Annotated in this window: 35 protein-coding genes, 1 tRNA gene and 14 pseudogenes (2 of these 50 running past the window's edge); 35 read left to right on the top strand and 15 right to left on the bottom strand. The window is 56.7% G+C overall.

Annotation, left to right across the window (positions count from 1 at the left end):
* The 13 genes and pseudogenes from ftsL to lpxC form a co-directional block, all read left to right on the top strand.
* Window positions 1–163: the 3' portion of a cell division protein FtsL gene (gene ftsL, locus TKWG_RS15135; protein WP_014751673.1), read on the top strand. The gene continues 122 nt to the left of window position 1, outside the view; only the last 163 of its 285 coding nucleotides appear in the window; the start codon falls outside the window, past its left edge; the stop codon is at window positions 161–163.
* Window positions 160–1,978, top strand: a pseudogene (locus TKWG_RS15130) (peptidoglycan D,D-transpeptidase FtsI family protein). Before ftsL ends, TKWG_RS15130 begins: the two are co-directional and overlap by 4 nt.
* On the top strand, window positions 1,975–4,773 hold the full coding sequence (gene murF / locus TKWG_RS15125; RefSeq protein ID WP_014751672.1) for a bifunctional UDP-N-acetylmuramoyl-L-alanyl-D-glutamate--2,6-diaminopimelate ligase MurE/UDP-N-acetylmuramoyl-tripeptide--D-alanyl-D-alanine ligase MurF: 2,799 nt from the start codon (window positions 1,975–1,977) through the stop codon (window positions 4,771–4,773). The pseudogene TKWG_RS15130 and the gene murF overlap by 4 nt, the downstream one beginning before the upstream one ends.
* A pseudogene (mraY, locus tag TKWG_RS15120) lies at window positions 4,763–5,931 on the top strand (phospho-N-acetylmuramoyl-pentapeptide-transferase). Before murF ends, mraY begins: the two are co-directional and overlap by 11 nt.
* Window positions 5,928–7,456, top strand: a pseudogene (gene murD / locus TKWG_RS15115) (UDP-N-acetylmuramoyl-L-alanine--D-glutamate ligase). The pseudogenes mraY and murD overlap by 4 nt, the downstream one beginning before the upstream one ends.
* On the top strand, window positions 7,453–8,673 hold the full coding sequence (gene ftsW, locus TKWG_RS15110) for a putative lipid II flippase FtsW (RefSeq protein ID WP_014751668.1): 1,221 nt from the start codon (window positions 7,453–7,455) through the stop codon (window positions 8,671–8,673). The pseudogene murD and the gene ftsW overlap by 4 nt, the downstream one beginning before the upstream one ends.
* Window positions 8,670–9,757: pseudogene (murG, locus tag TKWG_RS15105) on the top strand (undecaprenyldiphospho-muramoylpentapeptide beta-N-acetylglucosaminyltransferase). The gene ftsW and the pseudogene murG overlap by 4 nt, the downstream one beginning before the upstream one ends.
* Window positions 9,754–11,169 carry a UDP-N-acetylmuramate--L-alanine ligase gene (gene murC, locus TKWG_RS15100; protein WP_014751667.1) on the top strand — a complete coding sequence of 472 codons (1,416 nt, stop codon included), beginning with the start codon at window positions 9,754–9,756 and terminating at the stop codon, window positions 11,167–11,169. Before murG ends, murC begins: the two are co-directional and overlap by 4 nt.
* Window positions 11,159–12,120: pseudogene (locus TKWG_RS15095) on the top strand (D-alanine--D-alanine ligase). The gene murC and the pseudogene TKWG_RS15095 overlap by 11 nt, the downstream one beginning before the upstream one ends.
* A complete protein-coding gene (locus TKWG_RS15090; protein WP_014751666.1) occupies window positions 12,121–12,930 on the top strand; it encodes a cell division protein FtsQ/DivIB in 810 nt (269 codons plus the stop codon).
* Window positions 12,927–14,155 (top strand): annotated as a pseudogene (ftsA, locus tag TKWG_RS15085) (cell division protein FtsA). Before TKWG_RS15090 ends, ftsA begins: the two are co-directional and overlap by 4 nt.
* Window positions 14,156–14,480: 325 nt before the next feature.
* Window positions 14,481–15,701, top strand: coding sequence for a cell division protein FtsZ (gene ftsZ / locus TKWG_RS15080; RefSeq protein WP_014751665.1), 1,221 nt, complete (start codon window positions 14,481–14,483; stop codon window positions 15,699–15,701).
* A 488-nt stretch (window positions 15,702–16,189) separates the two neighbouring features.
* Window positions 16,190–17,113 carry a UDP-3-O-acyl-N-acetylglucosamine deacetylase gene (gene lpxC, locus TKWG_RS15075; protein WP_014751664.1) on the top strand — a complete coding sequence of 308 codons (924 nt, stop codon included), beginning with the start codon at window positions 16,190–16,192 and terminating at the stop codon, window positions 17,111–17,113.
* On the opposite strand, the gene TKWG_RS15070 is transcribed toward lpxC, so the two are convergent.
* Window positions 17,092–17,523, bottom strand: a complete 432-nt coding sequence (locus TKWG_RS15070; RefSeq protein ID WP_171815169.1) for a DciA family protein — start codon at window positions 17,521–17,523, stop codon at window positions 17,092–17,094. The genes lpxC and TKWG_RS15070 overlap by 22 nt on opposite strands.
* A gap of 92 nt (window positions 17,524–17,615) precedes the next feature.
* Here TKWG_RS15070 and TKWG_RS15065 point away from each other — a divergent pair, with 92 nt between their 5' ends.
* The gene (locus TKWG_RS15065) at window positions 17,616–18,695 is read left to right on the top strand and encodes a M23 family metallopeptidase (protein WP_014751662.1); all 1,080 of its coding nucleotides are present in this window, start codon (window positions 17,616–17,618) and stop codon (window positions 18,693–18,695) included.
* A gap of 83 nt (window positions 18,696–18,778) precedes the next feature.
* Window positions 18,779–21,528: pseudogene (gene secA, locus TKWG_RS15060) on the top strand (preprotein translocase subunit SecA).
* Between the two features lie 245 nt (window positions 21,529–21,773).
* On the opposite strand, the pseudogene mgtE reads toward secA, so the two are convergent.
* Together mgtE and TKWG_RS15050 are read right to left on the bottom strand one after the other, a co-directional pair.
* Window positions 21,774–23,253: pseudogene (gene mgtE, locus TKWG_RS15055) on the bottom strand (magnesium transporter).
* A gap of 21 nt (window positions 23,254–23,274) precedes the next feature.
* A pseudogene (locus tag TKWG_RS15050) lies at window positions 23,275–24,125 on the bottom strand (inositol monophosphatase family protein).
* A 201-nt stretch (window positions 24,126–24,326) separates the two neighbouring features.
* Between TKWG_RS15050 and TKWG_RS15045 the strand changes: the two are divergent.
* From TKWG_RS15045 to TKWG_RS15030, 5 genes and pseudogenes are all read left to right on the top strand, one after another.
* Window positions 24,327–25,901: an FAD-dependent oxidoreductase gene (locus TKWG_RS15045; RefSeq protein ID WP_050981631.1), complete on the top strand. Its 1,575-nt coding sequence runs from the start codon at window positions 24,327–24,329 to the stop codon at window positions 25,899–25,901.
* Complete coding sequence (locus TKWG_RS26085) at window positions 25,784–26,290, top strand: FAD-dependent oxidoreductase (RefSeq protein ID WP_264300312.1); 507 nt, start codon at window positions 25,784–25,786, stop codon at window positions 26,288–26,290. Before TKWG_RS15045 ends, TKWG_RS26085 begins: the two co-directional genes overlap by 118 nt.
* Before the next feature lie 132 nt (window positions 26,291–26,422).
* Window positions 26,423–28,646: pseudogene (locus tag TKWG_RS26080) on the top strand (TIM-barrel domain-containing protein).
* A 108-nt stretch (window positions 28,647–28,754) separates the two neighbouring features.
* Window positions 28,755–28,830 (top strand) — tRNA-Lys (locus TKWG_RS15035).
* Between the two features lie 425 nt (window positions 28,831–29,255).
* Window positions 29,256–30,461 (top strand): annotated as a pseudogene (locus TKWG_RS15030) (MFS transporter); the annotation flags it as partial.
* A gap of 207 nt (window positions 30,462–30,668) precedes the next feature.
* Here TKWG_RS15030 and TKWG_RS15025 read toward each other — a convergent pair.
* From TKWG_RS15025 to TKWG_RS14990, 8 genes and pseudogenes are all read right to left on the bottom strand, one after another.
* Window positions 30,669–31,919 (bottom strand): ABC transporter substrate-binding protein, encoded by a 1,251-nt coding sequence (locus tag TKWG_RS15025; protein ID WP_014751659.1) that lies wholly within the window; start codon window positions 31,917–31,919, stop codon window positions 30,669–30,671.
* Window positions 31,920–32,000: 81 nt separating this feature from the next.
* Entirely contained in the window at window positions 32,001–33,125 is a 1,125-nt protein-coding gene (locus TKWG_RS15020) for a zinc-dependent alcohol dehydrogenase family protein (RefSeq protein ID WP_014751658.1), read from the bottom strand.
* Window positions 33,126–33,137: 12 nt separating this feature from the next.
* Window positions 33,138–33,890: an SDR family oxidoreductase gene (locus TKWG_RS15015; protein WP_014751657.1), complete on the bottom strand. Its 753-nt coding sequence runs from the start codon at window positions 33,888–33,890 to the stop codon at window positions 33,138–33,140.
* Window positions 33,891–33,926: 36 nt separating this feature from the next.
* Window positions 33,927–35,359 (bottom strand): annotated as a pseudogene (locus TKWG_RS15010) (aldehyde dehydrogenase family protein).
* Window positions 35,340–36,035, bottom strand: a complete 696-nt coding sequence (locus tag TKWG_RS15005; RefSeq protein ID WP_014751656.1) for an ABC transporter ATP-binding protein — start codon at window positions 36,033–36,035, stop codon at window positions 35,340–35,342. Before TKWG_RS15005 ends, TKWG_RS15010 begins: the two are co-directional and overlap by 20 nt.
* Window positions 36,035–36,778, bottom strand: a complete 744-nt coding sequence (locus TKWG_RS15000) for an ABC transporter ATP-binding protein (protein ID WP_014751655.1) — start codon at window positions 36,776–36,778, stop codon at window positions 36,035–36,037. The genes TKWG_RS15005 and TKWG_RS15000 overlap by 1 nt, the downstream gene beginning before the upstream one ends.
* Window positions 36,779–36,816: 38 nt before the next feature.
* Window positions 36,817–37,725 carry a branched-chain amino acid ABC transporter permease gene (locus tag TKWG_RS14995; protein ID WP_014751654.1) on the bottom strand — a complete coding sequence of 303 codons (909 nt, stop codon included), beginning with the start codon at window positions 37,723–37,725 and terminating at the stop codon, window positions 36,817–36,819.
* Entirely contained in the window at window positions 37,722–38,627 is a 906-nt protein-coding gene (locus TKWG_RS14990) for a branched-chain amino acid ABC transporter permease (RefSeq protein ID WP_014751653.1), read from the bottom strand. The genes TKWG_RS14995 and TKWG_RS14990 overlap by 4 nt, the downstream gene beginning before the upstream one ends.
* A 350-nt stretch (window positions 38,628–38,977) precedes the next feature.
* Between TKWG_RS14990 and sodC the strand changes: the two genes are divergently transcribed.
* The 6 genes from sodC to rraA all read left to right on the top strand — a co-directional run bounded on the left by sodC (window position 38,978) and on the right by rraA (window position 42,181).
* A complete protein-coding gene (gene sodC, locus TKWG_RS14980; protein WP_014751652.1) occupies window positions 38,978–39,511 on the top strand; it encodes a superoxide dismutase family protein in 534 nt (177 codons plus the stop codon).
* 177 nt (window positions 39,512–39,688) lie between these two features.
* Window positions 39,689–40,021, top strand: a complete 333-nt coding sequence (locus TKWG_RS14975) for a YnfA family protein (protein ID WP_014751651.1) — start codon at window positions 39,689–39,691, stop codon at window positions 40,019–40,021.
* A 6-nt stretch (window positions 40,022–40,027) separates the two neighbouring features.
* Window positions 40,028–40,570, top strand: coding sequence for a patatin-like phospholipase family protein (locus tag TKWG_RS25190; RefSeq protein WP_050981629.1), 543 nt, complete (start codon window positions 40,028–40,030; stop codon window positions 40,568–40,570).
* The gene (locus tag TKWG_RS25185) at window positions 40,513–40,905 is read left to right on the top strand and encodes a hypothetical protein (protein WP_238534189.1); all 393 of its coding nucleotides are present in this window, start codon (window positions 40,513–40,515) and stop codon (window positions 40,903–40,905) included. Before TKWG_RS25190 ends, TKWG_RS25185 begins: the two co-directional genes overlap by 58 nt.
* The gene (locus TKWG_RS25180) at window positions 40,893–41,540 is read left to right on the top strand and encodes a hypothetical protein (protein WP_050981627.1); all 648 of its coding nucleotides are present in this window, start codon (window positions 40,893–40,895) and stop codon (window positions 41,538–41,540) included. The genes TKWG_RS25185 and TKWG_RS25180 overlap by 13 nt, the downstream gene beginning before the upstream one ends.
* 143 nt (window positions 41,541–41,683) lie before the next feature.
* Window positions 41,684–42,181 carry a ribonuclease E activity regulator RraA gene (gene rraA, locus TKWG_RS14965; RefSeq protein ID WP_014751650.1) on the top strand — a complete coding sequence of 166 codons (498 nt, stop codon included), beginning with the start codon at window positions 41,684–41,686 and terminating at the stop codon, window positions 42,179–42,181.
* Between the two features lie 97 nt (window positions 42,182–42,278).
* Here the strand turns inward: rraA and TKWG_RS23305 are convergent.
* Window positions 42,279–43,169 (bottom strand): annotated as a pseudogene (locus TKWG_RS23305) (pirin family protein).
* A 396-nt stretch (window positions 43,170–43,565) separates the two neighbouring features.
* Between TKWG_RS23305 and TKWG_RS14955 the strand changes: the two are divergent.
* The 9 genes and pseudogenes from TKWG_RS14955 (at window position 43,566) to TKWG_RS22665 (ending at window position 55,716) form a co-directional block, all read left to right on the top strand.
* Window positions 43,566–45,890, top strand: a complete 2,325-nt coding sequence (locus TKWG_RS14955) for a TonB-dependent hemoglobin/transferrin/lactoferrin family receptor (RefSeq protein WP_050981626.1) — start codon at window positions 43,566–43,568, stop codon at window positions 45,888–45,890.
* A gap of 80 nt (window positions 45,891–45,970) precedes the next feature.
* Window positions 45,971–47,008 carry a hemin-degrading factor gene (locus TKWG_RS14950; RefSeq protein WP_014751645.1) on the top strand — a complete coding sequence of 346 codons (1,038 nt, stop codon included), beginning with the start codon at window positions 45,971–45,973 and terminating at the stop codon, window positions 47,006–47,008.
* Window positions 47,009–47,042: 34 nt separating this feature from the next.
* Entirely contained in the window at window positions 47,043–47,888 is an 846-nt protein-coding gene (locus TKWG_RS14945; protein WP_081489399.1) for a heme/hemin ABC transporter substrate-binding protein, read from the top strand.
* Window positions 47,878–48,888 (top strand): FecCD family ABC transporter permease, encoded by a 1,011-nt coding sequence (locus TKWG_RS14940; protein ID WP_014751643.1) that lies wholly within the window; start codon window positions 47,878–47,880, stop codon window positions 48,886–48,888. The genes TKWG_RS14945 and TKWG_RS14940 overlap by 11 nt, the downstream gene beginning before the upstream one ends.
* Complete coding sequence (locus TKWG_RS14935; RefSeq protein WP_014751642.1) at window positions 48,885–49,700, top strand: heme ABC transporter ATP-binding protein; 816 nt, start codon at window positions 48,885–48,887, stop codon at window positions 49,698–49,700. Before TKWG_RS14940 ends, TKWG_RS14935 begins: the two co-directional genes overlap by 4 nt.
* A 777-nt stretch (window positions 49,701–50,477) precedes the next feature.
* A pseudogene (locus tag TKWG_RS14930) lies at window positions 50,478–53,274 on the top strand (aconitate hydratase).
* A 115-nt stretch (window positions 53,275–53,389) separates the two neighbouring features.
* Window positions 53,390–53,821 (top strand): GFA family protein, encoded by a 432-nt coding sequence (locus tag TKWG_RS14925; RefSeq protein WP_041709569.1) that lies wholly within the window; start codon window positions 53,390–53,392, stop codon window positions 53,819–53,821.
* Window positions 53,822–54,212: 391 nt separating this feature from the next.
* Window positions 54,213–54,419, top strand: a complete 207-nt coding sequence (locus TKWG_RS14920; protein ID WP_014751640.1) for a CsbD family protein — start codon at window positions 54,213–54,215, stop codon at window positions 54,417–54,419.
* A gap of 226 nt (window positions 54,420–54,645) precedes the next feature.
* Window positions 54,646–55,716 (top strand): AzlC family ABC transporter permease, encoded by a 1,071-nt coding sequence (locus TKWG_RS22665; protein ID WP_014751639.1) that lies wholly within the window; start codon window positions 54,646–54,648, stop codon window positions 55,714–55,716.
* A 55-nt stretch (window positions 55,717–55,771) separates the two neighbouring features.
* Here the strand turns inward: TKWG_RS22665 and TKWG_RS14910 are convergent, their stop codons facing one another.
* The 3 genes in view from TKWG_RS14910 to TKWG_RS14900 are tightly spaced (at most 18 nt apart) and all read right to left on the bottom strand, a layout consistent with a single transcriptional unit that may run on beyond the window.
* The gene (locus TKWG_RS14910; protein WP_014751638.1) at window positions 55,772–56,572 is read right to left on the bottom strand and encodes a thiazole synthase; all 801 of its coding nucleotides are present in this window, start codon (window positions 56,570–56,572) and stop codon (window positions 55,772–55,774) included.
* A gap of 18 nt (window positions 56,573–56,590) precedes the next feature.
* Window positions 56,591–56,818 carry a sulfur carrier protein ThiS gene (thiS, locus tag TKWG_RS14905; protein ID WP_014751637.1) on the bottom strand — a complete coding sequence of 76 codons (228 nt, stop codon included), beginning with the start codon at window positions 56,816–56,818 and terminating at the stop codon, window positions 56,591–56,593.
* On the bottom strand, window positions 56,815–57,671 hold the 3' portion of the coding sequence (locus TKWG_RS14900; protein WP_014751636.1) for an FAD-dependent oxidoreductase. 217 nt of this gene lie beyond the right edge of the window; only the last 857 of its 1,074 coding nucleotides appear in the window; its start codon lies beyond the right edge, outside the window — the gene reads right to left on this strand; it ends in the stop codon at window positions 56,815–56,817. The genes thiS and TKWG_RS14900 overlap by 4 nt, the downstream gene beginning before the upstream one ends.

Below are 57,671 nucleotides of genomic sequence, written 5' to 3'. Positions count from 1 at the left end.
CGCCAATATAGATCGGGTGATGTCCGAGAAGCTCAATATGCAGACCCCGCAGATTAATCAAACCGTTTTCATCAAAGAATCAGAAATGAATGCAGGCACTGCCCGAGCGGCAACTGCCACGGAAAAATCTGCTGCCGCACCGGCGCCAAGGGGAGCGCAATGAAACTGAATCTGGATTTGCTCAAGTCAAAAAAAACATCACGCGGCGGTTACCAGCCAGGTAAGCGTCCGTCCCAGCATCACTACTACAGCAGCAGCCCGGTGCTGCATGTGCAGATACCCAAGTGGCGTGCGCGTTTGCTGTTTGTCGTGATCAGCCTGGGATTTACTACCGTCATTGCCAAATCGCTTTATCTGCAGACGATGAACAACGATTTTCTGCAGGCCGAAGGCGGCAAGCGTTATGAACGTACGCTGGTGCTGCCGGCCAATCGCGGGCGTGTGCTGGACCGCAATGGCGAGTTTCTGGCAACCAGTATTCCGGCAAAAGCAGTCTGGGCTTCGCCTGAAGAGACTCGAAGTGCTACGCCTGAACAGCTGGTGCGCCTGGCGAAGTTGCTGGACATGTCGCTTAAAGATTTGACGACACGCCTGGGCAGTTCGGACAAGACGTTTGTTTACCTGCGCCGTCAGGTGGCGATGGAGCCGGCGACTGAAATTCAGAAAATGAAAATTCCCGGAATCGGACTGCTGTCTGAAACCCGTCGCTCCTACCCGCAAGGTTCATTGATGGCACACATCGTGGGCTTTACCAATATCGAAGATCGCGGTATTGAGGGGGTGGAGTTGGAGTTTAACAAGCAGCTATCGGGTCAGCCCGGACTGCGCAAAGTGCTGCGTGATCGCCTGGGTCGTATCATTGGCGATATGCAGGAAGTGGAGCCCGCCCGCGACGGACAGAATCTGGAGTTGACCGTTGACAGCCGTGTGCAGTTTCTGGTTTCCAAGGCCCTGCAAAAAGCCATTACCGATCATGAGGCGTCTTCTGGCGCGGCAGTGGTTGTGGACGCGCAGAATGGTGAAATCCTTTCAATGGTCAGCCTGCCCACATACAATCCGAACAATCCACAGGAACGGCGGGGTGCTGCCTTGCGCAATCGGGCCATTACCGATACGTTCGAACCCGGCTCTATCGTGAAGCCGTTGGTGGCTGCGCTGGCGCTTGATGCCGGGGTGGTAACCACAAAAACCAAATTCAATACCGGACACGGCACCTATCGTTACCAGGCGCAACCATTACAGACGTGAGTACGCGCAACGGCGTGCTGGACGTGGCCGGCATCATCCGTCGCTCAAGCAATATCGGCATGACCATGATCTCCGAGCGTTTGCGTTCAGATCAAATGTGGACGGTATTTAATGCGCTGGGCTTTGGGCAGGCGCCCAATATGGGCTTTCCCGGTGCCGCTTCCGGACGTGTACGTCCGTGGGAGCGCTGGCGCCCATTGAACGGGCGACCATGGCATATGGTTACGGCCTGTCCGTCTCGTTGCTGCAAATGGCGCACGCCTACACGGCGCTGGCCCGCAACGGCGATATGATTTCACTGTCGCTGGTAAAAAATCGGGCCAATCCGACGAGCATCCAGATTTATAAACCGGAAACTGCGCGCGCCGTGCGTCAGATGCTGGAAGATGCGGCCGGCTCTGAAGGGACAAAGATTCAGGGCAAGGTCATGGGGTACCGGATCGGCGGCAAGAGCGGCACCGCTCGTAAAATTATTGATGGTCGTTATAGTCGCAAAGACTATAGAGGCTCATTCGTGGCCATGGCGCCTATTTCCAAGCCACGGATTATCGTGGCCGTCACGCTTGATCAGCCGCGCAAGGGCGGATACTACGGCAGCGTGATTGCCGGGCCGGTGGCGGCTTCCATTATTGAAGATACGCTGAAATATCTGGCCGTCCCACCCGATGCGCCGATCGAACCAGCTCCTCTTGAGGCGCGAAATACCGTACCCAAGAGGAGTCAGGGATGAATAGCCGAGAGATAGCACAATGGCTTGCCGGCCATGTCACGGATAAAGCGGATTTGCGGCTAGACTCCAGAGACATCCAGAAAGGGGATGTCTTTGTTGCTTGTACAGGTAGCGTCGTTAACGGCCTTGCGTATATTCCCGATGCCATCAAAAAAGGCGCTGCGGCAGTGATCGCCGATGTTGCGAACACGGAGCAGGGCCAGACATTGCTGGATGCCGGACATGCCGTGCCGGTACTGCCGGTGGTCGGCCTGCGCGCCTATCTGGGTGATATTGCTGATAGCTGGTATGGCCATCCTTCGGCAGCCGTCTCGGTCATTGCCGTCACAGGCACCAACGGGAAAACCTCTTGCGTTACCTGGATTGCCGAAGCGCTGAACGCTGTCGGTAAATCCTGCGCGACCATTGGCACACTGGGAACGGTGATGCCAGACGGGACTAATCTGGGCGGCTCTCTGACCACGCCCGACGTGCTCACGCTGCACCGGCAAATTGCCCAAATGCGCGATGCCGGCATTGAATATGTCGCCATGGAAGCCTCTTCCATCGGTATCGAGCAGGGCCGCATGGACGGGCTGCAGGTCAAAGTAGCTGCATTTACCAATCTGACGCTGGATCATCTGGATTATCATCAGAGCATGGCACGCTATGAGGCGGCCAAGGCCGCTTTGTTTGTGTGGCCGGGGCTCAGTCATGCCATTGTGAATATGGACGATGAGGCCGGCGAACGCATTTTTGCGAAAACCACGGCGCAGTCCAGGGCGGGCTATTCGCTGAAGGCCGCGCCGCAGGCGACGTTCACGGCAGTCGAACATGAGTTTCGCGATTATGGCCTGGTGTTTACGCTGCGCTCGCCCGGCGGCGATGCGCAAGTGACCACAAGGCTGCTGGGTGAGCATTCCATTGCCAATATACTGCTTGTTGTTGCCGTGCTGGATGTCCTGGGCATTCATTTGCGCCAAAGCGCCGGGCTGGTATCGTTGCTCACGCCAGTACCGGGACGGTTGCAGACCGTCACGCCGGCAGGCGCCGACGCGGGTCACAAGCGCCCATTGATTGTGGTCGATTACTCTCATACCCCCGATTCGCTGGAGCGCGCACTGCAGGCCTTGCAGCCGGTTGCGACAGCCCGTGGCGGTAAGTTGATCTGCATTTTCGGCTGCGGGGGCGATCGGGATAAGTCCAAGCGGCCGATCATGGGGCAGATCGCCGCGCGTCTGGCCGATCAAGTGCTGGTGACCAGCGATAATCCGCGCACTGAAGTGCCTGGCGATATTCTGAACGATATTCTAAGGGGAATGCCGCAAGGCGCTCGCGCCGAGCCCGATCGCGGTTGCGCGATCATCGAAATGATCCTGAAGGCGGCTGCAGCAGACGTGGTGCTGGTGGCGGGAAAGGGGCACGAGACCTACCAGGAAATCAACCACGAACGCCAGCCTTTCGATGATCTGGAATGGTCGCGGCTGGGCTTGCTGCTGCGCGATCGGCCCGAGATTTCAACCGATTCCCGGCATGTTCCGGAAAACGGCTTGTTTATTGCCATTCGCGGCGAGCTGCATGATGGTCACGATTTTATCGGTGCTGCCCGGCAGGCCGGCGCTGCCGCTGCACTGGTCAGTCGTCGCGATCCGGCGGTGGATCTGCCGCAAATTCTGGTTGCCGATACTACGCTTGCCTTGATGAGCATGGGCCATGCCTGGCGTCGCCAGTATAGGCTGCCGCTGATAGCCGTCACCGGCAGCAATGGCAAAACCACGACCAAAGAAATGATTTCCTGCGTGCTGGCCGCTGGCGTCGGCGTTGAACACCGCTTCGCGACTGAAGGCAATTTGAATAACCAATGGGGTGTGCCGCGCAGCCTGCTTAAATTGACCTCCGAGCATCAAATGGCGGTGCTGGAACTGGGCATGAACCATCCCGGTGAAATCGAGCAACTGGCTGCATTGTGTGAGCCCAGTATCGCCGTGGTAACCAATGCCCAGCGCGAGCATCAGGAATTCATGCACACAGTCCAGGCCGTGGCCATTGAAAATGGACAGGTATTTTTATCACTGCCAGCCGACGGGACCGCAATTTTTCCCGCTGATGAGCCTTACACCGAGCTGTGGCGGGAGCTGGCCGGCGAACGCCGGGTGCTGACTTTCGGGCAGACGGCGGATGCCGATTTCTACGCCGAGTCGGTGGTTCCCGGTGCACTTGGCGTTTCGTTTGTCATGAAAACCCCGGTCGGGCAGATTGATGTGCGCCTGGCCATCGCCGGCACCCATAATGTCCGCAATAGTCTGGCCGCTGCCGCTTGCGCCCATGCCGCGGGTATTAGTCTGACAGACATCCGTGACGGTCTGCAGGCGTTTGCCCCGGTCAAGGGACGAATGCGCAGCCTTACCCTGTCCGGCGGCCTCACGCTGGTCGATGACTCGTATAATGCGAATCCGGACTCTGTAATTGCAGCAATCGACGTTCTGGCTGCGCTGCCTGCGCCGACCGTGCTGGTTCTGGGCGATATGGCCGAAGTGGGCGAGAACGGGCCGCAAATGCATGAGGAAGTGGGACAATACGCCCGTAAAAAAGGCATTTCATATGTGTTTACATATGGAAATGCCAGCGCGCTGACCGCGCGGGCGGGTGGCCCGACGGCAGAACATATGACAGATATACATGAAATCGCAGAAAGGGTCGTTGCAAGACAGCCCGCAAGCATATTGGTAAAGGGCTCTAGATCGATGCGGATGGAACGGGTAGTGCAGGACTTGTTGTCCTGGTCAGAAAAGAACGAGGACGGTCATGCTATATGAACTGACCCGCTGGCTCTCGCCAACGTTTTCCGTCCTGAGTGTTTTTGAATACATTACGTTGCGGGCCATGTTTGCATGCGCGACGGCACTGTTTATCGGCCTGATGGCCGGACCGCACGTCATTCGCAAGCTGACCGAACTTAAAATTGGCCAGGCTGTGCGCAGTTACGGGCCGGAGACGCATCTGGTCAAAAACGGTACGCCGACTATGGGCGGTGCGCTGATTCTGATTGCCATCGGTGTGACCACATTATTATGGGCAGACCTGAGCAACCGTTTCGTCTGGGTTGTACTGCTGGTAACCTTCGGCTTTGGTGCCATCGGCTGGGTTGACGATTACCGCAAGGTAGTCCATCGCAATCCGGAAGGCATGTCCTCGCGCGAAAAATTCATGTGGCAGGCCATTATTGGCCTGATCGCCTCTGTATACCTGACGTTTGCCGTCTCGGCGCCTGCCAATGCCGACATTTTTCGCCTGATGTGGGCCTGGATCAGTAGCGGCTTTACCATGCCGCTGCCTTCCCGTGCTGACCTGATCGTACCTTTTTTCAAAAGCGTGAGCTATCCGCTGGGTGTATTCGGTTTTGTAATATTGACCTGGATGGTTATTGTCGGGGCCAGTAACGCCGTGAATCTGACTGACGGACTCGATGGCCTGGCCATTATGCAACCGTCATGGTTGGTAGCGCGCTGGGCATTTTTGCCTACGTGGTTGGCCGCGTGGATTATTCGAAATACCTGCTGTTTCCGTATATTCCAGGCGCCTCCGAGGTGCTGGTGCTGTGCGCAGCACTGGGCGGCGCCGGCCTGGCCTTTCTATGGTTCAACGCCTACCCGGCCCAGGTGTTCATGGGCGACGTGGGCGCGCTGGCGCTGGGCGGCATGCTGGGCACAATCGCCGTGATCGTGCGCCAGGAAATCGTGCTTTTTATCATGGGTGGCGTATTTGTGGCTGAAACGCTGTCGGTCATGATCCAGGTGTTCTGGTTCAAATACACAAAGAAAAAGACCGGTACCGGCAGGCGAATTTTGCGCATGGCGCCGCTGCATCATCATTTTGAAGTGGGTGGCTGGAAAGAAACCCAGGTTGTGGTGCGGTTCTGGATTATTACGATGATGCTGGTTCTGCTCGGACTGGCAACACTTAAACTGCGATGAGTACCGATACAGGCGGCGTGGCCGTTTTTCCCTCTCGTGTCCTGATTCTTGGCCTGGGTGAAACCGGGCTGGCTTCGGCGTTGTGGTGCCTGCGTCAGAATGCGGCACTGCATATCGTTGATACACGGGACAACCCGCCAGGTCTGGCCACACTGCAGGAGCAGGGCCAGGGCGATATCACGCATTTCCTGGGCGCCCAGCGTTCAGTGATGCCGCGCTCGACGGCGTGGAGCAGATCATCCTGAGTCCTGGGCTTGCGCCGTCGGAGCCGGCTTTGGCAGCCTTTTTGCAAAAGGCGCAGCAACGGCAAGTCCCGGTCATTGGCGAAATTGAACTGTTTGCTCTGGCTCTGGCCGATCTTGCAGCTACACAAGGCTATAAACCACAGGTACTGGCCATTACGGGAACCAATGGCAAAACCACCGTTACCTCGCTGACGCAGGCCATGCTGGAGACCGCGGGCAAAACAGCCATCGCCGCAGGCAATATCAGTCCGTCGGCGCTAACTGCGCTTATGCAGGCGCTGGACGCGCAATCGCTGCCGCAGGTCTGGGTGCTGGAGTTGTCCAGTTTCCAGATGCAGACGACGCAGTCACTGGTGCCGGACGCCGCGACCGTGCTGAATCTGACCCAGGACCACCTGGACTGGCATCGCGATATGCAGGAATATGCCGCTGCCAAGGCACGACTGCTGGCAGCCAGCCGGTTGCCATCGTTAATCGCAACGACGCCGCCGTCGTGGCCATGATCGACGATATTAACGATGTCCAGGTGCGCAGCTTCGGCGTTGATACCCCCGTATTGGTGGGCGATACCGGCATGGAAGGGCGCATGGCGTGACCTGGATTACTGCCAGTGAAAAGGATGATTTCGAATTGCCTGAAGCGCCCGGCGCCAGGCGCAAGAAAAATGCCGAAAAGCCCCGGCGCAAATCGGGCCTGATCAAACGCCTGATGCCGGCTGATGCCATGAAAATTCGCGGACAGCACAATATGCTCAATGCCCAGGCTGCGATGCTTCTGTGCCGCGAGCTGGGGGTAGGCTGGGGGCCCATGCTCAATACGTTGCGGGATTTTGCTGCTGGTCTGTACCGGACGCAATTTGAACGCAGCATTCGTGGCGTTGATTTTTTCAACGACAGCAAGGGCACCAATGTGGGTGCAACGGTGGCCGCCCTCGAAGGCATGGGACGCGATATTGTGCTGATTGCCGGCGGTGTGGGCAAAGGCCAGGATTTTTCTCCGCTGGCCGCGCCCGTGCGGCGCTGCGCCCGTGCGGTCATTCTGATCGGCGAGGCGACCGTAATTATTGAACAGGCGCTGGCGCAAACCGGCGTTGCTGCCATCGTGCCGAATCCATGGAAGCGGCGGTCCGGCAGGCCCTGGAGCTGGCGCAACCGGGGGACGCGGTATTGATGTCTCCCGCATGTTCCAGCTTCGACATGTTTAAAAGCTATGCGCATCGCGGCCAGGTTTTTTCTGCTGCCGTACATGAGCTGGCGCTCGATAACGGAGAAGTGGCATGAGTTTGCTGGGCGACCTGAGAGCAAGCGTCAATGCGGTCAAGCCTGGCCGCACCAGAATGCGCAATTACGACCTGCTGCTGGTTGCCGCGGTTGTCGCTCTCCTGATGTTCGGCCTGCTGATGGTGTTTTCTGCCTCGATTGCCCTGGTGGACGGACCCAAATATTCCAATTCCACCCGCTATTATTTTTTTGTACGCCACGCTGTTTTCATTGCCATCGGCCTGGTGGGTTTCGCCATCACGGTTTCGCTGCCCATGCATATCTGGGAGAAGTTTACGCTCCCGCTGTTTTTCGTGTCGCTCTTTATGCTGGTGCTGGTGCTTATCCCGCATATCGGTAATGAGGTCAACGGCGCGTATCGCTGGATTCCCCTGGGACCATTGAATTTTCAGCCTTCCGAGCTGACCAAACTGGCCATGCTGCTTTTTGCCGCCGACTATACGGTGCGCAAGCAAAAGTACATGCATGATTTCTGGCGCGGCTTTGCGCCAATGATGGTGGCCCTGGGCGTGGTCGGTATTTTGCTGTTGCTCGAACCCGATCTGGGCGCCTTTATGGTCAGCGTCTCAATCGCTGTGGGTATTCTCTTTCTGGGCGGCATCAGCGCGGTGCTGTTTCTGCTGCTGGTTGTCGTACTGCTGGGCTGCTTCGCCTTGTTGATCCTGATGGCGCCCTGGCGTGTGAAGCGTATTTTTGCCTATCTGGACCCATTTGATCCGGAAACCGTGCAGTCTACCGGTTACCAGCTGGCGCATTCGCTGATTGCCATCGGGCGTGGCGAATGGTTCGGTGTGGGGCTTGGATCCAGCGTTGAAAAGCTGCACTACCTGCCCGAAGCGCATACCGATTTCATTATGGCTGTGGTGGGCGAAGAGCTGGGATTTGTCGGTATTATTTCCGTAGTGGTGCTGTTTCTGATTATTGTGCATCGTGGCTTTGAAATCGGCCGGCAGGCCATTGCCATGGATCGCGAGTTCAGCGGTCTGGTGGCGCAGGGCGTATCCATCTGGATGGGTGTGCAGGCACTGGTCAACCTTGGCGTGTGCCTGGGGCTGCTGCCGACAAAGGGCCTGACATTGCCGCTGGTCAGTTATGGCGGCTCATCCATCGTGATGAACCTGGTGGCTATTGCCATTCTGATGCGTGTTGACTATGAAAGTCGCCTGATGATGCGGGGCGAACGCCCCGATCGAAGGCCCTTGCGAGAATATCGATGACTGGCGCTCGTTCCGATTCACGTACGTTGCTGGTGATGGCTGGGGGGACCGGCGGGCATATTATGCCCGGTCTGGCCGTGGCCGCCCAAATGCGTGCGCGGGGCTGGAACGTTATATGGCTGGGTAATCCGGACAAAATGGAAGGTCGCCTGGTGCCGGCTGCGGCAATTGAATTGCTGCCTTTGCGCTTTGCCGGTCTGCGTGGCAAGGGGCCGGTGGCGCTGCTCAAGTTGCCGTTCATGCTGGGCAAAGCGTGCCTGCAGGCGCGACGCGCGCTCAAGCAGTGCCGGCCTGCGGTCGTACTGGGCATGGGCGGCTATGTGGCCGTGCCTGGCGGTTTGATGGCGAAACTGGTCGGTATTCCACTGGTAATTCATGAACAGAATGCCGTCGCCGGTACAGCCAACCGCTGGCTTGCTAAAATGGCGGCTTTTGTATTGACGGGTTTTCCAGACGTGCTGCCGGGCGGGCAGATGGTGGGCAATCCTGTGCGCAATGAATTGGCCAATACGCCGGAACCGGTGTGCGCTATGGGGCGCGCGACGGTGTCTTGCGTATCCTGGTGGTGGGCGGCAGTCTGGGGGCGCAGGCCCTGAACACTGTGGTGCCTGCCGCCTTGGCGCTGATTGCACCAGAGCAGCGTCCGCAAATCATGCATCAGGCCGGAGAACAGCACATTGCCAGCCTGCAGGATACCTATAAACAGGCGGATGTCAGCGCAGAATGCCTGCCTTTCATTGACGATATGGTCACGGCCATGATGTCGGCCGATCTGATTATCTGCCGTGCCGGCGCCATGACGGTGGCCGAAGTGGCGGCGGTCGGGGTAGCCGCGCTGTTTGTGCCATTGCCGCATGCCATTGATGATCACCAGACGGCAAATGCGGCATGGCTGACCAGCCGCAATGCGGCCTGGGCGCAGCCCCAGCGCGAATTTACCGCTGCCTGGCTGGCCGAATGGATACAAAGTCGTACTCGTGATCAATTGATGCAGACTGCAGTGGCTGCCAGAGCCTGCGCCAGGACGCAGGCCACACAGACCATTGCAGATATTTGCGAGCGCGCGAGCGCAGGGAAAACATGAAACATCGGATTAGACACATTCACTTTGTCGGTATCGGCGGCTCCGGTATGAGCGGTATTGCCGAAGTTCTGGTGAATCTCGGATACAAAGTCAGCGGCTCGGATCTGCAGGAGTCGGCGGTGACCCGTCGCCTGGCAGAGTTGGGGGCGCAGATTTTCATCGGCCATCATGCCGAAAATGTCGGCGAGGCTGACGCTATTGTTACATCCACGGCCGTGGCCAATAGCAACCCAGAGGTGCTTACGGCCCGGGCCAAGCGCATTCCCGTGGTGCCGCGCGCCATCATGCTGGCAGAGTTAATGCGCCTTAAACGCGGCATTGCCATTGCCGGCACGCACGGCAAAACCACGACCACCAGCCTGGTGGCCAGTGTGCTGGCCGCTGCCGGCCTGGATCCAACCTTCGTGATCGGCGGGCGCCTGAATTCGGCCGGCGCCAATGCGCGGCTGGGCCAGGGCGAATATATTGTGGTCGAGGCTGACGAATCGGATGCCTCGTTCCTGAATCTGTTGCCTGTCATGTCCATCATTACCAATATTGATGCGGACCATATGGATACGTATGGGCACGATATGACACGCCTGAAAAGCGCCTTTGTGGAGTTTACCCAGCGCATGCCGTTTTACGGCAGCGCCATTGTATGTGTAGACGACAGCAACGTTCGCAACATTATTCCGTTTATCTCGCGCCCGCTGGTGACCTATGGGTTTGGTGAAGAGGCGATGTATCGGGCGGTTAACGTGCAGGCCCGGCAAACGCGCATGGCGTTTACCGTTGAGCGGCGGATTACCCCGGCCAAGCGCCTGCCCGACCTGGATATCGTGCTCAATCTGCCCGGCCGTCACAATGTGCTGAACTCGCTAGCCGCCATTGCCGTGGCTACAGAGCTGGAGCTGGCCGACGACGATATCGTGAGCGCGCTGGCTGGCTTTAACGGCGTCGGACGCCGCTTTTCCTACACCGGAGACTTTGCGGTGCCGCAGGATCATGGCGGCGGTACCTACACGCTGATTGATGATTACGCACATCATCCCATTGAAATGGCCGCCACTGTTGAGGCGGCGCGCGGCGCCTGGCCCGAACGCCGGCTCGTCCTGGCTTTCCAGCCTCATCGATATACACGCACCCGCGATTGTTTCGAAGACTTTGTCAATGTGCTCAGTCGCGCCGATGCGGTGTTGCTAAGCGAAGTGTATGCCGCCGGCGAGCAACCCATTGTGGCTGCCGATGGCCGGGCGCTGTCGCGTGCATTGCGCGTGGCCGGCAAAGTTGAACCGGTTTTTGTCGAAGATGTGGCCGAACTGCCGCAGACCATCATCAACTTTGTTCGCGACGGTGATGTGGTCATCGTCATGGGTGCCGGCTCCATCAACAAGGTGCCGGGGCAGTTGGGAGAGCGCAATGAGCAATGAATTTGGCAAGGTAGGTGTATTGTATGGCGGCCAGTCCGCAGAGCGGCCAGTGTCGCTGGTTTCCGGCAAGGGCGTATACGACGCCTGATCAGCAAAGGCATTGACGCCCATCTGTTTGATACTGCCGAGCATTCGCTGGCGGAACTGGCTGCGGCCGGTTTTGATCGCGTTTTTATAGCCCTGCACGGCCGGTATGGCGAAGATGGTTCCCTGCAGGGGGCGCTGGAACTGCTGCGCATTCCGTATACCGGAAGCGGCGTGATGGCTTCCGGGCTGGCCATGGACAAAATCATGACCAAGCGTATCTGGATTGAACAGGGCATTCCTACAGCGCCTTATTGCAAGGTGCGAACCCGTCAGGATATGGATGGCGCCAGCCAGATGCTGGGCTATCCCTTTATTCTTAAGGCACCGCACGAGGGTTCGACGCTGGGGCTGAGTAAAGTGACCGGTCCGCAGGATCTGTCTGCTGCCTTTGAAGACGTGTGCCAGTTTGACAGCGAACTGCTGGCCGAAAAATTTGTCGTCGGGCGCGAACTGACTGTTGCCATTCTGGGCAAGGGCGATACGGCACGGGCGTTTCCGATTATCGAAATCGTGGCGCCCGATGGCAAATACGATTTCGAGCACAAGTACGTCTCGGACGAGACACAATACCATTGTCCGGCGGACCTGCCTCAGGATCTGGCCGCCAGCATCCGGCAGACCTGCGAGCAGGCATTTGTCGCCGTAGGTTGTGAAGGCTGGGGGCGAGTCGATGTGATGCTGGATAATGACAATCGCTTTTTCCTGCTGGAAGTCAATACCTCTCCGGGCATGACGCCGCATTCGCTGGTGCCTATGGGCGCCAAGGCTGAAGGCGTCAGTTATGCCGATTTGTGCGTGCAGATCCTGGCGCAGGCCAGTTGCAAGATTCAGCGCACCAAACCTGTGACGGAGCCAGGACTGTAAATGATTACGCCAAGCGCCCGCATTACCAACTTTGTCGCCAACCTCGTTATGTTGCTGGCGGTAGTGGTATTGCTTGGCGCGGGCGGCTACTGGCTGATTCACCGGCCCATGTTCAACCTGACCCGCATCGTGATCGAGCCGATGAAGGGTAACAAGCTTGAATATGTTTCGCCGGCAAGTATCCAGCAGACCATTGCGGGCAAGTTGAAGGGCAATTTCTTTACCATTAATCTGCCCGAATCGAAAAAACTGTTCGAGCAGTCGCCTTGGGTGCGTCATGCCGATATCACCCGCGTCTGGCCCGACGGCCTGCTGCTCAAGATTGAAGAGCAGGAACCGTTTGCCTACTGGAATGAGCGGCAGATGATTAATACCTGGGGTGAAGTATTTACTGCCAACCAGGCGGAACTGCCCGAGGATGCGGATTTACCACAGTTTAACGGACCGGTCGGATCTGAAATGCTGATAGTACAGCGTTATGCCGAACTGGTGCGCTGGCTGGCGCCGCTAAATTTGGGCGTAGATGAGATTACGCTTAGTGATCGCTATGCATGGCGTGTAGAATTGAACGATAATACCAAACTGGTATTGGGCAGGGATCCCGGGGCCGATGCATTAAACCCACACGGCGGGCAGGGTGCGGTATCATTCGCATCTACGATTGAACGTTTTGTTCAGGCGTGGCCCGTTTTAAAAGAAAAGGTAGCTGGCCGGCAGATCGCCCAGGTGGACTTGCGTTATACCAAAGGTTTTGCCATCACCTTCGAGCCGGCAGCGACAACACAATCGGATAGTAAAGAGAAAAAATGACTCGTGACCTAAAGGACCTCATCGTTGCTTTAGACATAGGCACCAGCAAAGTGGTGGCAGTGGTGGCTGAAGCTTTGCCTGAAGAAGGGCGCTTTGAAGTAATCGGACTTGGACAGCATGAATCCAAGGGTATGCGCAAAGGGGTTGTGGTCAATATTGAATCCACGGTCAATTCCATTCAGCGTGCCCTTGAAGAGGCCGAGCTGATGGCCGATTGCAAAATCCGTGAAGTATATACAGGCATTGCCGGCAATCACATTACCAGCTTCAATTCCAGCGGCATGGTCGCGGTCAAGGACAAGGAAGTATCGGAAGCCGACGTGGCGCGCGTGATTGAGACTGCCAAGCAGTTAACATCCCCACCGATCACCAGGTGCTGCATGTACTGACCCAGCAATTTATCGTCGATTCACAGGAAGACATCCGCCAGCCGGTAGGCATGAGCGGCATCCGGCTTGAAGTGCGCGTGCATATTGTGACTGGCGCGGTCAGCGCTGCGCAGAATATTGTCAAATGTGTACGCCGCTGTGGCCTGGAAGTGCAGGACCTGATTCTGCAGCCGCTGGCCTCGTCCATGGTCTGCCTGACCAATGATGAAAAGGAACTGGGTGTTGTGCTGGTCGATATTGGCGCGGGCACGACCGACATCGCTATTTTTACCGGTGGCGCCATTCGTCATACGACTGTATTGCCGGTATCGGGCGATCAGGTGACCAGCGATATCGCAGCCATGCTGCGCACGCCGACACCCGATGCCGAAGAAATCAAATTGCGTTATGGGATTGCCAAGCAGGTGCTGGCCAACCCCGATGAGCTTATCGAAGTGCCCGGTCTGGGCGATCGCGATGTACGTCGCGTCAAGCGGCAGACCCTGGGTGCTGTTATCGAACCGCGTATTGAAGAGCTGTTCATGATGGTGCAGCAGGTTGTGCGAGACTCCGGCTACGAAGATCTGATTGCCTCTGGCGTCGTATTGACGGGTGGCACAGCGCTTATGCCCGGCATTGTCGAGCTGGCCGAAGACGTCTTTCTCAAACCGGTGCGCGTTGCCGTGCCCGACTATCGCGGCAGTCTTGCCGACATGGTCCGCAACCCGCGGTTTTCAACGGTGATGGGATTGTTGACCGAAGCACGCGTGCAGCGTTTGCGTGGTGGTAAGATTAAGCAACAAAATGGAACGCTAAAAGATATTATTTCCCGCATGAAAGAGTGGTTTATGAATTAGAATACGCAAGAGGCTAAGACGTTTGTTTCAGCCGTTGCAAAAAGGGGCGTGTTTCATGTCCCTTATGGTGTTTTATTAAGGTGTTTTGTTAACGCGATGTGCAGCACTTTGCACAACACCGCGACAGCAGTGCAGTAAAGCAGCAAAAGGTTGTCGATGTACCGCCGGGCAGGGCGGATCAACTGCCAGACAATGGCCGGGCAGGTGGCCATGGAGACGGTTCAAGTACGATGCGAGACAGGCGCTGGCATTGTTTTTGAGACGGTTTCCGAAAAACGCAGTGGCACTTTTCGTTAATACGTTTCGGAATACAGGAGTTGGGAATATGGACTTTCAATTATTGGACGATAGCAGTAACAGCGGTACCGTAATCAAGGTGATTGGCGTAGGTGGTGCAGGTGGCAATGCCATTTCACACATGATGCGGGCCGGCCTCAAGGGCGTGGATTTTATCTGCGCAAACACAGACATGCAGGCGCTGATCGCGACCGAAGCACCGGTGCAGATTCGTCTGGGCCGCAGTGGTTTGGGTGCAGGCGCCAAACCTGAACAGGGTCGTGCAGCTGCAGAAACAGCACGCGAAGAAATTCGCGCCGCGCTCAATGGCGCAAACATGGTGTTTATTACCGCCGGTATGGGTGGTGGTACAGGAACGGGAGCAGGTCCTGTTGTGGCTGAAGTGGCCAAGGAACTGGGTATCCTCACCGTTGGTGTCGTTACAAAACCATTTTCGTTCGAAGGAACCAAACGTCTGCGCGCTGCCGAAGAAGGCATTGCAGATTTGTCCAAACACGTCCATTCCCTGATCGTGGTTCTGAACGAAAAACTGTATGAACTGATGGGCGACGACGCTTCCCAGGACGACTGCTTCAAGGAAGCCGACAACGTGCTGTACAACGCCTGCGCAGGTATTGCAGAAATCATCAATGTTCAGGGTAATATCAACGTCGACTTCGAAGACGTGAAAACTATCATGGGTGAACATGGCCAGGCCATGATGGGCACTGCCGTTGCTTCGGGTCCGGATCGTGCGCGCATCGCAGCAGAAAACGCGATCGCCTGCCCGCTGCTCGAAGGCGTGGACCTCAATGGTGCGCGTGGCCTGCTGGTCAATATTACCGCCAGCCGTTCACTCAAAATGAGCGAAACCCGTCTGATCAACGAAATCATCAGCAGCTACGCAGCCAAAGACGCTACGATTATCGTTGGTAGCGCTTACGATGACGATATGGCCGATGAGTTGCGTGTCACTGTTGTCGCAACGGGTCTGGGTCGCAAACAGCCGGAACTGGTTGTCAATAACGGCTCCGATATGGAGTTTGAAGCATTAACTGGAACCCATGGCGGCAACACCGATCTGTACGGTGGCAGCTTCCTGAATCAGCCTAGCGGTGGCCGCGCACCTGTGCCGCCTACCGTGATTCGTTCTGGTCGTGGCGGTGCGGCGCCTAACAAGGCCCAATTTGAACAGCAGGTTCGTGCAATGGAATCTTCGGGCGTCGAGCGTTTCGACATTCCGGCGTTCCTGCGTAAACAAGCCGACTGATCGCCGTTTTTTTCCCAACACGGTGTCCGGGCTGCTGCCCGGTCCGGACCCGTTTGCTCCTATGAAATGGCGCCAGTCAGCCAAAACGACCCTTCGGGGTCGTTTTTCGTCTTTCCTGCTGATCCGGGTTCAGATGCCAATTGAAACAGTTGCGCTGTCGATCAAGGGTTTTTAAGCGCAAATCAGAGTAAAATACTCGGAAACGACACGTGTCTGCCGACATAGTGTACGAAGATTGGCTTTGGCAGCCCGGTGCAAGCAACAAACCGGCTGCAATGCAGTATTGGCGCCATGTTTGTTACAGGCCGCCACTCACTGCGCGTCGAACCTTGCTGCTACACATTCAAAGGACGGCGCCACAGGTGTGTCTGGTACCGTCATCAGGCAGTTTGCTCCCCGCTTTGTTGGTGAACGTGAACCGCCAGCCACGACATCCTTTAACGGATGCTTCCATGAATATTGTTACATTTTTGTAAGTTGAGAATACGATGCTACGACAAAGAACCATTAAGAATCTGGTGAAAACCACCGGCGTCGGCATGCATTCAGGTCGCAGGGTTGAGATCACTTTACGACCTGCCCAAGCCAATACCGGCATTATTTTCCATCGGGTAGACACCCCCGAGGTGGTGGACCTGCCCGCCGTTGCGGACAAGGTAGGCGATACCCGAATGGCGTCCGTGCTGCAGAACGGCGATGTACGCGTGTCAACAGTAGAACACTTGATGTCGGCGCTGGCCGGCCTGGGCATTGACAACATTCACGTCGATCTGAACGCAGAAGAAGTGCCTATTATGGATGGTAGCGCGGGGACCTTTGTATACCTGCTGCGCTCGGCCGGTATCGAAGAGCAGGATGCGCCCAAGCGCTTTTTGCGCGTTCTGAAAACCATTGAAGTGCAGGATGGCGAAGGAGAAAACGCCAAATGGGCCCGCCTTGAACCCTATGCCGGCTTCTCCCTGGCCTTTTCGATCAACTTTCACCATCCGGCCATTGATTCGACGGCCAGTTTTGCCGAAGTGGATTTCGCACGCGATTCCTATACCCGGGAAATCGCCCGTGCGCGCACCTTCGGTTTTGCACAGGAAGTGGAAGCCATGCGCGCCCACGGTCTGGCGCGTGGCGGCAGCCTGGATAACGCCATTGTGATGGATGAGTTCCGGATCCTGAATTCGGACGGCCTGCGTTACGATGACGAATTCGTCAAGCACAAGATCCTGGACGCTATTGGCGATCTGTATCTGATCGGCCATCCGTTGCTGGCCCGTTATGTGGCCTGCAAATCCGGCCATGCGTTAAATAACAAGCTGGCGCGTACGCTGCTATCGCAGCCGGATGCCTACGAAATCATTACCTATGATTCCGCAGCGGCAGCCGCCGATGCCGTGAGTCAGGATTGGCGTTTAGCCTGATTCTTTTCAAGAATCCGGGCCAGTGTTTCAGCCAGCCCCTGATTGTCTGTGGTTTGTTGCAGTTCAAGCAAGGCGCCACGGGCCTGTTCACCCAAAGGGGGCATGTGGATCGGCGGTGGTGAAGCCGCCGTTATTGCGGTATTTTTGAGCCCGGCCTGGATTTTTATGCGGATTTGATCCACCCGTTGCCCTTTAGCGACCAGCAGCTGATGTATAGTTGTGGTCAATTGTCGGATTTTTGCTGCGTGGGCAGCGCTGGGAACGGCAATAATCAGTGTGCCGTTTTCCAGCCCAACCACGCGACACGCATGACCCACGGGAAGTTGCAGAGCCTGTGCAATCAGTCCCTGTATCAGGTTGAACTGTTCTGCTGTTTCCAGCAACCGGCCCCGGCGGGAGTCATGCCCCAACCAATTTGCGGCCGTTTTACCTTCGCCTCGATCGCGGCGCGAAGCACCGTTTTTTTTGTAAAACAGAGCCATTATTTTAAACAGGTACGAAATTGAAAGAAGAGCAACATGCTTCGCAGAATACCACTCCTGTGAAGACAAAGAAAGTATGGGCGTTTAGCGTGTCCATGCTCAGCCTGGGTCTGGCGGTTGCTGCCGGCGCCTTGCTGGAACGCCATTTTGGGCTGCCATCGCTGCCCATGCACGAACAAGTCGCTTCTGTGGAGTCTACACCCGAAGCGCTGCGTGATGCAGCCTTGATTCATCATAATCTGAATGTGATGGCCTCACAGATCGGGCAGTTGCGGGCCAAGGTAGATACCATCGCCCGCTTGGGTGAACGGCTGGCCGTGAGTACTGGCGCCGATGCCGAAACGTCTGAACTGCACAAGCTGCTCAGCCAGAACGCCCTGGCCAGTGACGAGCCGATGGAAGATCTGGAGCCGGAAAACAGCAGCGTCATGTCTGCCGAGGAACTCGGGCGTGAGCTCGATAGCCTGAAGGTTGCCTTATCGCGCGGCGATGATATGCTCAAAACGGCCGATCTGGCGATGCAGCTGCAGGGTGCAGAGCAGCAGCGTACCCCCACCGCCATTCCGGTTTCTATGAACAATGCACGAATTTCATCCACTTACGGTTGGCGCAAGAACCCGGTAACCGGACGTCATATGCTGCACAGCGGGGTTGATTTTGCCGCGCCTGCAGGTACGTCCGTGTACGCGGCTTCTGCCGGCATTGTAGTGGCCGCCGGCTGGATGAGCGCCTACGGCAACGTCGTGGACATTGATCATGGCAAAGGTGTGGTCACGCGCTACGCGCACAATTCAAAGTTGCTGGTCAAGGTAGGTGATCTGGTAGCCAAAAGACAGGTTATCGCCAAGGTTGGCAGCACCGGGCGTTCCACCGGTGCTCACGTGCATTTCGAAGTGCGGGTCGATGGTGAACCAACCGACCCGATCGCCTTCCTGAGCCAGATGTCCTCGTCCACCGCAGTGGCCAGCACGGCACCGGACAGTCTGCTTAAACGGGCAGAGCAGGTGGGAGCGGCAGCGCTCAGTAGCAAAATCGTCACGGATACAAAAGAGCACGTCAGATTGCCTTCCGGAATCACTACCCGGCCTCGTATGCGTTAAACTATCGTGATTTTCTCGTGATGACTCACTAACCTGTCAGGAAGAACACCCATTGAAGTCTTCCTGATTACTCTGAAAGCAGAATGATTTCTTTACTCAAAAAAATTGTTGGCAGCCGTAACGATCGCCTTCTGAAGCAGTATCGCAAACTGGTCACCAGAATCAATAGTCTGGAAAAAACCGTCGAAGCCCTGTCCGATGAAGCGCTGGCCGCGAAAACCCAGGAATTCAAGGAGCGCTATCAGCAGGACGGAGATCTGGATGCCATCTTGCCCGAAGCGTTCGCTGTTGTGCGTGAAGCTTCGCGTCGGGTACTGGGTATGCGTCACTTCGATGTACAGCTGATCGGCGGCATCACCCTGCATTACGGTAAGATCGCCGAGATGCGTACGGGTGAAGGCAAGACGCTGATGAGTACACTGCCGGTCTATCTGAATGCCATGTCTGGCAAGGGCGTGCACGTGGTCACGGTCAACGACTACCTGGCGCGCCGCGATGCGCAGCAAATGGGTCGACTGTATAACTTTCTGGGCCTGTCCGTGGGTGTGGTGGTGCCAGAGCAGGACAATGCAGAGAAGGTCGCGGCCTATCGCGCCGATATTACCTATGGTACCAATAACGAATTCGGCTTTGACTATTTGCGCGACAATATGGAATATCGCGCCGAAGACCGGCGCCAGCGCGAACTGAGCTACGCCATTGTCGATGAGGTCGATTCGATCCTGATCGATGAAGCCCGTACGCCGCTGATCATTTCCGGCCAGGCCGATGACAATACTGAACTGTATGTCAAGATGAACCAGGTGCCGGCCATGCTCACGCGCATGCGTCCGAGCCCAAGCCGCAGGAACCGGAACCGGAAGGCGATTTCTGGGTGGATGAAAAATCCCAGCAGATTTACCTGTCCGAAGCCGGGCACGAGCACGCCGAAGAGATTCTGACTCGCCTGGGCATGCTGCCACAGGGCGAGTCGCTGTACGAGCCGCGTCATATCACATTGATGCATCATCTGATGGTGGCACTGCGTGCCCACAATCTGTTTTTCCGCGACCAGCATTATGTGGTCAACGATGGCGAAATCGTGATCGTGGATGAATTCACGGGACGTTTCATGGCGGGGCGCCGCTGGTCCGATGGCCTGCACCAGGCCGTGGAAGCCAAGGAAGGCGTGGCGATCCAGAACGAGAACCAGACGCTGGCTTCGATCACGTTCCAGAATTTTTTCCGTATGTACAAAAAGCTGGCCGGCATGACCGGTACGGCCGATACCGAAGCCTACGAATTCCAGGAAATCTATGGTCTGGAAACGGTCATTATTCCGACCAATTTGCCCATGGTCAGGAACGACCAGAACGACCAGATTTTCAAGAACGATCAGGAAAAGTTCGCCGCTATTATCAAGGATATCCGCGATTGCCACGAACGCAATCAGCCGGTGCTGGTGGGTACCACAAGTATCGAAAACTCCGAAGTGCTGTCCGAGCTGTTGAAAAAAGAAAACCTGCCGCATGACGTACTCAACGCCAAGCAGCATGCGCGCGAAGCTGAAATTGTTGCCGAAGCGGGCAAACCGGGCAAAATCACCATTGCGACCAACATGGCTGGCCGCGGCACCGATATCGTGCTTGGCGGCAGCATAGAGAAAGCCATTTCCCTGGTGCGCGCAGACGATACGCTCACGCCCGCCCAGAAAGAAGAGCGTATTGCCGCTATCCGTGAAAAATGGCTGCCGGTTAACGAACAGGTCAAGCAGGCCGGTGGCTTGCGCATCATCGGTACTGAAAGACACGAATCGCGTCGTATCGACAACCAATTGCGAGGCCGTGCCGGTCGCCAGGGCGATCCGGGTTCATCTCGCTTTTATCTGTCGCTGGATGATTCGCTCATGCGCATTTTCGCGGGCGATCGTGTGCGCGCCATTATGGACCGCCTGGGCACCGATGGCGAACCGATAGAAGCCAAGATGGTATCGCGCTCCATTGAATCGGCGCAGCGCAAGGTGGAAGGTCGCAACTTCGACATCCGCAAGCAGTTGCTTGAGTATGACGATGTGTCCAATGACCAGCGCAAAGTACTGTACGGTCAGCGCAACGAAGTGCTGGAAGAGGCCGATTCCGGACCGCTGGTCGCCAACCTGCGTGATGCGGCAATTACCGACTTTGTGCGTACGTATGTACCGGCAGAAAGCATGGAAGAGCAGTGGGATATTCCTGCGCTGCAAACGGCGCTGGAAGCCGAATGGCAGGTTAGGGTCCCCTTGACTGAAATGCTCGAAAAAAACGACAACATGGGCGACGAGGATATCGTGGAAGCGGTGCTGGCACAGGCTCGAGAGAACTACGAAACCAAAGTGGCGCTGGTCGGCAAGGAACAATGGGTCTCTTTCGAGCGCGCCATCCTGCTGCAAACCATCGATACGCTCTGGCGTGAACATTTGTCGTCGCTGGATCACCTGCGTCAGGGTATTCATTTGCGCGGTTACGCGCAAAAGGATCCGAAACAGGAATATAAGCGTGAGGCCTTCGAACTGTTCTCCGGCATGCTTGAGCGCATTCGCAATGAAACCGCGCGCGTGCTAATGACCGTACAGATCCAGTCACCGGAACAGGTTGAAGAGGCTGAAGCCGATGCCGCGCAATCTCATGTGTCCAATATGCAGTTTCATCATTCTGACTACGATGAAGCGCTGGCCAATGCCGAAATCAATGAACAGGGCGATGTGTCAGCGGGCGGTATCACCGTCAAGAACATGGTGGGCAGAGTGGGTCGCAATGACCCGTGCCCATGTGGCAGCGGTAAAAAATATAAGCATTGCCACGGTAAGCTGAGCTGATCAACGTCTCCTGCGCCTTGCACGAGCCGCGTGGGCGTTCTCGGTGCAGGGCGGCGCAAGTTTACGGATTTGACGGTATAAACTGACGGCGCAAGCCTATGCCCACTGAAATAAATGCCATGTCTTCGGATGGCATGCATAAATGAAAATCCCTCGCGGCTTAACACTGCGAGGGATTTTTGTTATGCGGATGAACGTGAATAATCAGGGCGACGCGTTTTGCCGGCTAGCGGGGCTGCCGCATGCTAGATGAGAAACAGATTTGCCAGCCCCAGAAAGACAAAGAAGCCAAGCGAATCGGTGGCGAAGGTGAGCAGCACCGATGATCCCATGGCCGGATCCTTGCCGAAGCGGTCCCGTGTCAATGGGATCAGGACGCCCAGCATGGCGCCGATCAGCATGTTGCAGACCAGTGCCGCCATCATCACCGCGGCAATGGAAATACTGCGCGAGACAAGCCATGCAAAGGCGGCGGCGACCAGGCTGCCTGAAATGCCTACCAGAAATGTCACTACAAACTCACGCCGCAGCAGCGACTTCACGTTATTTGACGTAATACGGCCCATGGCAAGGGCGCGAATGACAAGTGTCATTGTCTGGTTGCCTGAGTTGCCGCCAATGCCCGCCACTATGGACATCAGAAAAGCCAGGATCACAATGGTGCTGACGGTTTCTTCAAACTGCGAAGCCACATAGGAAGCGACTGACGCCGTGCACAGGTTCAGGAACAGCCAGGGCGCCGGTTACGGATCGCGCTGGAGACGGGGGCAAAAATATCCTCTTCCTGCAGACCGGCGCGTGACAGGTCCTGTTCCTGCGAGTCTTCGCGGATTACATCCACCACTTCGGCAATGGTCAGTCGGCCAATCAGCCGGTTTTGCTGATCCACCACGGGTGCGGACACCAGATCGTAACGTTCGAACGCACTGGCCGCTTCGCGGTCTTCGTCATCCGGACCCAGTGAAAGATAGTCGGTATTCATGACGTCTTTCACGATGGTATCGGGGTCGCTCACCAGCAGGCGGGACACAGACAGCACACCCAGAATCTGATCGCCGCGATCTACCACGAAAATCTGGTCGGTATGATCGGGCAGTTCACTGAGGCGGCGCAGATAGCGCAGCACCACTTCCAGGGTGACGTCTTCGCGCACCCGGACCATCTCGAAGTCCATGATGGCGCCGACCGTACCCTCGGGGTAGCCCATCGCTTCGAGCAGTTGCGCCCGTTCGGCATCGGTCAGGCCTTTCTGTACCTCGGCCACAATGTCCGGAGGCAGATCGGCCGCCAGGTCGGCCAGTTCGTCGGCGTCCAGGTCTTCGGTAGCAGCCAGCAGATCGGCCCGATCCATGGATGCAATCAACGACTCCCGGACCCAGTCATCTACTTCCAGCAGGATGTCGCCGTCGTATTTGGAATTGACCAGACCCCAGATAAGCTGGCGCTCTTCGGTCGGCAGCGACTCCAGAATGAACGCGATATCTGCCGGGTGCAGCGCATTCAGGGTATTGCTCAGTTCGGCTTCATGCTGCGCCGGATCAGGCCTTCGACCAGCGTAGACTGATCATCGCCGGCTTCCTGGCGATGCACCAGCTGTTCGACGATGGCGTGCTTTTTCAACAGCTCCTGAATACGCTCGAGCGCAAGCTGCGCATCCTCGGTATCGAGTCTGCGCGGCACATGGACCAGGACGGCTTCGGACGGTTGCTGATTTTGTTGCGCCATGACTGTAACTACCGTGTTAGGCTATCGCGGTTTGAGGTGGGGGCTGATCATGGCCGAGAGTGCCGGAAACAGGCCGTTACCTGCGGCGACCACAAACCCGTTGATGGGCCAGGGTCTTTGCCGTACATATCTTCTGCATGGCCGTGTGCTTCACGCACCAGCAGGGCGCCGGCGGCGACATCCCAGGGTGCCAGGCCCATTTCAAAATAACCATCAAAGCGTCCGCAGGCGACCCAGGCCAGGTCCAGCGCAGCGGCCCCATTGCGGCGCAGGCCGCGCGTGGTGTGAATCGCGGTATCAAAGATGGGAGTGTATTGATCTTCGAAGGAAAAGTCGCGGAAGGGAAAGCCGGTAGCCAGCAGCGAATCGGCCAGCGTAGCCGTTTTTGAGCAGGAGATACGCTGACCATTAAGCCAGGCGCCGGTACCTGCCACGGCGGTAAACAACTCTTCGCGGTTGGGATCGTACACAATCGCAACGACCGGTGTGTCACATGTCAGCGGCTCGGTTGCCTGTGGCAGCACCGTGCCGGCATGGGCAATAAGCCCGAGCGAGACGGCATAGTGCGGAATACCATGCAGATAATTGGTGGTACCATCCAGCGGATCTATATACCAGGTGGCAACGCCTTCGGGTTTGCCGCCGGTTTCTTCAGCAACAATGCCAAAGTGGGGAGTCAACTGGGCGAAGGCGTCCAGAATGGCTTGTTCGGCTTCCTTGTCGGCCTGGGAAACCAGATCATTTCTGGCTTTGTGATCAATAATCAGGTCGGATCGGCGGTGCGAATAGGCCTGCAGTACAGAGGCTCCCGCATGGGCTGCCTTGATGCCGGCATCAAGCGCAATACCGAAGTCGATGAGGGAAGATGACATGCGTGATACTCCGTCTGGATTTGAATCGGAACAGCAGCCGGGATAAATCCCGATAATCGGGAGATTATAAAATGAATACCTTTGCCCGGGTTCGCATTGCGGCAAAACCGGGTATTCTTTGTGTAAATGGCGCGACGGCGATGCCTGCTGGCTTGCCTTGGGCGCATTGGTTTTTGTTAAGTAGTGGTAGGAGACGGGTTGATGGGTGGGGCGCTGGACAACTTCAGTGTGGTGCTGGAACAGGCGATTGTGCATCTGCAAAAAAGCGCGCAGCAGGCCAACGCCTATACAGCGCTCGTGCTGGCCGCCGATGGCGCCCATGTTGCGGCGACCTTGCTGACGCACTGGCAACGCCATGCGCCGGCTCAGGCGCAGCTGCATCTGGTATTTTTTGAAGATGCCGCAAGCGCCTCGTCAGACACAAGGAGTGTGGCTGACGGCGCATCGGATCCTGTCCCTGCGCCAGCGCATCCGTTAGCAGAAAAAGCGGATGGCGCACGTGCGACTCTGGCCGCACTGCTGGCGGCCTTTGATGACACCGGGGTGCCGTTGCTGCCCGGCGTGCATCGGTTTGATGCGCCGGCGCACCGGCTCACGGTGACGCGCCTGATCGGGCCAATCACGCAGACGTTCGCGCAGCTGGTTGCTGTTGTGGATCTGGTGCTGGTCGATTCAAGCGACCGGGTCGCCGGCATTGATCACTATGCCGACACTGTGTTGCGCATTGCAGCGCCTGATCTGGCCGTGGTTGCGCCACAGCCGGTGCTTGAGCAATTGCAGCAGGCGATCAGAAACAAGGGGTCAAGGGCGCTGACTGTACATCCCTTGGCACAGGCATGGCGGGTGTTGCTGGTGCAACTGCATAAACCGGCCAAGCCGCCGGCCGCGTCCACCCGCACAGCCTGGGTGGTGGGCGGCAGTCTGGCCGGTGCAGGCGTGGCCTATGCGCTGGCGTTGCGTGGCTGGCAGGTGCACGTGACTGATCCGGCGCTGGCCCATGGTCAGCGGGGTCCTCAGGCAGGCCATCTTGCCGCTGCCCTCACGCCGCTTATTTCCGTTGACGATAATTTCAAGGCGCGACTGAGCCGGGCAGGCGTGTATCGCGCCCATCAGCGCTGGGCGGATTTTGATGCCGACACCATTGTCGCGCGTAGCGGCACGCTGGAACTGGCGCGCAGCAAAGGACATGCTCGTGACCTGTTGCAGGCGGTGCAGGCCATGGCCTATCCTGAAGGGTGGGTCCGTCTGATCGCGCCAGCGCAGGCTACCACGTGCGCCGGAGTCGGTGTCGCACGGCATGGTGCGTACTTTGCCAAAGGCATGACGGTTTCACCGCCCAATCTGATCAGCAAGCTGCTGTCCCATCCCCATATTGTCTGCCATGGCGTGCAGATTGATTCGCTGCGTCAAGGGGCGCAAGGCTGGCAACTGCGTTCTCATCAGAATGACGAACCCGTGATTGTGGCCGAATGCGATACCGTTATCCTGGCCGCTGCGGCTCATACGCCGGCGCTGCTGGCCAAGAGTGGCCTGGACCAGCATACCCTGCGGTCAGGCGCCGGCAGTCGACCCTGCCGGCGATCATGTCCATGGATGTGCTGGCCGGACAGGTCATGCATGTGCCGGCGACCCTGTTGCCGCAGGTGCCGGCCAGCGTCATTGGTGCAGAAGGCTATTTTTTGCCTCCGGTACAGGGGCAATGCGTGCTGGGCAGTACCTATGAACGGGAACCGGCCGGGCAGGGATGCACCCGCCACGGTCAGCAGCAGATTGTGAACAAACTGGCGCCGGCGCTTGCGCCAGCCGTCTTGCAGCCGGTTATCGATGCCATGGCGGTGACGGTGCCCAATGCCGGATCACGGCAACCGGTCTCGTTAGGCGAGGTGGGCGACAACGGGGACAAGGCAGCTGCAACTCGCGCGCAGGGGGCACAGCATAACGATGCCGCGGTATTTGCCGGGTGGGCCGGCAGCCGGGCGGTTATTCGGGGGCGGTTGCCTGCATTCGGTCCAATGCGCCACGCGCCAGGGCTGTGGCTGGCCTGTGGCTACGCCTCCCATGGTCTGACCTGGTCTGCATTGGCAGGTGATGTTATCGCAGCCATGCTGGGTGCAGAGCCGGTTCCGCTGGAGCGAGATTTGCTGCAGGCGGTGGCGCCGCGCTGAAAAAAATCGCATGAAAAACGGTCGGCTCTGCTTTGTTTTTTAGCCAAAACACGAAATTGATTTTATTTTGTGTGGTAAATGAGTCAAAATAAGCGTTTTTAGGGAATCTCTTGCCCGTTTCCATGCTCCGGTATTTTCCCCTCACTGAAAAGAACTCACGTGATTCAATTTGATCGTCTTGTATTCAAGTCCGCTCATGCAACGCATGCCGAGTTTTCTACGGACACTGATTTATTATTGCGTGTCGAGGCTCATAGCCCGGGCGTATTCAGGATCCTGGCAGGGTTGCCCGACAGGCTTTCCGAAGAAAAACAAACCGCGCGCCAAAAGCAACGCCAGGCACTGACCATCGCTCGTGAAGAGTGCATCGGTGAGATGCTCACCGAATCTCTGATTCATGAGTCCGGCTGGCGTTTCACTCAGGGCGATGTGTCTCTGGTAATCTGCAACAGTCCGCTGAAGATGTCGCTATTTCGTGGCGAAACATGTATTTTGCGCACTGATGATGGCTTTGAGACGCCGCTGGTCATGGAGTCCGAAGCAGGGCAGCCTGCCCATTGGTCGGTCATGTTCGATCTGCCGGACAATGAACCGGTTTTCGGGCTTGGCGAAACCGCTGGCGACTTCAACCGCCGCGGCGTGGAAATTGTGTCCGACCTGAATGACTTCCGTTATTTGCCGCTGGCCTGGAATCCCAGGGGCTGGGGAATATACGTGAACTCGCTGGAGCGGGTCATGCACGATCCCGGTACGGAAGATAACCCGGGCACTTACCAGATTTTCATTGATGGCCCGGTCTTCGACCTGTTCCTGTTTGCCGGCGATGTGCCTGAAATTTTCAACCAGTATTCCGCGCTAACCGGCCGTGCCGGCCAGCCGCCGTTGTGGGCCATGGGTGCATGGCTCAAGCAGCAGCCGGGCCAGTCTACACCCGGCTTTATTGAGCAGGCCGAAGCACTGCGGCAGGCCCAGTTTTCACTGGACGTGCTGGATTTTGCCCAGCCGTCCATGGTGCAGTTCCAGGCAGACAAGCTGGTACTGGAGTGGGATCACAGTCGCATGGATGATGCGCGCCGTACGCTCGGCGCGTTGCGCGAAAAGTTTTTTGAAATCTGTGTGCCGTCCTTTCCGGGTGTGCCGCGTGAATCGGTCCTGTTTGACGATCTGGAAGATCGCGGCTGGCTGCTGACCAGCGACGATGGCAATGCCTATGTCTTTGACGGTGTGCCGGAAAACGGCAATGTGCCGTTTGGTCTGCTGGACCTGACCTACAAGGATGCCTATGCGTTCTGGGTTGAGCGGCATCATCAGCTGGTCGACGAAGGCGTCGGCGCTTTTCACAGTTCGTTTCCGGTAGAGATTCCCGATGCGGTCAGTGCACGCAATGGCGAATCCGGTGCGCTGCTCAGAGAGCTGTATCCGCTGTTGCTGCGCCGTGCGCTGTTCGATGCGGTTTCCATGAACAAGACGCCTACCGAAGGCGTGGTGCCTTCTGCCGATCTGATCATGGCCGTGCAGCGCGTTGCCTGGCAAAAAACGCCGGCATCTGCCAATGACTGGGACGGCCTGACGCAGTGGTTGCGGCAGGCGCTGTCGATCCAGGCCAGCGGCGCGATCGCGGTCACGCATGATCTGGGCAATCCCGAGCAGCTGGATGGCGACACGCCGCTGGATGCGACGATCTACCTGCGCATGCTGGGTCTTTGTGTATTTTCTGCCGGGTTTGCCTTTCAGGCCGCGCCGGCACTCTTGCCCAGCGCCTATCCGGAAGACCTGCAGACAAAGATCCGGACATTGCTTGAACTGCGCTATCGCCTGATTCCGTACATTAATGGCGTCATTGAAGATTCCGTACGCACCGGCCTGCCGGTGCAGCGAATGATGGCGCTGGCGTACCCTGATGACGCCAAGCGCGTGCCTGGGACCAGCAATACATGCTGGGCCCGGCGCTGCTGGTGCGCCTGTGCTGCAGCCGGGTTCGTCGGTGAATGTCTATTTGCCTGAGGGCGATGCGTGGTGGGATCTGAACCTGAACCAACGCTATGAGGGCGGGCAGGTGCTCACGGTTGAGTGCGGGCTGGACTCGGTACCGGTCTTTGGTCGTGAGGGCCATATGCTGTGTCTGGGGCCCGTCCTGCGACATATGGGTGAGTTCAACTCGGCGCGTATCCTGGACGAAGTCTGGATGTTCGGCATGCCCATGCATAACCCGGTTGTGATGCGCAACAAAATTCGCGTCATGCAGATGCAGGGTTCCAGTTATATCAAAGGCCTGGAAGGACTGAAGATTCTGCAGTCCGATGGTCTCGAAGTAAAACGCCGTGGCGCAGAAGTGCGTATCTCGCGCGAGCGGTAAAAAGTAGTTGTGCCTGTTGCGACAAAGAAAAAAAGTAATTTCTTTGTCGCAATTATGCAAATAGTATTGACAGCAAGTTCGAATTCCTTCATAATCTTTTTCTTTCCTGGGCTGGTAGCTCAGTCGGTAGAGCAGTGGACTTTTAATCCATTGGTCGCGAGTTCGAGTCTCGCCCAGCCCACCAGGAAAATCTTGTAGAAAGAATATCTTAGCCGCTAGCCTGAAAATGGAGTAGCGGCTTTTTTATTTTTTGACTCTACAACGTGCTGCAGCCCCGGTCACTGCTTGGCCGCAGCTCCACTTTCTGTCTTGTATAACGAATAGCAGCAATGGCTGGTTAACGACGATCTGCGCAGTGGTCAATTGCAGCGTGTATTGCCCGCCTGTCACCCCGAGTGGTGGGCATATTCCTGGTCTGGTCAGCGTCCAAAATCGTTCCTGTTAAAGTGAGGCTGGTCTCACAGGCAGCATAGAGCGAGTTGGGGAAAGGACCGCGTCACAGCCCGCGACGGCGCCGCAAGCGCCTGCCCATGCGTTCAAAGACGCGCATTACCGCAACGGTTACCCTTGCGCCGGGTAAAATAGCGAACATCATCAAGCGTTACGAAGGACACCCGCATGGCGGACAGCAGTTTCAGTTTAAAAAGCATTGCCGTTCCTGCTTACGGTCCTTCGCTGCTTTTCGGTTTTGCCAACGGGGCGATTTTACCGGTGATCGCGTTGAGCGCCCGCGATCTGGGTGCGACGCCTGCCTTGGCAGGCTTGATCATTGCGCTGATCGGCCTGGGGTCGCTGCTGGCCAATATTCCCGCTGCGCTGATCACTTCGCGCCTGGGCGAGCGAAGCGCGCTGCTGGGGGCATCGGCCATCACCATCATTGCCCTGTTGCTGTGCATATTTGCCAACCATGTCTTGCTACTGGCATTGGCAACACTGCTGATCGGCGTCTCAACCTCTGTCTTCTTTCTTGCCCGGCAAACTTATATGATCGAGGCCGTGCCTTTTTATATGCGGGCCCGGGCGCTCTCGGTTCTGGGTGGTGTCAACCGTATCGGCATGTTTGCAGGACCGTTCGCGGGGGCAGGGGTGATGCACTTTGTGGGGCTGTCCGGTGCCTACTGGGTGGGGCTGGCTGCGCTGATCGCCTCAACGGTGCTGACCTACTATATGCCGGATCTGAAGATCGAGCCCAGGACGCAGAACCTGTCGGCAGCCAAACCCCGCATGGCGCGTATTGCCCGTGAGCACGCCGGCGTGTTCATGTCACTGGGCCTGGCCGTCTTGTTGATCAGTGCCATGCGTGCCGCAAGGCAGATTGTGATCCCGTTGTGGGCCGATTATATCGGCCTGAGCCCGACTGCGACCTCGGTCATCTTTGGCTTGTCCTCGGCGGTGGATATGCTGATGTTCTATCCTGCCGGCAAGATCATGGATGAATGGGGGCGGCTATGGGTTGCCTTACCCTGCACCCTGATCATGGGTATTTCACTTGTGATCATGCCATTTACCACTACCGTATTCTCCTTTATCGTGGTTGCCATGCTGCTGGGGCTGGGCAATGGTTTTGGTTCGGGGATCAACATGACGCTGGGGGCAGATGCCTCTCCCGATCATGGACGCACCGAGTTTCTGGGCCTTTGGCGGTTGATTAGCGACGTGGGCAGCAGTGCCGGTCCCTTTCTGCTATCCGGCATGACCGCGCTGGTATCGCTGGGTGCCGGCATCGCACTAACCGGCGGCTTTGGTTTTATCTCGGCCGCAATTTTCTGGCATTTTCTGCCGCATGCACGCGGCACGAAAGTGCGCGATCAGTAAACGCGTATATAGCACAGGTGCCTTTACCATGCATGCACCGATGTGTTGCGCCATGCTTCAAGCGCCCGGCATAACATAAAAAACTGCGCCCCGGCGTCGATGATATTCATGACGATGGGACGCAGCGTTGTGGCTTGCTGCCAATTGCTGTCAGGGCGTTAAAAACGAAAAGCTTTCTGCGCGCCCTGACTATTGCGGCAGCGGATGTCAATGATCGTATTGCTTGCCTTCTTCCGCTTTGAGCGCGGCTGCATCGACCGTGCTGATCCACTCCATGGATTTTTTACCGGCCGGTGCGGTCAGTTTGTCGCCAGAATAGATAACCATCTTGTCCAGCACCGCGAACGGATAATCAGGTACTTTCTTGGTAATGCCCAGCAATTGCGCCTCATAAGCCTGGCCGTCGGGGCGATCAATTTTCAGGCTGCGACCAAAGCCAGTAAATTGCACGTCATGCATGGCCGCGGCCACTTGTTCGGTGCTTGGCCATTTACCGCCGTTGTCCTTGATGGCTTTTTCGTAGCCGGCTTTCAGGCCATGGATCGCCTGCACCATGTGGTACACCGAGTAGATGGGATAGGCATTGGTTTTTTCACGAAATTTCTTGATGAAGGCCTGGTGCTTCGGATCATCCTTGGTTTCCGGATGCAGGAAGTAGTGGTCGCCACGGGCGCCGACAATCACGCCTTCCGGCAGGGCACTGCCCAGGCGTTCCAGCGAGCTTTCTGCCAGCGGCAGCACGAACGTGGAGTTTTTGAACAGATTGCGCTGCGAGGCCTGGCGTACAAAGTTGTCCAGGTCTCCGCCCCAGGATGTGGACAGAATGACATCCGGTCGCAGTGCCTGCAGACGGCTGATTTCCGTAGAAAAATCGGCTGCGCCAAATTTAGGGAACATTTCGGCCACCACACGCACGTCAGGCTTGAAGCGTTTGAGCGTAGCCAGGAAAATCTCTCTGGAGTCACGACCCCAGGCGTAATCCTGGTTGACAATGGCCAGTGTCTTGAAGTCCGGTTTTGTCTTGAGCAGGTACAGAACAGAGGCAATCATTTCAGCCGTGGCGTTGGCCTGGGTCCGTACCACATACTTATACTCTTTCTCTTCCAGTACTTTTTCGGTGCCGCAGTCCCACAAAATATTGAGTGTTTTCAGGTCTTCGGCCACCGGCGCAATGATGTTGCAGTTGCCGCTGGAAATGGCAGAAAGAAAAACGCGGGTTCCGTTCTCTGCCAGGCGACGATACTCGGAAAGCAGTTTTTCGCCACCACCGCCTTCGTCAATATAGGTAGGTACAATCTTGACGCCGTCAATGCCGCCGGCCGCATTGATGTCGCTGATCAGCAGATCAGCCGCATGACGTGCCGGTACGCCGAACACTGAAGCAGAGCCGGAAAGAAAAGTAGATATACCCAGTTTGAGCTCGGCTGGCTTTTCCTGGGCAAAGGCATTGGTGCTCATGGCAAGGCCGGCGATTGCCGCCGTCGCATGAGCCGCATGGTTTTTTTTAGCATGGTTATGTCTCCTGATTGTTATTGCACTCTAAAAGAGGATGGTGTCTCTCAGTCCGTTACCCGACGCAAGGTGATCAAAACCTTCATTAATTTGGTCCAGTGTGAACGTCTGTCCCATCAGCTTGTCTACGGGTAGTTTTCCAGCGACATACAGATCTATATATTTTTCAATGTCCCGCGACGGTACGCCGGATCCCAGATAACTGCCTTGCACCGTTCTTTCCTCGCCCACCAGTTGCGCCAGCGGCAGCGCAAAACTGGCCCGGGGATTGGGCAGGCCGCAGGTAATGGTTGCCCCGCCCCTTTTGGTAAGCGTATAGGCTGTCTCGAACGCCTGCACGGCACCGGCCATGTCAAAGCCATAGTCTACGCAACCGCCGGCCTGCGCGATCAGCTCGCTATTATCCTTAATGGCTTTGGGATTAATGCAGTGGGTTGCCCCCAGTGTTTTTGCCAGCGCCAGCTTATCGTCACTCAGATCGACCGCCACGATCCTTCTTGCGCCAGAGGCCACCGCCGCAATTAAGGCGCTCAGGCCGACACCGCCAAGCCCGACGATGGCAGCGGTATCGCCGGCCTGTAGTCTGGCCCGGTTGATGACGGCACCGGCACCGGTGAGCACGGCGCATCCGAAAAGGGATGCCTCCCTGTGAGAAAGATCGCGATTGACCTTGACGCAGGAGCGCCGGGAAACCACGGCGTATTCTGCAAAGCACGACACACCGGTATGGTGGTTTAGCGGCTGGCCATCCTGGGACAGGCGCTTGTCGCCGGACAGCAGCGTGCCCGCCGTATTGGCGACGGCACCGGGAATGCATAATGCGGGTCGCCCCTCGGCGCATGGTGCGCAGCAACCGCAGCTGGGCACGAACACCATCACCACATGATCGCCTGACTTCAGATCGGAGACGCCGCGCCCGCATTCGACGACCGTGGCCGAGGCTTCATGGCCCAGCACGATGGGCATCCCCCTGGGGCGATCGCCATTGATGACCGACAGGTCTGAATGACAAAGACCGCTAGCCTGCATTTTTACAAGCAGCTCACCATCGCCGGGCGGGTCCAGCTCCACTTGTTCAATACTCAATGGCCGGCTTTGCGCGTAGGGCAGTTGCGTGCTCATCGCCCTTAATATGGCAGCTTTGATTTTCATCGCATGTATTCTTTATACTGTTCGGCCGCCGTCAACCGGCAATTCAACGCCGGTCATAAACGCAGCGGCATCGCTGGCCAGGAAGACGGCAGCTGCGGCCACGTCTTTGGGCTTGGAAAACCGGCCCAGCGGGATGGATGAAATGAATTTGGCGCGGTTTTCAGGCGTGTCGGGCAGACCCATGAATAACTCGAACATACCCGTGATGCCCATGACCGGGCAAATGGCATTGACCCGGATATTGTCAGGACCCAGCTCGACCGCCATGGATTTGGATAGCACATTGACCGCGCCCTTGGACGCGTTGTACCAGCTCAGGCCGGGGCGAGGGCGTATCCCCGCCGTTGAGCCGATATTGAGAATGACGCCGGCGCCCCTCTGGCGCATCACGGGAACCACTGCCTGGGCCATATGGTAAATCGACTTGACGTTGACATCAAACATCCGGTCAAACATCGCTTCGTCCACATCAAGCATGGGCTGGTTCTTGTGAGTGATGGCGGCGTTATTGACCACGATATCAGGGGCTCCGAAGGTGTCCACGCAATGCGCGACCAATGCCCGCACCTGCTCGCCATTGGAGACATCGACCGTAAACGCACTGGCATTGTTCCCGAGTGCGTCGGCAACGCGCCGGGCCGTCGCTTCGTTGATATCGGCCACAATGACCTTCGCGCCTTCATTGATATAGGCAGTGGCAATGCCTTCGCCAAATCCGCTGCCAGCACCGGTGACAATAGCGATTTTTTTATCCAGAACAGCCATGTTGTATGCTTCCTTATTAATAGAGTGTGACGGGGATTAACCGTGATAGTGAATGATTGTTTTGGTGGTGCTCATTTCCTCAAGCGCAACCAGGCCTTTCTCACGTCCGTGTCCGCTACGCTTGACGCCGCCAAAAGGCAGTTCAACCCCGCCGCCGGCACCAAAGCCATTGATATAAACCTGTCCGCATTTCAATTCCTTGGCTACCCGCTGCTGGATGCCCCCATTCTCGCTCCAGACAGCGGCCATCAGGCCGTAATCGGTAATGTTTGCCAGATGCACGGCTTGCTCTTCGGTATCAAAAGCCAGTGCCACCAGCACTGGTCCGAAAATTTCCTGCATCAACAGATCGCTGTCATGGTTGTCGGCAACAAACAGGGTTGGCGTGACGTAATAGCCCCCGTCCGGAACACCGGCTTGGATCTGTCCCTGCGCAAGTATTTTCAGGCCGTCTTTTTTACCTTGTTCCAGATAGCGGTTGACCCGGTCAAATTGCGACTTATTGATCACCGGGCCGCAGCTCAAATCCATGTCTGGTGTGCCCACTTTGGTTTTTGAAAATTCTTCGGCAACCAGGTCGATGAATTCGTTGAAAATATCGCGCTGAATCAACAGACGGCTGCCCGCCGTGCAGGTCTGGCCGGTGTTGGCGATAATGCCTTTGACAATGGCCGGAACGGCCAGCTTCATATTGACATCGTTAAACACTACATGAGCGGATTTCCCACCCAGTTCCAGCACACACTTGACCGCATGCTCGGCGGCGGCTTTTTGCACCAGCACACCCACTTCATTGGAACCTGTGAAGGTAACGAAGTTGATGTCTTCGTGCGCGGACAGGCTGGCGCCGGCTTCCTCGCCCAGCCGGTGACCACATTGAATACGCCGGCAGGCAGGCCTGCTTCCAGCGCCAGTTCTGCTACCCGGATTACCGACAGGCAGGCATCTTCGGCTGGCTTAACCACACATGCATTGCCCATCGCCAGCGATGGCGCAACACTTCTGCCTACCATTTGCGCCGGATAGTTCCAGGGAATGATATGTGCAGTCACACCCAGAGGCTCTCTGATGGCCTGGACCGAGTAGCCGTTCAAAAAGGGAATCACCTCGCCATGCACCTTGTCGGCGGCGGTACCATAGAACTCAAAATAGCGGGCCATCACCTGGATATCGTTTCTTGCAGAGGAAATGGCCTTGCCGGTATCCTTGGCTTCCAGCTGGGACAGTTGTTCTGCGTTCTCCAGAATCAGTCCGCTTAATTTGACCAGCAGTCGACCACGTTCGAGTGCCGTGAATTTTTTCCAGGGGCCTTCAGCGGCAATTCTTGCGGCCTTGACTGCCAGGTCGATATCGGCCTCATCGCCTCGTGGAATCTGGGTAAAAACGGCGCCATCTACCGGTGAAATCACATCCAGCATCTGTCCGGATATTGCATTTGTCTTGCGTCCATTAATAATCATTTGCGGCATTTTCAGTTATCCTTTGATTTGCATATAAGCTCATTTCTCCGCGTTCAATATTCCATATTTGATTTGGAATATCTCCCAGCAGCTTGATATTTGATTCTGTAATGACGATGCTCAGCTCGGGCTCAAGCTGCTTTAACCGGTTCAGCGCTTCGGTATACTCGGCGCCCAATCGTGGCGCCAGGCCCTGAAAGGGTTCGTCCAGAAGCAGTAGTCTTGTGCCGATCATTACCGCGCGTCCCAGCGCCACCATCTTGCCCTGGCCGCCCGATAAGGCCGACCCCGAGCGGTCCAGCATGGGCGCCAGCTGTGGTATGGCTTGCAGTACACACTCCAGGCGAGCTTTTATCGCGCCGGCACTCATGTTCTGTACTTCGCACGGCAGACGCAGATTCTGTTCCACTGACAATGTCGGGAAAATAACCCGGTTCTCCGGCGCATAGCCAATATGCAGTGCCGCTCTGGCGTGACCCGCAAGCGCGGTCAGATTGGCGTCATCAAAACGGATGTCGCCGCTGCGCACCTTGATCAGTCCCATCATGGCGCGCAGCAGCGTGGTTTTGCCTGCACCATTGCGCCCGACAATGCCGATGGTCAACCCGCTATCGAACGTTGCCGTGATGTTTCTGAGGATCTGATTGCCCGCCAGATCGACACTTACGTTATTCAAACTGAGCATCAATGGTCTCCAAGCACGGCGCTGCGCACCAGCGGATTGTTCAGGACCTCGGACGGGCTGCCGTCGGCGGCGATTTTTCCGGAAATCCAGGCCGCAACGCGGGTGGCATAGCGCGCCACGATATCCTCATCATGTTCGACAAACCAGCTGGTGACCTTGCGCTGTTCAAGCGCATCCATAACCAATTGCATCAGACTGTGCTTATCTTCCGATGCCACACCGCTAGTCGGTTCATCCATAATCAGCAGACGTGGACGCAGCGACAGGGCCATGGCAACATCCAGCAATTTTTTCTTGCCCTCCGGCAGATCCACTGAAAGCGCATCGGCATCCTGCGACAGGCCTACCAGTTCCAGTGTTTCCTCTACTTCACGGCGGTCGGCCAGACGACTCAATGGCTGGAAATAGCTCAGGCGGGTATTTCTGCTTGCCGCTGCAATTTGAATGCATTCGCTTACGGTATGTTCGGTAAACAGCTGAGGAAGCTGAAAGGATCTTCCCATGCCAAGGCGGACAATCTTGCGGGGCGACAGGGCGGTAATGTCCTTGCCGGCAAAGTAGACGGTGCCCGAATCGGGCTTCAGATACCCTGTGCAGATGTTAATGAAGGTCGTTTTGCCAGCGCCATTCTGGCCGATAACAGCCAGCCGTTCGCCCTCATGCAGTTCAAAGTTGATCTGATCGGCCGCGACAACGCCGCCAAATGCGAGATTGAGATTTTGCGTCTTTACTAGTGGTTCCATCGCTTATCTTCCCCAGGCTCGCTTCAGTTGGTGTTTTCTCATGATCTGGCTACCACCCCGTTAGGCACAACGAAAATAACCAGGATCAGCGTCAGTCCCAGAATGGCCTGCCAGAAACCAGGGAAATAGGCCGAAGAAATCAGCTTGACGGTTTCAAAGATAGCGGCGCCGATAAATGCACCGCTAACATGGGCAGCGCCACCCAGAATCGTGATATACACGTACTCTGCTGAACGTAGCCAGGTGCCGACATCGGGCGTGACCAGCCCCTGCACCAGGGCCAGGATGGCGCCGGAAAAACCCACCACGGCGCCGGATAATATATAACCCTTCCATAGTACGTGGCGCGGCGAAATCCCCAGATACTCCAGTCGGGTTTCGTTGGTCTTGATCGCTGCCAGCGCCTGGCCGTTGCCCGAGCGGAAGTAGCGCTGTACAGCCCACGCAATGAGCAATGAACCGGCCAGGGCGATGCACATCAGCGTAAATTCAAAAGCGCTTCGCTCAAGCGCAATGCCCGCAACGGTCGGTCTGCTCACACGGATGCCGTCGGTGCCACCGGTAATGTCGTAGAATTTGGTAGTGAGAGCAAACAACACCATGCTTAAGGCAAGATTGAGCATACCGAAGAAAATACCCCGGTACCGGACAACAAAAATGCCGATCAAGGCGCTGAACAAGGTGGCGATCACCACGCTGCACACGATGAGCACGATGACATCGGTCTCGGGTCGCATCCGGGAGATAAAGGCAATGCTGTAAGCGGCGACCGATGCATACATGGCATGCCCGAATGACACCTGGCCGGCGCGCAGCATCACTGAAATGCCCAGCGCGGCAATGGCATAAGTCAGGCCGATAATCAGGGGCGTGATGGTCCAGGGTACCAGGTAGCCGCAGAGCAGCACAAACAGTGCCGAGACCAGACTGAGTATATAAATTTTCATATTGTTCTGGCCTGTGCTACTTTGAATAATCCGTTGGGCCTGAATATCAGGACCAGCACCATGATGATGTAAGGCACAGCCACTTCCACTTCCGGCGCCAGGTAGATAGAGAATGACCGTATGACGCCTATCAGTATTGCGGCAATCAGTGCGCCGGTAATCTGCCCCAGCCCGGCGGTGGCGACCACCGCAAAGGACAGGACCACCATATCGGCGCCCACGCCGGGAACCAGCGAAGTGGTAGGCGATGCAAGCGCCCCGCCCAGCACGCCCAGAATGGTGCCGATGACAAATGTGAAATAGCTGATGCGCCTGGCATTGATGCCCATTGCAGTGGCCACTTCGCTGTTATGGGTAATGGCAACAATCTGTTTGCCAAGCCTGGTGTACCTGAGAAAATAGACCAGGACCACGTACGCAATGAGGGCGGTGCCGGGGATAATCAATAATTGGTAGGTTGTATAGGTGATGTTGCCCATCTCTATATTTCCCAGGCGCCCCACAACTTCGCTGGCGGTATAGGGCTGCGCGCCCCAGATGAATTTTTGCAGATCCTCAAAGATCAGAAAGGCGCCGAATGTCAGCAGCAGTTTCAGAATGGGGTCGTAGCCATGCGTCCTGCGTATCAGCACAAATTCGACAACCGAGCCCAGTATGATGCCGACAATAATGGCCACCAGAAACAGCGAGAGCAAGGGCAGCAGTGCCGACTCTGTGGTTGGCGCATACACGGCGATGAGCGTTGCAGCTGCATAGCCGCCATAGGCATAGAATGCGCCGTGGGCGACGTTGAGAATGCCCATCACGCCAAAGATCAGCGTGAGCCCGAGCGACACCAGAAAGAGCAGGCCGGCGTATGACAGACCGTCCAGTAAAGCGATCAGGATTAAATCCGAATTCATGTTGTCCCCACCTTATTTTTTTAGCTATTAGACAGGATATATACAGTAATCCACACAGGTAAAACCCTTAGCGTACGCTTTGTCTTTTTGAAACCCCGGCTTTTCCGTTCTGATAGTCTCTGCCAGGGCAGGTGAGTACGGCGGCCAGGCGCTGGCTTTTTCGATCTGCTTTCTGGCTTTGCGCGGCGGGCCATAATGCGCCCGCAATGACAGTTGCCATTAACAGCTGTTATTGATGTCGGCATTCATGACAGATTTGCATCCAGTTATAAGCAATTGAAACATTGATTTGATCGCTTCGGTTTGAATGTTAGCCTTTTATTTTGTTGATTTTCATTGAGGAGTACGCCATGAAATTGGAAAAATTGTTACTGGCAGGCATGTTATGTACAGGAATGATATCCACAGCAGGTGCGGCCGAACTGAAAGTGACTATGAATGAGGCCACTACGTCGGGAACGGGCAAGGCAATGGGCGAGGTGACCATCAGCGAGACCCCTTTTGGTTTGCTCTTGACGCCTGATCTCAAAGGACTTGCGCCTGGCGTGCACGGTTTTCACGTTCACGAGAATGCCAGTTGTGATGCTGCTGAAAAAGACGGCAAAACGGTGCCGGCCCAGGCTGCCGGTGGCCATTTGGATCCGAAGAAAACGGGCAAGCATGAAGGACCATATAGTGAGCAGGGCCATTTGGGTGACCTGCCGGGACTGGTTGTCGCCGCCGATGGCACATCGACATACCCGGTGTTGGCTCCAAGGCTCAAAGCCTTGTCCGATGTGCAGCAGCATGCACTCATGATTCATGAAGGCGGCGATAACTATTCAGACCATCCCAAACCACTCGGCGGCGGGGGCGGGCGCATGGTATGCGGTGTGATTAAATAGAAGCAGGCCTGATGTCATGGTGACTGATGTTACCCAGGCCATTGCTGGCCTGCTGCTTGCGGACGCGCGCAGTGATGCAACTGGCGCCGCCGCAACTTGAAATGCCAGCGGGTTTAAGACGCCAGCCGGTTTTACGCGGTATGATCAGCACAGTTTCGAATCCATGTGGGGACGGTTGTGCTGCGAGTTTTTTTTCTGTTCACGTTGACTGCCATTGCGGAAATCGCCGGCTGCTATCTGTTCTATTTCTGGTTGCGCCGTGATGGCAATGGGTGGGTGTTGCTCGCATCCCTGGCGTCGCTGATCCTGTTTGCCTGGCTGCTGACCCTGCATCCGGTGGCCACGGGCCGAGTTTATGCGGCGTATGGCGCAGTCTATGTGGTGGTCTCGGTGCTCTGGCTCAATCTGGTCGACCGCAGTTCATTATCGGGGCTGGAGTGGACCGGTCTGCTGCTGGCGCTTGCCGGTATGGGTCTGATGGTATCGGGCTGGACCATTGCGCATAAATAGGCTGCCATGCGGATTCATAAACTTGTCTTCATCGTATTACTGTCGGCGCTTTCGGCCTGCTCGTCGCTTACGCCATGGCGCAATCCGCCACTGCCGCCGGGTACCCCTGATACCGGCGTTGACACGGCGCGGCTGACCGAGAGGACCGATCCTTCCTTTGTTATCATTGTCAGCATTTCCGGGGGCGGGGCGCGCGCAGCCGCATTCGGCTATGGGGTGCTCAAGGAATTGGCCGACACGCAAATCCGCTGGAACGGCCAGACCCAAACGCTGCTCAGCCAGGTTGATGTGGTGCGTGGCGTATCGGGAGGCAGCATTGTGGCTGCCTATTATGCGCTCAATGGCAGCAAGACCTTTCCCGCGTTTAAAAACGAATATCTGTACAAGGATTTCCAGCAGAGTCTGGTGTCCGCCATATTCAGTCCGCAAATTTTGCCGCTGCGGTCTCGCCTGCGGTCGGCCGTGGCCATGTGCTGGCCCAGAAACTGGATATGCTCTATGAGGGCAAAACCTACGATGACTTATATCGCAACCCGCATGCAGACCTGATCGTGCTGGCGACCGATTTATCCCAGGGCACGAGTTTTGAGTTTTCGCCTGATCAGTTGGCGACCATGTGTGCGGACATCCGCAAGGTGCCACTGTCATTTGCAGTGGCATCTTCGGCCGCCGTGCCAATGGTGCTGTCGCCGCTGACGCTGAAAAATTATGCCGGACAATGTGCGTATTCCGCCCGAAAACGCGAGCAGGTATCCAGGCTGCAGGGCGATTACCGGATGCGCGCCTATCGTTCGGATGTGCTGGGTTATCTGGATAGCAAAAATCGGCCCTATATCCATTTGGTGGATGGAGGCTGTCGGATAACCTGGGCGTGCGCGGCCTGATGGATCGCGTCACGCTCGGTATTGGTCAATTGCGTCGCGGCCAGATCAGCAAGGGTACGGTCAGGAAAGTGGCATTTGTAGTAATCAATGCCGAGCGCGATCCCAGCGTCAATATCGACAAAAGCGAAAATGTGCCTACGTTGTCAGATGTGTTTGATACGATTATGTTCAGCACGTCGGGCCGGGTCACCACGCAGACCATGCAAATGGTGCAGGACACTGGCAGGCAATGGGCTACGTTAAGAAAATCGCTCAATCCCCAGTTGCAGGGATTGCTGGCGCCCGATGCGCAATTGCACGTTGTGCCGGTCAGTCTGCGTGAAGCGCCCGCAGGATTGTCGGTGCCACGTCGGCATTTGCTGCGCATTCCCACGCTGTTCACTGTCAATCGCAAGGATGTGGACGCGCTCATTGAGGCTGGTCGACAGACACTGCGGCAGAATCCGGAGTACCAGGCGCTGTTGCAGGGGTTGGGCGCGCAGATACCACAGCAGGCGGCTGCGACAGGCTCGCTAATGAAGCCTGTCGGTCCGTTGTCGTCCGCGTCGTCGGCTCACGCGTTGCCAGGCCGATCAGCTTTGGCGCCACATCCTGCCACGCACCGTGAGGTTGACGCCCTGTATTCAGGAGGCTAGCGCCGGCGCAGCGGTTGTCTTGTTGCTGTTCACACCATTGGCCCGATCCCGAAAGCTGCCGGTTGGTCAAAAGGAGGTGCTTTTAGTGGCGCTGATCTGGTATAACAATGGCTGTCCAAGTCTACCCTTTACCGGAGTTTGCCATGTCTGCTTCACCTCTTGCTGCGCTGATCACTTGCGATATTATGGATCAGCACCCGTCGCTGCCATCCTGCGATACCCAGTTCAGGCTTTTCGGCCGTAAACGAGCCATTGCGGGGCAGGTTCGTACGGTCAAAGTGTATGAGGACAATACCTTCATTCGTCAGGTCCTGTCCGAACCAGGCCAGGGAGCCGTGTTGGTGGTGGATGCCGCTGCTTCCCTGCATTGTGCCGTGGTAGGCGATATGATCGCCAAGCTGGGGCAGGACAACGGCTGGTCCGGGATCATCGTGTATGGCGCCATCCGGGACAGTGAACAGATTGACGCCATGGACTTTTGCGTGAAGGCGCTGGGCACCAATCCGCGCAAAAGCGGTAAAAACAGCCTGGGCCTGATTGATGTCCCGGTCACGTTCGGCAATGTACGGTTTGTCCCTGGTCAGTACCTGTATAGCGATGCCGATGGCATCGTGCTCTCCGAGCAAGCGCTGTTGCTGTAATCCAGTAACGCCCGTTGTGGCGCTGCGGCCAGACAGTAGTTGGCCCCAGTTTTTGTTCGCGGCGGGCCCAGTTATGGCCGGGCCTGCAGTCGGTCAGTTATTCGGTAGCGGAGCGGTTCCGGGTCTGCCCGATACGCCCGAACTGTCCGGCATTGAAGTCGGCCAGCGCCTGACGAATTTGTTCTTCGGTATTCATGACAAACGGACCATACCCGGCTATCGGCTCTGCGATGGGTTCGCCACTCATCAGCAGCAGGGCAGCCGCCTCTTTGGCCTGAATGGTGATCGTGGTGCCGCCTTGGGCAAATGTGACCAGTTGGCTGGCTCCGGCGTCGGCGCTGTCGTTTACAGCTACGGTGCCATGGCGCACCAGCAGCATCACCGTATGATTTGCAGGCAGCTCGAATGTGGTCGTGCTGCCTGTCGTCAGGTTGGTATCCCATAAGTTGACTGGTGTGAACGTGGCCGCCGGCCCTGATGGTCTTTGTACTTACCGGCAATGACACGTACGGTACCTGCCTCATCGGGTAGAGTGACCGTCGGGATATCGTCAGCCGTGATGCTCTGGTAGCGCGCTGGCGTCATTTTGTCGCGCGCCGGCAGGTTCAGCCACAGTTGCACCATTTCGAAATCTCCCCCTTTTTGTAGAATACGCGTCGGAAAAGAATTCGTCGTGCATGATGCCTGCGCCGGCCGTCATCCACTGGACGTCGCCCGCGGCGATGATGCCACCGCCGCCCGAAGAGTCCCGGTGCTCCACTTCACCCTTGTAGGCGATGGTAATGGTTTCAAAGCCGCGATGCGGGTGCTCGCCCACGCCGCGGCGTTCCTGGCTGGGCGGAAAATGTCGGGGCTGCGCATAATCTAGCAGTAAAAACGGATCGGGATTCATGTTCCGTTGCCCATAGGAGAACATGGACCGTACGTGAAAAGCGTTACCCACCCAATGCGGGGCAGGGGCATGATGAATAAGCGGGGTTTTGTCCATGAGCGGCTCCTGATTATCGCTATCTTCATATATTGGGCGCCTTTGCGCAATGACAATATAAAAGCGAAGCTGTTGTTTTCTGTCGATCAAGGTTGGGAAGACGGCGACTAATAGGCGCGCGTGCCCGGAAGTACCATTAAATATCCGCGTTTGGACACGGACTTGTCCTGTCCTTCCTGTATTCGTTTCGTCATTTTCTGTATTGCATGCACGATAGCGCGCAGCAAGGGGTGGTGGATCGATGATTTGGATAGTGATAATTAATAATGGTATTGATAACTATTATCATTCATAGTATTATTCGGTTTCAGTTATTTCAACATGTATCTCGGCACCAGGGTTCTGGCTTGGCCCATTCGGTACGCCGAGATCTTCTTCACTACTATTGCCGCAACTATGAAAACAATCTCTTTGCCGTCCTTTCGCCTGACCCTTCTTGCATCGTTGCTCTGCACCAGCGTTGCCCATGGACAGGCCGGAACTGGAAGCGGTAATGCCGTTGCGGCTTCCAATCCGCCTGTGCCGAAGCTGGGCGCGGTCCAAGCGCAGGCGGAAGGTCCGGCGGCCAGTTGGGAGACCTCTACCAGCGCGGCCGAGATCGCCGACAGACAAGTTCAGAACTGGTCTGACCTGGGGCGGTTGATTCCTGGGCTGGATTTCAATCGCAGCGATAAAAGCGTCAATATGCGAGGCCTGGATGGTAATCGGGTCCGGATTCTGGAAGACGGTATTCCGCTACCATGGTTGAATGATGGCAGCCGCGGCGTAAAAGGCGGCATGGAAACGATTAATTTCAATACGCTGTCGGCTGTTGATGTGGTGCGTGGGGCCGGTGCCGGCAATGCTGCTGCCCTGACGGGTACGGTCATGCTGCGCGGACTGCGTCCCGACGATTTGCTGACAGAGGGCAAAAATATCGGTTTGCTGGTCAAGGGCACGCATGATGGCCTGGATGACAGCATTGGTGGCGACATGGCATTCGCAGCCAGACTGGGAGCCTCAACCAAAATGCTGATTCAGTACGGCATTCGTACTGGTAGCGAAGAAAAGAATGGCGGCGATATCGGCGGCTACGGTGCGGCGCGCAGCAAGATGAATCCTGCCGATTACACCAGCAAGAATGTGGGGCTGCGACTCGAGCACGAATTGGCGCCTGGCCACACGCTTGGCCTGGGGGCGAGCACTTTCAGGCTGGATCGCGATATTGACCAGATGCACGAGCAGAATACAAACACCTATGCAATCGGCAATAATGAACTGACCGAGAGAATAAAACGCGATCGTATCTGGGCAGACTATAACTACAAGGCAACGCAGGCATACTCGGCCCTGGATCAGGCTGGAATCCAGCTGTACTGGAGCAAGACCCGGCTGGACAATAATCAGCAAGCCGTTCGCAATAAAGTGTTTGACCCGCGTTCCGTAGCAATTCCTGGGAATCCATACCGATATGGTTATCCCTACGGCTCCTACGAGCGCAATAACAGTATCGAACAAAAAGGCTGGGGCCTCAATCTGAGTGCTGGCGGCTATTGGGGCGATGCCGCGTTGCGCGGTCACTGGACCGTGGCCGGTACATTTGCTGACGACACCTATGAACAATATTCAGCGGGGTTAGACAACTGCCCGGTAATTCCCGCCGGTCTGCCTGCGCCCATGGGGCCTCGCACCTGCGACTTTCTGCATTCCAACCAGGGCGATACGCCCGAAGTCAAAAGCCGCGACTGGTCGCTGTTTGCCAGTCATGCGTTCCTATGGAACGATGGCCAGTTCGAGCTGACCCCGGCCCTGCGATACGACTCCTGGTCGCGCAAGCCCCAGACCGGTGGCGGCTTTGCATCCAACCAGAACGGGTATGAGAGTGAGCTGCGCAATCGCAGCGGCAATCAGGTTTCTCCCTCTCTTGAGTTTGCCTGGAACGCGTCGGACGTCTATCGTGTGACTGCACGCTATGGTTACGGCTACCGGGCGCCCACGGCACCGGAGCTCTTTTTGCAGTATGGGTCTGCCGCCAACTATATGCGCAAGGGCGATCCCAATCTGCAACCCGAGCGCAGCCGCGGCTGGGAACTGGGTTTTCAGGCCCGGGGGCAGATTGTTGGTGGTTCTTTGAATATATTTGAGACGCGCTACAAAGATTTCATCGACAACGACGTTCCAGTCAGTCCCGATTCTCCGTTCTATGCCATGATGCAGCAAGGGCTGTATCCAAATGGTGTGACCACTTATGCCAATCGTGCTCGTGTCCGGATTTATGGCGCAGAAGCCATGGGCTACTGGAATATTAACGACAACTTGTATACCCGCGCGACGGTTGCATGGACGGTTGGCAAAGACCTGGAAACCGGCCAGCATCTGAATTCGGTTGCGCCGCTCAAAGGCACGCTGGCACTGGGCTACAGAACGCCGCAGTGGGGCGCAGAGACAGTATGGACACTGGCCGGCAAACGCGATAAAGTGCAGTATCCGGAAGCTGCTGCAGGTGCCCCGAATGCGGATTTTCAGGCTCCCGGTTATGGTACGCTTGATGTACACGGATGGTGGGCGCCGGCCGGTTTGAAGGGCGTAAAGTTCCAGCTTAGCGTGGTCAATTTGTTTGACAAGAAATATTGGAATGCGCTGAACGTGCCTACCGCAGGCCCAACCGCCATCGCTCGTCCGGTCGATTATTATTCCGAAGCAGGCCGCTATGTGCGGGTGTCAGTCAGCTATCAATATTGACCGACAAAAAATTTGAGACTGGCCGGGCCGTCGCAAGATCGCCCGGTCAGAACCGTTTAGCTACTATAAGAGAGATATTCATGACACAACAGAGCACTGATTTGAAAGCCCGTTACGATGCATTATTGCAGGATGAGCCCAAAATGCGCGTACGCAATGCGGCAGAAAAGCTGGACGTCAGTGAAATGGAACTGGTCGCCGCCCAATGTGGTGATATTGACGCCACGCTGCTGGAAGGGGCAGCGCAAACCATTTTCAAGGAGCTGCAAACACTGGGCGAGGTGATGTTGCTCACGCGCAATGAATGGTGTGTTCACGAACGCCACGGGCGTTATGAATCAGTCAAGGTGGGGCATGGTCCGGTTGGTCTGGTGCTGGGCGCAGATCTTGACTTGCGGGTGTTTTTCTCCAGCTGGAAATATGCCTGGGCGGTCACCCAGAATGGCCGCAAGAGCATCCAGTTTTTTGACGGCGCAGGCATGGCCCTGCATAAAGTGTATTGCACCGACAATTCAGACATGACCGCATATGATGCGCTGGTGGCAAAATTTCGTGCGGCCCATCAGGAGCCTGCACCGGTTGACCGGACTCCTGCGGCACCAAAGACCTATGCCAGCGAAGCACCGGAATCTCTGCGCGAAGACTGGCTGGGTATGACCGACACCCATGATTTTGCAGGCCTGCTCAAAAAATGGAATCTGCCTCGTGTACAGGTGCTGGAAAGTGCTGGCGATGATCTGGCGCAGCGTGTAGATAATGATGCAATCGAAGTCATGCTGCAACAAGCAGCCGAATCGGATCTGCCTATTATGTGCTTTGTCGGCAATAAAGGCATGATCCAGATTCACTCGGGCCCGGTCAAAAAACTCATGCGGACCGGCCCCTGGTTTAATATTCTGGATCCGAAATTCAATCTGCATTTGAATACCACGGCCATCCACAGTACCTGGATCGTGAACAAACCTACTGAAGATGGCTGGGTGACGTCGCTCGAAGGCTATGCCGAAGATGGTGAACAAATTGTGCAGTTCTTCGGCGCGCGCAAGCCTGGCGTACCGGAGATCAGGCAATGGCGTGAGCTGCTTGAATCGCTTTGCAAGCAACCGCTGGCTGCCTGATGGCATGCACAAATCAACAAAACGGAAGCAGTCAATGAAAAAAAATGCCGTCACCCGTTGCCTTGCCATACTGGCTGCTGCCGGGTTTTTCTGTGGCGGTGCCAACGCCCAACAGGCCCAGCGCGTCGTGTCTCTGGGCGGCACGGTGACGGAAATCATTTACGATCTGCAAATGCAGCACAAGCTGGTGGCCGATGATCAGTCCAGTCTGTATCCGGAGGCAGCGACCAAACTGCCACGGGTGGGCTATTATCGCGCCGTCCCAGCCGAGGGTGTGCTGTCGCTCAAGCCCGATCTTGTGATTGCCTCTGAAAATGCCGGCCCGGCCGCCTCACTCGAGAAAGTCCGGTCGGTGGGTGTTGAAGTGGTGACCGTTTCAGATAAACCGACAATTGATTCTTTGTACGAGCGGATCGAGCAGATTGCCCAAGCTCTGGACGTACCGGAAAAAGGCAAGGCGCTTGCCGCCGAGATTCAGGAGAATGTGAAGCAGGCGCAGGCCAGACCAAGCGACAGCCTGCGCACAGTACTGATTCTGAATCGCACCGGGTCCAAGTTAATGGCCGGCGGCGACACAACGGCCAGTGCCATTATGGAAATGGCAGGCCTGGAGAATGTGCTCAAGTCGCAGCGCGGCTATAAACCTGTCTCTGCAGAGAGCTTGCTGGCGCTGAAACCGGAAATGATCATCGTTACCAACGGTTCGTTGCAAGCGGCTGGCGGCATTGATAAGTTCAAGTCGGACCCGGCCATCGCCTTTACGCCTGCGGTCAAAAATAATCGCATTGTGGTCATGGATGATTTGCTTGCACTGGGTATGGGGCCGCGGGTGAGTCTGGCCATTTCGCAATTGAAGGCTGCTGCCGGCTATGCAAATTAACGCTGCGCCAGGTCAGGGCAGGGTCAGAAAATCCTTTACCATTCTGCTGCTCATATTGCTGGCAGCCACTATTTTGGGCAGTCTCAGCGGGGCGGTAGTCATTCCGGTGCAGCAATGGTGGCCGGTGCTCACAGGCGGGCACGGTGATGAAACCCAGCTGCTGCGTCAGATCTTTCTGGATATCCGGTTGCCGCGGGTTGTCTTCGGTATTGTCACGGGGGCGGCGCTGGCATTATCGGGCGTGGTCATGCAGGCACTGTTTCGCAATCCGCTGGCCGAACCCGGTCTGATCGGCGTCTCGGCCGGCGCGGCGCTGGGGGCGGTCTCGGCCATTGTGCTTACTGCCGCAGGTTTCTGGGTCATTTCATTTGCTGCGTTCGCGGGTAGTCTGCTCAGTACATGGCTGGCTTATCTGGTTGGGCGACGTTATGCTGGTGTGGCCGGACTGCTGCTGGCCGGTATTGCCATCAATGCCATTTCAGGCAGCCTGATCGGCTTGCTTACCTATATTGCGACAGACACCCAACTGCGCGATCTGACCTTCTGGGGCATGGGCAGCCTGGCGTCTGCGAACTGGCGCACGATCGCCTTTCTCGGCCCCTGGACACTTGTTATCTGTTTGCTATTGTGCCGGGAATGGCGCGCGCTTAATGCATTGCTGCTTGGCGAGCGCGAAGTCACGCATCTGGGATTTTCCATGAAGCACCTGCGCCGTCGCCTGATCGTCGGCATTGCACTGCTGGTCGGTCCACTGGTGGCAGTGACCGGTGGCATCGGATTTGTCGGACTGGTCGTGCCACATTGCCTGCGCATGATCATGGGCGCGAACCATCGTCATCTGTTGCCTGCCTCCATGGCCGGCGGTGCGCTGGCCCTGGTGCTGGCAGACTGGCTGGCGCGTGTGGTAGTGATTCCGGCGGAACTGCCCATCGGCCTGGTAACCAGCCTGATCGGCGGCCCGTTCTTTCTCTGGCTGCTGGTAAAAAGGAATATGCGATGACCGTGATGGAGCAATGCATGCGCGGCAGCGACATCTGCGCAACACGCGGTCAGCGACAGGTACTGCGTGATATTTCAATTGAAATAAGACGAGGCGAAGTGCTGGCGCTGCTGGGCGCCAATGGCGCCGGAAAATCCACATTGTTGTCCATCCTGGCGCAGGAAAACCAGGAGGTTCGCACGCACGACACCGGCACCATTTACATTAACGGCCATGAGGCCACTGCGCAGTCGGCACGGGATCAGGCGCGCCAGCGAGCCGTGCTGCCCCAGGGCAGCGGGCTGACCTTTGATCTGGGTATCCTGGAAATTATTCAAATGGGTCTATACCCGTTTCCGGAACTGGATCCTGGCCAGGCCAATGCATTGTTGCAGCACGCCGCGCAGACCGCAGGCGTTCATGATCTGCTTGATCGATCATGGGTAACGCTTTCCGGCGGTGAAAAACAGCGGGTACAGTTTGCCCGGGTGCTGGTGCAATTGCTGGCTCAGCGCCATGATGGCCAGACGCGGTATTTGTTGATGGATGAACCCACCTCGGCCCTGGATCCGAAGCATCAGCATGCGTTTTTCCGAATTGTGTCGGATCTGGCACACAAGGATAAAGTGGGCGTACTGGTTATTGTCCATGATATCAATCTGGCTGCGCAGTATTGTGATCGCATTGCGCTGCTGGCCGATGGCAAGCTGGTCATTTGTGATACGCCCGAACGGGTGCTGACGCGCGAGCACCTGTATGCAACTTATGGTATTTACAGCCAGACCATGCCGCATCCATTCAAGCAAGGCAAGTTGCTGGTAGTCTGGGAATAGCAGCCTTGTCATGTCGCCCCGGAAAGACTGGCGCAATGCCGCCGGGGCGAAGCTGCTATCCTCCTGCCATGGCCGCTGGTCCGGTCCATGTGCTGCGACCTTATCTGATCTGACACGACGCTTTAGTTTATTTCTCGCTCAGATCCCAAGTCAGATTTTCAGATGTGATTTTCAGGTGTGATACCTGGCCTGTTTCTTCATTTGATTCCCGGTTCCGATTCTTTCATCCATCAGCAGATCTGTGGTCTGACATCTGCTGGCGCCTATATGTTGTGAAAAAGGCAGCAACCTCATGCTTTATGCGTTAAACGCCAGACCGGTTTGTATACCCTGGCAAGTTATGGCATGATCCTTGTGTGGGGTGTCACTCTGGATGGCACCCATCGTGCGCGCTTGTTGCAGGTGGGAACGAAAGCGTTTCTGCGCGGGCAAACAGCGTTGCCCACGCAGCGTAATAGATGTGGTTAACAAATGTGATTTAACCGACAGGCTAACAAAAGGGGAAGCATTCACTGCGTTTTTTATGATGACAACTCGAACAGTGTGCATGCAGGCGTCAGTATCAGACCGATCTGATGCATGTGTCAGCTTTGTTGCCGCAGTTGTCGTCAGCAGGCAATAGTGACAGGCTCGAGCCAATCGTTCGCGCCGCGATGCCTCTCTTGTGTTAGTCCGTATCCGGCAATGGCAGCCGCGTCCCAATCGTGCAGTCATTTGCGATGTGGACGCAGACCAGGCAAGTTTATGATCAAGGAGAAAACATCATGAAAAGTATGGATAGTTTTGGCGCCGCAGTGTGCTCGAAGTGGAGATCAATCATATCGAATCTACCGGCTTGATGCGTTAAAGAAGGAGGGGCTTGATGTTGACTCGCTTCCTTACGGCCTGAAAATTCTGCTGGAAAACCTGTTGCGTACGGAAAATGGCAAGGACATTACGGCTGCAGACATTCGCGCACTTGCCGACTGGGATCCGCAGGCACAACCTGACCGTGAAATTGCCTTTACCCCGGCTCGCGTGGTGCTGCAGGACTTCACCGGCGTGCCTGCGGTTGTGGACCTGGCTGCCATGCGCGAGGCCATGCACGCCCTGGGCGGCGACCCCAAGCGGATCAATCCCCTGGCGCCGGTAGAACTGGTCATTGACCACTCGGTGATTGTCGACGTTTTCGGACAGGCTAATGCGTTTGAACGCAACGTCGACATAGAATATCAACGAAACCTGGAACGCTACCAGTTTCTTCGCTGGGGACAGCAGGCATTTGCTGACTTCAAGGTGGTACCTCCCGGCACCGGCATTGTTCACCAGGTCAATCTGGAACATTTGTCGCGCGTAGTTTTCACCGCTGATGACGATGGCATGAACGTAGCTATCCGGATACCTGTGTCGGAACTGACTCTCATACGCCAATGGTTAACGGCCTGGGTGTTGTTGCGTGGGGTGTGGGTGGCATTGAGGCTGAAGCGGCCATGCTGGGACAGCCCATTTCCATGCTGATTCCACGGGTGGTCGGTTTCAAACTGACCGGAACACTACCGGAAGGAACGACTGCGACCGACCTTGTGTTGACGATTACAGAAATGTTGCGCAAGCATCGCGTGGTTGGTAAATTCGTTGAGTTTTATGGGCCTGGTGTTGCGTCTGTACCTCTGGCCAACCGGGCGACCATCGGTAATATGAGCCCGGAATATGGCTCGACGATTTCCATTTTCCCCATTGATGCAGAAACCCTTCGTTATCTTGCATTCACGGGCCGCTCGCAGGAGCAGATTGCGCTGGTCGAAGCTTACGCCAAGGCGCAAGGGCTGTGGCATGATCCGCAAGCCGAACCACGCTATTCGGAAAAACTGGAACTGGATTTATCGCAGGTCGTTCCATCTATCGCCGGTCCCATGCGTCCGCAGGATCGTATTGCGCTGTCGGATGCGAAACCGGCATTTCGGGGGGCACTTGCTACGTCTATCGGAGAACCGGAGCAAAAACCTCATGGTTATGACAAGGTTGTAGACCAGTCTTTTCCAGCATCAGATCCACCTGCCCATGAGGAACCAAACTCATCGTCGGATCAGCCAACCGATCATGTTGAATACGCCCCGACAGATAACAGCCGGGCGCGCGCGCCGATTCCCATTACGTTTAGCGACGGCACGCAAGGGCATATCGATCATGGCTCGGTGGTGATTGCCGCCATTACCTCCTGTACCAACACGTCCAATCCTACGGTCATGATCGCGGCGGCGATGCTGGCCAAGCGGGCGGTTGAAAAAGGTCTGCAGCGCAAGCCCTGGGTCAAGACCAGTCTTGCTCCCGGTTCCCGGGTGGTGACCGACTATTACGAACGCGCCGGCTTGACCCCCTATCTTGATGCCTTGGGATTCAACCTGGTGGGGTATGGATGCACAACGTGTATCGGTAACTCCGGTCCGCTTATTCCTGAAGTGAGTCAGGCGATCGCGGATCATGATCTCTCTGTGGTGTCGGTGCTGTCGGGCAACCGCAATTTTGAAGGCCGCATCCATGCTGAAGTGAAGATGAACTATCTGATGTCACCGCCGTTGGTGGTGGCTTATGCCCTGGCCGGCACCATGGACATAGATCTGTTTAACGAGCCGCTGGGACAGGGCAGCGATGGGCAAGATGTTTACCTGCGTGATATTTGGCCAACGGCCGCGCAAGTACAGGAAGTGGTGGATGCGGCCATCATGTCCGACATGTACACGACGGGCTACGCCGATGTCTTTGCCGGCGATGAGCGCTGGCGTGCTTTGTCTACGCCCGAAGGCGAGCGGTTCGACTGGGATGAAGCTTCTACCTATGCGCGCAAACCGCCGTACTTCGACAATATGGCGCGCCATCCCGAACCGGTCGCGGATATTCAGGGGGCGCGGGTGCTGGCTATGCTGGGTGATTCGGTCACGACCGACCATATCAGTCCGGCCGGCTCTATTGCCAAAACCTCGCCGGCCGCAGCCTACCTCACTGAGCATGGCGTGGATCCCAAAGACTTCAACTCCTATGGATCGCGGCGTGGCAATCATGAAGTCATGATCCGCGGCACGTTTGCCAACGTACGTCTGCGCAATCAACTTGCGCCAGGCACCGAGGGCGGTTTCACGCGGGATTTCACGCGCAGTGATGAACCGGTGACAACCATTTTCGAGGCGTCGCGATCCTATATAGACAAAGGTATTCCCCTGGTCATTCTTGCCGGCAAGGAATACGGCTCGGTTCGTCGCGCGACTGGGCGGCAAAAGGGACCGCATTGCTGGGTGTGAGGGCCGTGATTGCGGAATCGTATGAGCGGATTCACCGGTCGAATTTGCTGGGCATGGGCGTGCTGCCACTGCAATTTCCAGATGGGCAAAATGCCGCAACGCTCGGACTGACGGGAAAAGAAACTTTTGACATCACCGGTATCGTGACGTTGAACCAGGACATTACGCCCACGGCCGTAAGGGTTCAGGCCGATGGTGTGCAGTTCGACGCGATCGTGCGCATCGATACGCCCAGCGAGGCAGCCTACTATCGTCATGGCGGCATCATGCAATATGTCCTGCGCAGTTTGCTGGAATGATTTTTCTGTTGTGCACCAGGCCATCCCCAGGCGGGATGGCCACACAGCTGTTGCGCCATGCCAGAACCTGGATGCGACAGCTGATCCGGATTGGCTTTGACAAAAGGAGAGGGCATTGAATGACGATCTCAAGCATAACGGCGCCTGTCATTGTGGCGCAGTCCGGTTTACCGTAAGGATCGCAGATGGGTTGCGCAATGTCAGGCGCTGCAATTGTTCCTATTGCGCAATGAGAGGGGCCGTTGTGGCCACGGCTGGTCTTGGCGATATTGTCTACGAGTCCGGCAGGCAATGGCTCACGCGCTATCAGTTCAATACCATGACCGCAGAGCATTATTTTTGCGCGCGTTGTGGCATCTATACGCACCATCGAAGACGATTCGATCCTTCGCAAATCAGTGTGAATGTTGCATGTCTGGAAGGCGTGAGTCCGTTTGATTTTCCGTCTGTGCCGGTTGAAGAAGGGGTCAGCCATCCACTGGATGATCCGGCCGCGGCGACCCTGGCCGGCACTCTCAATTATGTGGCCGCACGGAACAAAGATTGAATTTTTCCGGGCCTGTTTCACGATGCGCAACGCAGAGACAACGATCAGGTCCTGCCGCGTCGTATCCGGGCATCGGGTGGTGCGCCTCAAATCAATTTGGGGCGCGAGGCCGTCGTGATGCGAATCAGCAGTGTTGCGTGTAACCGAATATGTAAAAACAGGTAAATTTCACGTCGCAAGCAGCGGCGCAAATTGCGGCGATGTCTCGTCAAATGACCGATGCGCTTGCACCCCGCAGGGATGTTTGCGCGTAAATGTCGGAAGCTCCGATTATTGCGACTACCTACGCTTGTTAAGCGTATGTAACTGGGCCTTGTTCTGGTCAATGAACCGGTTAGTATAAAGATTGGTTTTTCACCTGATCGCAGTATTGCCATGCAAGGAGGAAGCGATGAATCCGGACGATAACGACGTTCCATGGGAACAGGTCAAGGAGGCGGTTAAAGAACGGTGGGGCGATCTGTCGGATGACGACATTACCGAAGTTGACGGCGATGCGCAGAGAATGTGCGGGGTATTACAGGAGAAGTATGGTCTGACCCGAGCACAGGCTGAGCAGGAGGTGGATAATTTCTGGGCTCGGCACAATCTGTCATAAATGACGCTTGAAATAGATAATGTCCAATGCCATGCTCCGTGCCCGGTGCGACCACAAGCTGGCTCGCTGGCGTCGACGCGTGTTTGGTGATAACACATGCGCATTGGCGCTCACAAGACCATACGGGCTGCGAGCGGGACATGTTTATGGGCATCTGATGTTGCCGCTGGATTTATGCTCAACTCCTGTGATGTAATAGCGATCTGTTACAGGAGGGGCGGTCAGCATGTCGGTGTTACGCAATGGTTTACATGGAGTTCGGGCCGGTGTGCCGGTGCTGCTCGGTTATGTACCGGTGGCCATGGCATACGGGATCGCGGCCAAGGGCGTGGGCCTGTCGTTCTGGGAGACGGTGCTGATCTCGGTATTTGTCTATGCCGGCGCCTCGCAGTTTTTTATTCTTGCCGCCATTAAACTGGGTACGCCGCTGCCGGGCATTGTCGCCATGGTTTCATTGCTCAACGCGCGCCATCTGCTCTACGGTCCGCTCATCGCCAAATGGCTGCCTCAGGCCTTGCAATCGCGTTTGCAAGCTGCATTTTTGCTGACCGATGAAGTGTTCGCCACCGCTTTTCATGCGATGGGGCATCAGCCGGCTAATGCGCAATTTGCCTGGTATATGGGGCTGGGCCTGACCGCATGGTTGTCCTGGATTGGCGGAACCATCATCGGGCTGATCGCCGGATCAGGCTTGACCGCACAGTTTCCGCAGGTCGACCAGATTTTACGTTTTGCCCTGGTGGCCCTGTTTTTTTCGCTGGCGCTGCTCAGCGTAAAACGGCCCATGCTGCGCGCGCTGCTTATTGCATCTGTGATTACCTTGCTGTGTCTGATCTACGCCGGGACAACCCCTGCGATACTGGCAGGGACAGTTAGCGCCTGGCTGTGCTTTGTGCCCGGAAACCAGGCTGCGCTTTCAGACAATGGTGAAGCGCCGCAAAAAGATATGGGGGGAGGTCTCATGGGACAGACTGAATTCTGGCTGGCTATTATTATCATGGCCGTGGTGACCTGGCTGACGCGTGCCTTGCCATTTGTGCTGATGCGCAAGTCAACGATTTTTGGCCGCCTGGCCTCGGGTCGGTTTGTTATTCTGGGGCCGGCGCTGCTGGTGTCCATGACGGTTGTCGTGGTGTATTCCGATCTGCAGCAGGCCACCGGCGCCACCAGCGTGCTAAGCTATTTTTGTGGTCTGGTCGCGGCAGGCGTGTGCGCCAGGCTTACCCGGAACGCGGGGTTTGCGGTACTGGCCGGGATGGCGGGCTATGGGGCAGCTTTGTTGCTGCTGCCGGTATAAACCTGCTGCCTTCGTAGGCGAAGCATTGCCCGCCACCATCGCATGGGTGGCAAGCTTACAGCAGAAAGGGCCGGCCGGTGACCTGGGTGGATGGAACGGCCATGTCTTGCCGGGCCATGATGCCTGCCTCAAAGCCCAGGCGTCCGGCCTGTACAGCCAGCTTGAATGCTTCTGCCATTTTGACCGGCTCGTGGGCCTGCGATACAGCCGAGTTGAGCAGGACGGCATCGTAACCCATTTGCATGGCTTGCACGGCGTCCATGGGCGAGCCGATGCCGGCGTCAACAATGAGCGGGACGTCCGGCAGGCGTGCGCGCAGGATGCGCAGCCCATGCGGGTTGGTCAGGCCTTGCCCGGACCCAATAGGTGCTCCCCAGGGCATCAGCAGCCGGCAGCCGACGTCCAGCAGGCGACGGCAGGTTACCAGATCGTCTGTGCAATAGGGAAATACTTCAAAACCATCTTTGGCCAGTTCTTCGGCCGCAAGAATCAGCTCTATCGGATCGGGCTGCAGCGTGTAGTCGTCGCCAATCACTTCCAGTTTGATCCAGTGCGTTCCAAATATTTCCCGCGCCATCTGCGCCAGCGTAATGGCTTCACGACCCGTTTTGCAACCTGCTGTATTGGGCAGCAGATGCAGGCCGGAGTCTTTGAGCATCTGAAAAAAGGAATTGTCCAGCGCCGCACCGGCCCCGCCGGAGGCCGAGGGGGTGAGCTGCCGCTTGAGTCCGACAGTAATGACTGAAGCGCCCGACGCAGTGATGGCGTCCTGCAATACTTTGGGCGACGGGTAGCCTGCCGTGCCCAGAAAAAAACGGCTTTCCAGCAATGTGTCTGCAATGGCAAATGGTTTCATAATCGTGATGCAGGCGGCTTAGCCGCCGGTGATAGGGCTGAAAGTAAATACCTGGTCGCCGTCGGACAATACGGTGTCGCCGCGCTTGGGTCGGGGAATAAAAATTTCATTGACCGCAGTGGCAATGGCCGCGGGGTCATCCGCCTGGCCGGTCGTTTTCTGCACCTGCGTAATCAATTGGGCCAGGGTGGTGCCGCTGGCGATCTGGTGTTCGGTTCCGTTGACGGAAATGTGAATAGTGCTCATACCGTTTGAATCAGATTGAAATCGGGTTCAAATATTGATTGTAGGGCCTTTTCCACAACGGCGGGCGCAATCAGCCAGCCATGACGGAACAATCCGTTGATGCGTGTCAGGCCCTGTTCATTCTCAATGCGCGGCAGATTGTCCAGCAGGGCAGGCCGCAAATTGACCTCGGTGTGGATCAGGCGTGCTTCGGCCAGCTCGGGCAGCACACTGTGCGCGGCGGTCAGCAATTCCACTGTGCTGCGCAGCGATACCGGCGAGCGGTCTTCGCTTTCGATTTCGCTGGCGCCCACTACCACGGTATCGGGCGCACGCGGCACGATGTAGACACGGTAACGCGGATGCAGCAGACGCACGGGCCGGCCAAGGGTCAGTCCACTGGCCTGCAGCCAGAAAATCTCACCCCGTACGCCACGCACATTACGACAGTTCAGTTGATGGCTGTTGGCGTGCGGCCGTTCACGGGCACCGGTGCCGCGCACATCAAAAACCCAGTCGAACGTATGCACGCCTTGTGCCGTCTGCAACTGCCCGGGTTTGAGGCTGATCACTGGGGTTCCCCAGTACCAGGTAGTGTTGTCAGCGGATTCGGCCAGCGCCTGCATCGCCTGGACCGTATGGATCTGTCCTTCGCCTTGCAGCATCCAGGCGTGGCTGGGGCCCTGAATCGATGGCTCCAGTGACTGCAATTGATCGCGCGTGAGCATTTGCGGGCGCGCATGTTGCGGCGCCTTGGCGTCCAGCAGCGATGTCAGGCGCGTTGCCGCGCCTTCATCGCCGCGATGCGCAACCAGCAGGCTGCCGCGAATATGAAATTGCACCGGCATGCTGAGTGAGGGAACCAGGGCAGACC

This window comes from Advenella kashmirensis WT001, from assembly GCF_000219915.2.
GTDB lineage: Bacteria > Pseudomonadota > Gammaproteobacteria > Burkholderiales > Burkholderiaceae_B > Advenella > Advenella kashmirensis.
The sequence above is the reverse complement of the archived record's forward strand: the minus strand, read 5'-3'. Positions and strand labels throughout refer to the sequence as shown.

Coding starts and splice junctions, on each gene's coding strand:
- murF (WP_014751672.1), top strand. CDS start 1,975: ATGAATAGCCGAGAGATAGCACAATGGCTTGCCGGCCATGTCACGGAT.
- ftsW (WP_014751668.1), top strand. CDS start 7,453: ATGAGTTTGCTGGGCGACCTGAGAGCAAGCGTCAATGCGGTCAAGCCT.
- murC (WP_014751667.1), top strand. CDS start 9,754: ATGAAACATCGGATTAGACACATTCACTTTGTCGGTATCGGCGGCTCC.
- TKWG_RS15090 (WP_014751666.1), top strand. CDS start 12,121: ATGATTACGCCAAGCGCCCGCATTACCAACTTTGTCGCCAACCTCGTT.
- ftsZ (WP_014751665.1), top strand. CDS start 14,481: ATGGACTTTCAATTATTGGACGATAGCAGTAACAGCGGTACCGTAATC.
- lpxC (WP_014751664.1), top strand. CDS start 16,190: ATGCTACGACAAAGAACCATTAAGAATCTGGTGAAAACCACCGGCGTC.
- TKWG_RS15045 (WP_050981631.1), top strand. CDS start 24,327: ATGGGTGGGGCGCTGGACAACTTCAGTGTGGTGCTGGAACAGGCGATT.
- TKWG_RS15025 (WP_014751659.1), bottom strand. CDS start 31,919: ATGAGCACCAATGCCTTTGCCCAGGAAAAGCCAGCCGAGCTCAAACTG.
- TKWG_RS15020 (WP_014751658.1), bottom strand. CDS start 33,125: ATGAAAATCAAAGCTGCCATATTAAGGGCGATGAGCACGCAACTGCCC.
- TKWG_RS15015 (WP_014751657.1), bottom strand. CDS start 33,890: ATGGCTGTTCTGGATAAAAAAATCGCTATTGTCACCGGTGCTGGCAGC.
- TKWG_RS15005 (WP_014751656.1), bottom strand. CDS start 36,035: ATGCTCAGTTTGAATAACGTAAGTGTCGATCTGGCGGGCAATCAGATC.
- TKWG_RS15000 (WP_014751655.1), bottom strand. CDS start 36,778: ATGGAACCACTAGTAAAGACGCAAAATCTCAATCTCGCATTTGGCGGC.
- TKWG_RS14995 (WP_014751654.1), bottom strand. CDS start 37,725: ATGAAAATTTATATACTCAGTCTGGTCTCGGCACTGTTTGTGCTGCTC.
- TKWG_RS14990 (WP_014751653.1), bottom strand. CDS start 38,627: ATGAATTCGGATTTAATCCTGATCGCTTTACTGGACGGTCTGTCATAC.
- sodC (WP_014751652.1), top strand. CDS start 38,978: ATGAAATTGGAAAAATTGTTACTGGCAGGCATGTTATGTACAGGAATG.
- TKWG_RS25190 (WP_050981629.1), top strand. CDS start 40,028: ATGCGGATTCATAAACTTGTCTTCATCGTATTACTGTCGGCGCTTTCG.
- TKWG_RS25185 (WP_238534189.1), top strand. CDS start 40,513: ATGCTCTATGAGGGCAAAACCTACGATGACTTATATCGCAACCCGCAT.
- rraA (WP_014751650.1), top strand. CDS start 41,684: ATGTCTGCTTCACCTCTTGCTGCGCTGATCACTTGCGATATTATGGAT.
- TKWG_RS14955 (WP_050981626.1), top strand. CDS start 43,566: ATGAAAACAATCTCTTTGCCGTCCTTTCGCCTGACCCTTCTTGCATCG.
- TKWG_RS14950 (WP_014751645.1), top strand. CDS start 45,971: ATGACACAACAGAGCACTGATTTGAAAGCCCGTTACGATGCATTATTG.
- TKWG_RS14945 (WP_081489399.1), top strand. CDS start 47,043: ATGAAAAAAAATGCCGTCACCCGTTGCCTTGCCATACTGGCTGCTGCC.
- TKWG_RS14940 (WP_014751643.1), top strand. CDS start 47,878: ATGCAAATTAACGCTGCGCCAGGTCAGGGCAGGGTCAGAAAATCCTTT.
- TKWG_RS14935 (WP_014751642.1), top strand. CDS start 48,885: ATGACCGTGATGGAGCAATGCATGCGCGGCAGCGACATCTGCGCAACA.
- TKWG_RS14920 (WP_014751640.1), top strand. CDS start 54,213: ATGAATCCGGACGATAACGACGTTCCATGGGAACAGGTCAAGGAGGCG.
- TKWG_RS22665 (WP_014751639.1), top strand. CDS start 54,646: ATGTCGGTGTTACGCAATGGTTTACATGGAGTTCGGGCCGGTGTGCCG.
- TKWG_RS14910 (WP_014751638.1), bottom strand. CDS start 56,572: ATGAAACCATTTGCCATTGCAGACACATTGCTGGAAAGCCGTTTTTTT.
- thiS (WP_014751637.1), bottom strand. CDS start 56,818: ATGAGCACTATTCACATTTCCGTCAACGGAACCGAACACCAGATCGCC.